General features: G+C 49.3%; 64 protein-coding genes. 33 read left to right on the top strand and 31 right to left on the bottom strand.

Annotation, left to right across the window (positions count from 1 at the left end; translation table 11 throughout):
- Window positions 1-231: 231 nt before the first annotated feature.
- Genes AC4PME_RS06825 through AC4PME_RS06800 form a run of 6 tightly spaced genes read right to left on the bottom strand, consistent with a single transcriptional unit; the run spans window position 232 to window position 6871 of the window.
- Complete coding sequence (locus AC4PME_RS06825; protein ID WP_491045156.1) at window positions 232-1047, bottom strand: symmetrical bis(5'-nucleosyl)-tetraphosphatase; 816 nt, start codon at window positions 1045-1047, stop codon at window positions 232-234.
- Between the two features lie 46 nt (window positions 1048-1093).
- Window positions 1094-1471 (bottom strand): Co2+/Mg2+ efflux protein ApaG, encoded by a 378-nt coding sequence (gene apaG, locus AC4PME_RS06820; RefSeq protein WP_491045157.1) that lies wholly within the window; start codon window positions 1469-1471, stop codon window positions 1094-1096.
- A gap of 1 nt (window position 1472) precedes the next feature.
- Window positions 1473-2294 (bottom strand): 16S rRNA (adenine(1518)-N(6)/adenine(1519)-N(6))-dimethyltransferase RsmA, encoded by an 822-nt coding sequence (gene rsmA / locus AC4PME_RS06815; protein ID WP_119500148.1) that lies wholly within the window; start codon window positions 2292-2294, stop codon window positions 1473-1475.
- Window positions 2291-3274 (bottom strand): 4-hydroxythreonine-4-phosphate dehydrogenase PdxA, encoded by a 984-nt coding sequence (gene pdxA / locus AC4PME_RS06810; RefSeq protein WP_491045158.1) that lies wholly within the window; start codon window positions 3272-3274, stop codon window positions 2291-2293. The genes rsmA and pdxA overlap by 4 nt, the downstream gene beginning before the upstream one ends.
- Before the next feature lie 14 nt (window positions 3275-3288).
- Window positions 3289-4569, bottom strand: coding sequence for a peptidylprolyl isomerase SurA (gene surA / locus AC4PME_RS06805; RefSeq protein WP_119500150.1), 1281 nt, complete (start codon window positions 4567-4569; stop codon window positions 3289-3291).
- Between the two features lie 58 nt (window positions 4570-4627).
- On the bottom strand, window positions 4628-6871 hold the full coding sequence (locus AC4PME_RS06800) for an LPS-assembly protein LptD (RefSeq protein WP_491045159.1): 2244 nt from the start codon (window positions 6869-6871) through the stop codon (window positions 4628-4630).
- Window positions 6872-7203: 332 nt separating this feature from the next.
- Here AC4PME_RS06800 and djlA point away from each other — a divergent pair, with 332 nt between their 5' ends.
- Both djlA and xerD read left to right on the top strand, forming a co-directional pair.
- Window positions 7204-8049 (top strand): co-chaperone DjlA, encoded by an 846-nt coding sequence (gene djlA, locus AC4PME_RS06795; protein WP_119500152.1) that lies wholly within the window; start codon window positions 7204-7206, stop codon window positions 8047-8049.
- Between the two features lie 6 nt (window positions 8050-8055).
- Window positions 8056-8970 carry a site-specific tyrosine recombinase XerD gene (xerD, locus tag AC4PME_RS06790; RefSeq protein WP_491045160.1) on the top strand — a complete coding sequence of 305 codons (915 nt, stop codon included), beginning with the start codon at window positions 8056-8058 and terminating at the stop codon, window positions 8968-8970.
- Here xerD and AC4PME_RS06785 read toward each other — a convergent pair.
- Entirely contained in the window at window positions 8955-10172 is a 1218-nt protein-coding gene (locus AC4PME_RS06785; RefSeq protein WP_491045161.1) for a type II toxin-antitoxin system HipA family toxin, read from the bottom strand. The genes xerD and AC4PME_RS06785 overlap by 16 nt on opposite strands.
- Complete coding sequence (locus AC4PME_RS06780; RefSeq protein ID WP_119500155.1) at window positions 10162-10449, bottom strand: helix-turn-helix domain-containing protein; 288 nt, start codon at window positions 10447-10449, stop codon at window positions 10162-10164. Before AC4PME_RS06780 ends, AC4PME_RS06785 begins: the two co-directional genes overlap by 11 nt.
- Window positions 10450-10742: 293 nt before the next feature.
- On the opposite strand from AC4PME_RS06780, the gene AC4PME_RS06775 reads away from it, so the two are divergent.
- From AC4PME_RS06775 to AC4PME_RS06735, 9 genes are all read left to right on the top strand, one after another.
- Window positions 10743-11528 carry a DsbC family protein gene (locus tag AC4PME_RS06775; RefSeq protein ID WP_119500156.1) on the top strand — a complete coding sequence of 262 codons (786 nt, stop codon included), beginning with the start codon at window positions 10743-10745 and terminating at the stop codon, window positions 11526-11528.
- Window position 11529: 1 nt separating this feature from the next.
- Window positions 11530-13260: a single-stranded-DNA-specific exonuclease RecJ gene (gene recJ / locus AC4PME_RS06770; RefSeq protein ID WP_119500157.1), complete on the top strand. Its 1731-nt coding sequence runs from the start codon at window positions 11530-11532 to the stop codon at window positions 13258-13260.
- Window positions 13253-13525, top strand: a complete 273-nt coding sequence (locus AC4PME_RS06765; protein WP_119500158.1) for a hypothetical protein — start codon at window positions 13253-13255, stop codon at window positions 13523-13525. Before recJ ends, AC4PME_RS06765 begins: the two co-directional genes overlap by 8 nt.
- A 7-nt stretch (window positions 13526-13532) precedes the next feature.
- Entirely contained in the window at window positions 13533-14228 is a 696-nt protein-coding gene (gene recO, locus AC4PME_RS06760; protein ID WP_491045162.1) for a DNA repair protein RecO, read from the top strand.
- Window positions 14229-14312: 84 nt separating this feature from the next.
- Window positions 14313-15056, top strand: coding sequence for a pyridoxine 5'-phosphate synthase (gene pdxJ / locus AC4PME_RS06755; RefSeq protein WP_119500160.1), 744 nt, complete (start codon window positions 14313-14315; stop codon window positions 15054-15056).
- A gap of 2 nt (window positions 15057-15058) precedes the next feature.
- Window positions 15059-15436: a holo-ACP synthase gene (gene acpS / locus AC4PME_RS06750; RefSeq protein WP_491045163.1), complete on the top strand. Its 378-nt coding sequence runs from the start codon at window positions 15059-15061 to the stop codon at window positions 15434-15436.
- A 2-nt stretch (window positions 15437-15438) separates the two neighbouring features.
- Window positions 15439-16773: a 23S rRNA (uracil(1939)-C(5))-methyltransferase RlmD gene (rlmD, locus tag AC4PME_RS06745; protein ID WP_119500162.1), complete on the top strand. Its 1335-nt coding sequence runs from the start codon at window positions 15439-15441 to the stop codon at window positions 16771-16773.
- A 15-nt stretch (window positions 16774-16788) separates the two neighbouring features.
- Window positions 16789-18972, top strand: a complete 2184-nt coding sequence (relA, locus tag AC4PME_RS06740) for a GTP diphosphokinase (protein ID WP_119500163.1) — start codon at window positions 16789-16791, stop codon at window positions 18970-18972.
- Window positions 18950-19402: a MazG nucleotide pyrophosphohydrolase domain-containing protein gene (locus AC4PME_RS06735; RefSeq protein WP_119500164.1), complete on the top strand. Its 453-nt coding sequence runs from the start codon at window positions 18950-18952 to the stop codon at window positions 19400-19402. Before relA ends, AC4PME_RS06735 begins: the two co-directional genes overlap by 23 nt.
- Here AC4PME_RS06735 and AC4PME_RS06730 read toward each other — a convergent pair.
- Window positions 19365-20228 (bottom strand): type 2 periplasmic-binding domain-containing protein, encoded by an 864-nt coding sequence (locus tag AC4PME_RS06730; RefSeq protein WP_119500165.1) that lies wholly within the window; start codon window positions 20226-20228, stop codon window positions 19365-19367. The genes AC4PME_RS06735 and AC4PME_RS06730 overlap by 38 nt on opposite strands.
- 334 nt (window positions 20229-20562) lie before the next feature.
- Here AC4PME_RS06730 and rplM point away from each other — a divergent pair, with 334 nt between their 5' ends.
- Both rplM and rpsI read left to right on the top strand, forming a co-directional pair.
- Entirely contained in the window at window positions 20563-20991 is a 429-nt protein-coding gene (gene rplM / locus AC4PME_RS06725; protein WP_014948329.1) for a 50S ribosomal protein L13, read from the top strand.
- 12 nt (window positions 20992-21003) lie between these two features.
- Window positions 21004-21396: a 30S ribosomal protein S9 gene (rpsI, locus tag AC4PME_RS06720; RefSeq protein ID WP_119500166.1), complete on the top strand. Its 393-nt coding sequence runs from the start codon at window positions 21004-21006 to the stop codon at window positions 21394-21396.
- 130 nt (window positions 21397-21526) lie between these two features.
- On the opposite strand, the gene AC4PME_RS06715 is transcribed toward rpsI, so the two are convergent.
- Window positions 21527-22966 (bottom strand): amidohydrolase, encoded by a 1440-nt coding sequence (locus AC4PME_RS06715; protein WP_119500167.1) that lies wholly within the window; start codon window positions 22964-22966, stop codon window positions 21527-21529.
- Between the two features lie 491 nt (window positions 22967-23457).
- Between AC4PME_RS06715 and petA the strand changes: the two genes are divergently transcribed.
- The 8 genes from petA (at window position 23458) to AC4PME_RS06675 (ending at window position 29662) form a co-directional block, all read left to right on the top strand.
- A complete protein-coding gene (gene petA, locus AC4PME_RS06710) occupies window positions 23458-24087 on the top strand; it encodes a ubiquinol-cytochrome c reductase iron-sulfur subunit (RefSeq protein ID WP_119500168.1) in 630 nt (209 codons plus the stop codon).
- Window positions 24088-24089: 2 nt separating this feature from the next.
- Window positions 24090-25355 carry a cytochrome b gene (locus AC4PME_RS06705; RefSeq protein ID WP_119500169.1) on the top strand — a complete coding sequence of 422 codons (1266 nt, stop codon included), beginning with the start codon at window positions 24090-24092 and terminating at the stop codon, window positions 25353-25355.
- Entirely contained in the window at window positions 25352-26086 is a 735-nt protein-coding gene (locus AC4PME_RS06700) for a cytochrome c1 (RefSeq protein ID WP_119500170.1), read from the top strand. The genes AC4PME_RS06705 and AC4PME_RS06700 overlap by 4 nt, the downstream gene beginning before the upstream one ends.
- Window positions 26087-26198: 112 nt before the next feature.
- Window positions 26199-26831, top strand: a complete 633-nt coding sequence (gene sspA / locus AC4PME_RS06695) for a stringent starvation protein SspA (RefSeq protein ID WP_119500171.1) — start codon at window positions 26199-26201, stop codon at window positions 26829-26831.
- Window positions 26828-27286 (top strand): ClpXP protease specificity-enhancing factor, encoded by a 459-nt coding sequence (locus AC4PME_RS06690; RefSeq protein ID WP_181013649.1) that lies wholly within the window; start codon window positions 26828-26830, stop codon window positions 27284-27286. The genes sspA and AC4PME_RS06690 overlap by 4 nt, the downstream gene beginning before the upstream one ends.
- 178 nt (window positions 27287-27464) lie before the next feature.
- On the top strand, window positions 27465-28139 hold the full coding sequence (locus tag AC4PME_RS06685) for a spondin domain-containing protein (RefSeq protein WP_232373536.1): 675 nt from the start codon (window positions 27465-27467) through the stop codon (window positions 28137-28139).
- 8 nt (window positions 28140-28147) lie between these two features.
- On the top strand, window positions 28148-28852 hold the full coding sequence (locus tag AC4PME_RS06680) for a spondin domain-containing protein (RefSeq protein ID WP_119503296.1): 705 nt from the start codon (window positions 28148-28150) through the stop codon (window positions 28850-28852).
- Between the two features lie 63 nt (window positions 28853-28915).
- Window positions 28916-29662: a response regulator transcription factor gene (locus AC4PME_RS06675; RefSeq protein WP_490708223.1), complete on the top strand. Its 747-nt coding sequence runs from the start codon at window positions 28916-28918 to the stop codon at window positions 29660-29662.
- Window positions 29663-29689: 27 nt separating this feature from the next.
- Here AC4PME_RS06675 and mgtE read toward each other — a convergent pair whose 3' ends face one another.
- Both mgtE and AC4PME_RS06665 read right to left on the bottom strand, forming a co-directional pair.
- Window positions 29690-31048, bottom strand: a complete 1359-nt coding sequence (mgtE, locus tag AC4PME_RS06670) for a magnesium transporter (protein ID WP_119500174.1) — start codon at window positions 31046-31048, stop codon at window positions 29690-29692.
- Window positions 31049-31188: 140 nt separating this feature from the next.
- Window positions 31189-31944 carry a helix-turn-helix domain-containing protein gene (locus tag AC4PME_RS06665; protein ID WP_119500175.1) on the bottom strand — a complete coding sequence of 252 codons (756 nt, stop codon included), beginning with the start codon at window positions 31942-31944 and terminating at the stop codon, window positions 31189-31191.
- Window positions 31945-32057: 113 nt separating this feature from the next.
- Here AC4PME_RS06665 and AC4PME_RS06660 point away from each other — a divergent pair, with 113 nt between their 5' ends.
- Genes AC4PME_RS06660 through yiaA form a run of 3 tightly spaced genes read left to right on the top strand, consistent with a single transcriptional unit; the run spans window position 32058 to window position 33580 of the window.
- Window positions 32058-32399 carry a hypothetical protein gene (locus AC4PME_RS06660; protein WP_490708222.1) on the top strand — a complete coding sequence of 114 codons (342 nt, stop codon included), beginning with the start codon at window positions 32058-32060 and terminating at the stop codon, window positions 32397-32399.
- Entirely contained in the window at window positions 32396-33169 is a 774-nt protein-coding gene (locus AC4PME_RS06655; RefSeq protein WP_490708221.1) for a DUF2145 domain-containing protein, read from the top strand. The genes AC4PME_RS06660 and AC4PME_RS06655 overlap by 4 nt, the downstream gene beginning before the upstream one ends.
- Before the next feature lie 18 nt (window positions 33170-33187).
- Window positions 33188-33580: an inner membrane protein YiaA gene (gene yiaA, locus AC4PME_RS06650; RefSeq protein ID WP_491045164.1), complete on the top strand. Its 393-nt coding sequence runs from the start codon at window positions 33188-33190 to the stop codon at window positions 33578-33580.
- A 17-nt stretch (window positions 33581-33597) separates the two neighbouring features.
- On the opposite strand, the gene AC4PME_RS06645 is transcribed toward yiaA, so the two are convergent.
- The 12 genes from AC4PME_RS06645 to AC4PME_RS06590 form a co-directional block, all read right to left on the bottom strand.
- On the bottom strand, window positions 33598-34341 hold the full coding sequence (locus AC4PME_RS06645; RefSeq protein WP_491045165.1) for a substrate-binding periplasmic protein: 744 nt from the start codon (window positions 34339-34341) through the stop codon (window positions 33598-33600).
- A 53-nt stretch (window positions 34342-34394) separates the two neighbouring features.
- On the bottom strand, window positions 34395-34667 hold the full coding sequence (locus AC4PME_RS06640) for an HPr family phosphocarrier protein (RefSeq protein WP_119500180.1): 273 nt from the start codon (window positions 34665-34667) through the stop codon (window positions 34395-34397).
- Window positions 34667-35512, bottom strand: a complete 846-nt coding sequence (gene rapZ / locus AC4PME_RS06635) for an RNase adapter RapZ (RefSeq protein WP_119500181.1) — start codon at window positions 35510-35512, stop codon at window positions 34667-34669. Before rapZ ends, AC4PME_RS06640 begins: the two co-directional genes overlap by 1 nt.
- Before the next feature lie 46 nt (window positions 35513-35558).
- Window positions 35559-36002: a PTS IIA-like nitrogen regulatory protein PtsN gene (gene ptsN, locus AC4PME_RS06630; protein ID WP_119500182.1), complete on the bottom strand. Its 444-nt coding sequence runs from the start codon at window positions 36000-36002 to the stop codon at window positions 35559-35561.
- An 8-nt stretch (window positions 36003-36010) separates the two neighbouring features.
- Complete coding sequence (gene hpf, locus AC4PME_RS06625; protein ID WP_119500183.1) at window positions 36011-36298, bottom strand: ribosome hibernation promoting factor; 288 nt, start codon at window positions 36296-36298, stop codon at window positions 36011-36013.
- A gap of 32 nt (window positions 36299-36330) precedes the next feature.
- Window positions 36331-37815, bottom strand: coding sequence for an RNA polymerase factor sigma-54 (locus AC4PME_RS06620; protein WP_119500184.1), 1485 nt, complete (start codon window positions 37813-37815; stop codon window positions 36331-36333).
- Between the two features lie 95 nt (window positions 37816-37910).
- Entirely contained in the window at window positions 37911-38636 is a 726-nt protein-coding gene (gene lptB, locus AC4PME_RS06615) for an LPS export ABC transporter ATP-binding protein (protein WP_119500185.1), read from the bottom strand.
- A 5-nt stretch (window positions 38637-38641) separates the two neighbouring features.
- Complete coding sequence (lptA, locus tag AC4PME_RS06610; RefSeq protein WP_119500186.1) at window positions 38642-39211, bottom strand: lipopolysaccharide transport periplasmic protein LptA; 570 nt, start codon at window positions 39209-39211, stop codon at window positions 38642-38644.
- On the bottom strand, window positions 39180-39743 hold the full coding sequence (gene lptC, locus AC4PME_RS06605) for an LPS export ABC transporter periplasmic protein LptC (RefSeq protein WP_119500187.1): 564 nt from the start codon (window positions 39741-39743) through the stop codon (window positions 39180-39182). Before lptC ends, lptA begins: the two co-directional genes overlap by 32 nt.
- Window positions 39740-40294 carry a 3-deoxy-manno-octulosonate-8-phosphatase KdsC gene (gene kdsC, locus AC4PME_RS06600; RefSeq protein WP_119500188.1) on the bottom strand — a complete coding sequence of 185 codons (555 nt, stop codon included), beginning with the start codon at window positions 40292-40294 and terminating at the stop codon, window positions 39740-39742. The genes lptC and kdsC overlap by 4 nt, the downstream gene beginning before the upstream one ends.
- On the bottom strand, window positions 40294-41265 hold the full coding sequence (locus AC4PME_RS06595; RefSeq protein WP_490708220.1) for a KpsF/GutQ family sugar-phosphate isomerase: 972 nt from the start codon (window positions 41263-41265) through the stop codon (window positions 40294-40296). Before AC4PME_RS06595 ends, kdsC begins: the two co-directional genes overlap by 1 nt.
- A complete protein-coding gene (locus tag AC4PME_RS06590) occupies window positions 41266-42222 on the bottom strand; it encodes a calcium/sodium antiporter (protein WP_490708219.1) in 957 nt (318 codons plus the stop codon).
- 510 nt (window positions 42223-42732) lie between these two features.
- Here AC4PME_RS06590 and AC4PME_RS06585 point away from each other — a divergent pair.
- The 7 genes from AC4PME_RS06585 (at window position 42733) to murA (ending at window position 47411) form a co-directional block, all read left to right on the top strand.
- Window positions 42733-43533, top strand: a complete 801-nt coding sequence (locus AC4PME_RS06585) for an ATP-binding cassette domain-containing protein (protein WP_490708218.1) — start codon at window positions 42733-42735, stop codon at window positions 43531-43533.
- Window positions 43530-44306, top strand: a complete 777-nt coding sequence (gene mlaE / locus AC4PME_RS06580; protein WP_119500193.1) for a lipid asymmetry maintenance ABC transporter permease subunit MlaE — start codon at window positions 43530-43532, stop codon at window positions 44304-44306. The genes AC4PME_RS06585 and mlaE overlap by 4 nt, the downstream gene beginning before the upstream one ends.
- A gap of 9 nt (window positions 44307-44315) precedes the next feature.
- Window positions 44316-44798: an outer membrane lipid asymmetry maintenance protein MlaD gene (mlaD, locus tag AC4PME_RS06575; protein ID WP_119500194.1), complete on the top strand. Its 483-nt coding sequence runs from the start codon at window positions 44316-44318 to the stop codon at window positions 44796-44798.
- 83 nt (window positions 44799-44881) lie between these two features.
- Window positions 44882-45541: an MlaC/ttg2D family ABC transporter substrate-binding protein gene (locus tag AC4PME_RS06570; RefSeq protein WP_119503297.1), complete on the top strand. Its 660-nt coding sequence runs from the start codon at window positions 44882-44884 to the stop codon at window positions 45539-45541.
- On the top strand, window positions 45538-45846 hold the full coding sequence (locus AC4PME_RS06565) for an STAS domain-containing protein (RefSeq protein WP_119500195.1): 309 nt from the start codon (window positions 45538-45540) through the stop codon (window positions 45844-45846). Before AC4PME_RS06570 ends, AC4PME_RS06565 begins: the two co-directional genes overlap by 4 nt.
- A gap of 30 nt (window positions 45847-45876) precedes the next feature.
- Window positions 45877-46134 carry a BolA family protein gene (locus AC4PME_RS06560; RefSeq protein WP_119500196.1) on the top strand — a complete coding sequence of 86 codons (258 nt, stop codon included), beginning with the start codon at window positions 45877-45879 and terminating at the stop codon, window positions 46132-46134.
- A 14-nt stretch (window positions 46135-46148) separates the two neighbouring features.
- A complete protein-coding gene (murA, locus tag AC4PME_RS06555; RefSeq protein ID WP_119500197.1) occupies window positions 46149-47411 on the top strand; it encodes a UDP-N-acetylglucosamine 1-carboxyvinyltransferase in 1263 nt (420 codons plus the stop codon).
- 43 nt (window positions 47412-47454) lie between these two features.
- On the opposite strand, the gene AC4PME_RS06550 is transcribed toward murA, so the two are convergent.
- The 4 genes from AC4PME_RS06550 to AC4PME_RS06535 form a co-directional block, all read right to left on the bottom strand.
- Window positions 47455-48684, bottom strand: coding sequence for an ATP-binding protein (locus AC4PME_RS06550; protein WP_491045166.1), 1230 nt, complete (start codon window positions 48682-48684; stop codon window positions 47455-47457).
- A gap of 1 nt (window position 48685) precedes the next feature.
- A complete protein-coding gene (locus tag AC4PME_RS06545; RefSeq protein WP_119503298.1) occupies window positions 48686-49390 on the bottom strand; it encodes a response regulator in 705 nt (234 codons plus the stop codon).
- Window positions 49390-49677, bottom strand: a complete 288-nt coding sequence (locus tag AC4PME_RS06540; RefSeq protein WP_150154231.1) for a DUF3019 domain-containing protein — start codon at window positions 49675-49677, stop codon at window positions 49390-49392. Before AC4PME_RS06540 ends, AC4PME_RS06545 begins: the two co-directional genes overlap by 1 nt.
- 92 nt (window positions 49678-49769) lie before the next feature.
- On the bottom strand, window positions 49770-50633 hold the full coding sequence (locus tag AC4PME_RS06535; RefSeq protein ID WP_161599096.1) for a MipA/OmpV family protein: 864 nt from the start codon (window positions 50631-50633) through the stop codon (window positions 49770-49772).
- Window positions 50634-51163: 530 nt separating this feature from the next.
- On the opposite strand from AC4PME_RS06535, the gene AC4PME_RS06530 reads away from it, so the two are divergent.
- Window positions 51164-51388 carry a hypothetical protein gene (locus AC4PME_RS06530; RefSeq protein ID WP_150154233.1) on the top strand — a complete coding sequence of 75 codons (225 nt, stop codon included), beginning with the start codon at window positions 51164-51166 and terminating at the stop codon, window positions 51386-51388.
- 61 nt (window positions 51389-51449) lie between these two features.
- Here AC4PME_RS06530 and AC4PME_RS06525 read toward each other — a convergent pair whose 3' ends face one another.
- The 3 genes from AC4PME_RS06525 to AC4PME_RS06515 form a co-directional block, all read right to left on the bottom strand.
- A complete protein-coding gene (locus tag AC4PME_RS06525; RefSeq protein ID WP_303573931.1) occupies window positions 51450-52454 on the bottom strand; it encodes a trypsin-like peptidase domain-containing protein in 1005 nt (334 codons plus the stop codon).
- A gap of 240 nt (window positions 52455-52694) precedes the next feature.
- A complete protein-coding gene (locus AC4PME_RS06520) occupies window positions 52695-54065 on the bottom strand; it encodes a DegQ family serine endoprotease (RefSeq protein ID WP_119500201.1) in 1371 nt (456 codons plus the stop codon).
- 80 nt (window positions 54066-54145) lie between these two features.
- Complete coding sequence (locus AC4PME_RS06515) at window positions 54146-54586, bottom strand: ZapG family protein (protein WP_474881288.1); 441 nt, start codon at window positions 54584-54586, stop codon at window positions 54146-54148.
- 396 nt (window positions 54587-54982) lie between these two features.
- Between AC4PME_RS06515 and zapE the strand changes: the two genes are divergently transcribed.
- Window positions 54983-56080 (top strand): cell division protein ZapE, encoded by a 1098-nt coding sequence (gene zapE / locus AC4PME_RS06510; protein WP_119500203.1) that lies wholly within the window; start codon window positions 54983-54985, stop codon window positions 56078-56080.
- Window positions 56081-56198 lie beyond the last annotated feature (118 nt).

Raw genomic sequence — 56198 nt, 5'->3', positions numbered from 1 at the left:
GAAACACAGTTTTATTTATTGTTGTAGTCTATCAGTTGTGTTCTTTATGACTGATAAGAAGGACGTGACATGACCTGCCATCTTTTAGTTACTCTCCGCAAGTTTTTATCGACAAAATATTCCTATACTTTAGTCGGAATTGTTGCGGTTTAAAGTGATTGTAAACAGATTTTGCACGTAAGAGCCATAACTATCGTATAAACCAACGTATCTTGCCACTTTCTGAGGTATTCAGGCTGATACACTTATCAGTTCATTAGTTTCCAGTCGCAGCGCTGTCAGGGTATTGCCCCATACATAGCCGGTATCAAGCCCGGTGATTTGTTTTGAACCGGTTTCTCCCTCAAGTGCCGCCCAGTGTCCGAAAATGATGCGTTGTTCAGCTTTTAATGCAGGATTGGGGATAGAAAACCAGGGCGTGAGGTTGGCCGGAGCATCATCCGGGTGATGCTTACAGGCAAAATCGAGATATTTCTGATCCTGTATAAACCGCATGCGGGTACAGGCGTTGATAATAAACCGCTGTCTCTGTACACCTTTCAGTGTGTCTTTCCATTCGAAAGGACCATTGCCATACATATTTTCCAGCAAGGTTTTCCAGCCGCTTCCTTTGAGAACCGTACTGATTTCATCACTGTAGGCGAGTAATTGGGCGGGAGACCAGCCGGGATAAAGCCCTGCGTGAACCATCGTGGTGTTTTCGCTGACGGCCATGGCTAGCGGGAACTGACGAAACCAGTCAACATAGTCGCCCAGTTTTTTGCTTTTTAACAGCGGGTCAATACGATCGCTTTTTTTGGCCTTTTTAATGCCCTGAGATACGGCCAGAAAGTGCAGGTCGTGATTACCCAGCACCGCGCAGAAGCGGTCGCCAAGATCCATCAGGTATTTTACCGTGGCATGGGAGTCTTCTCCCCGCGCGAGTACATCACCCACCGCAAGAAGAGTATCTCTTTGCTCATCAAAACCGGCTTTTTCTAAAAGGGCCATCAGGCCACCGAAGCAGCCCTGAATATCCCCGATAACGAGAGTTTGTGATTCACTCATGGCAGCATCCTGTCTTATTGATTACGGGCATGTGCCGGTATACCAACTAATTGAGCGCGTTCGGCACACTTAAGCTGAATATATGAATGGGCACACGAAAACGCTGACCGCTTTCATCTTCCATTTCGTAATGGCCCTGCATACTGCCTACCGGCGTATCCAGTAATGCGCCACTGGTATACTGATATTCACTTGCCGGGTCGATATGGGGTTTTTTGCCAACAACCCCTTCACCCTGAACTTCAGTATTCTTACCGTTACCGTCGGTGATAAGCCAGTAGCGGCTCAGCAACTGAACGCGGGCATCACTGTGGTTACGGATAGTAATGTGGTAAGCAAAGGCGTATTTGTCAGGCCCGCTGGCCGGGTGATCCGGCAGGTGCCGTGTGGAAACGGAGACGATAATGCCTGGCGATGCCTGCATATCAGCATTCCCCGTCCCGTTTTGCTACCAGGTTGGCGACGGCAGCAAAATCTGTCAGTGATAAGGTTTCAGCCCTGGCTGTCGGTGACAGACCCAGCGCTACTAATTCTTCTTCGCTCACCCAGTCGCCCAGACTGTTACGGATAGTCTTCCTGCGTTGATTAAACGCTGCAGAACAGACTTTTTCCAGTAACGTGACTGATGTGACTTCTACAGGAGGCTGGCTGTGTGGGATCAACCGCACCACCGCAGAGTCTACCTTCGGGGGCGGCTTGAATGCACCGGGAGGCACATGCAGAACCGGTACTACTGCGCAGTAGTATTGTGCCATTACCGACAGGCGGCCATAGTTTTTAGACCCTGGGCCGGCGGCAAGGCGGTTAACCACTTCCTTTTGCAACATAAAGTGCATGTCCTGCACTTTCCCGGCAAAGCTGAACAGGTGGAACATCAGCGGTGTGGAAATGTTGTAAGGCAGGTTACCGAATACTCTGAGTTTACCTTCAGGGTCGGGCATGTCGGGCAGCAGCGTAGAGAAATCGAGTTTCAGCGCGTCTTTTTCTACGATTGTCAGCTTACTGCCATGAAACGGATGATGACGCAGCCGTTCGGCAAGATCCCGGTCCAGTTCAACGACGGTAAGTTTTGAAACTTCTTCACAAACCGGATCGGTCAGTGCACCCAGACCCGGTCCGATTTCAACCAGATTTTCGCCATCAACAGGGTTAATGGCACTGACAATATTGCCAATGACATAATCGTCATGCAGGAAATTCTGGCCAAATCGCTTTCTGGCGGTATGACCTAAATGTGTTTTGCTCATTGTTGTTTGTTCGCTAACTCAATAGCTTTTTGCATAGCTTTTCTGAAGCTGCCTGCATCTGCTTCACCGGTGCCGGCTAAGTCACAGGCAGTGCCGTGGTCTACCGACGTCCGGATGAAGGGCAGGCCCAGCGTAATATTGACCGATGCGCCAAATCCTTTGTATTTAAGCACCGGTAAACCTTGATCGTGATACATTGCCAGTACGACATCGGCATTGTCCAGATATTTAGGTTGGAAAATCGTATCGGCAGGTAACGGACCGGTAAGATCCAGACCTTCTTCCCGCAGTTCATCAAGGGCAGGGATGATGGTGATTAACTCTTCAGTACCCAGATGACCACCTTCGCCGGCATGAGGATTCAGGCCGCAAACGTAAATTCTTGGCTTCTGAATGCCGAATTTAAGTTTCAAATCGGTGTTGATGATATGAATCACTTTATTCAGGCGATCTTTGGTGATGGCCTTTGATACATACTCCAGAGGAATGTGGGTGGTGGCGAGCGCTACATTAAGGCCGTCAGTAGACAATAACATCACCACATCCATCGTATTTGACTGATGAGCGAAGTATTCTGTGTGACCACTGAAGGAAACACCGGCTTTGTTGATGATACTTTTGTTTACCGGTCCGGTAACCACCGCATCAAAGCCTTCTTCCATATTCGCCTGACAGGCCTGCCGCAGGGTTTCAACTACGTAATGACCGTTGTCGCTGTTCAGCTCACCGGGAATCACAGCTGTTGCTGTATCAATTTGTTGTAAATACAGTGTGCCCGCCGGCTGGATGGCATTGTTGCCGGCATCATACGGTTGCAACTGAAGGGGCAGCCCGAGCAGTTCTGCACGGGCTTTAAGCATGTCGCCATCACAGAACACTACCAGCTGGGCGTCCCACTGCTCCTGTGCCAGAGCAATGATGAGGTCAGGGCCGATACCTGCGGGTTCGCCGGGAGTGACTGCTATTCTGATTGGCTTCATTTAACTAACCTGTTTTATTCCAGTACTTCGATGTAAGCAGCATCACGCATTTCACGCAACCAGGCTTCTGACTCTTCTTTAAATTTACGGTTGTACAACAACTGAGAAGCTTTATCTTCTTTGCGTTTTTCTGTTGCATCGTCGAAGCGGCGGTCAAGAAGCTGCATTAAGTGCCAGCCAAACTGCGAGCGTACAGGCTGGCTGTATTCACCCGGCTCAAGGCCTGCCAGCGCTTCGCGGAATGCCGGTACGTAGATGCTTGGATCTGACCAGCCCAATTCGCCGCCTTTCAAAGCAGAACCCGGGTCTTCAGAGTATTCTTTTGCCAGCTCGCCGAAGTCGGCTTCACCGTCGATAACTTGCTGACGGAATTTCACCAGCATCTCACGGGCTTTTTCGTCGCTTAAAATGATAGACGGTTTTATCAGAATGTGACGGGCATTCACCTCTTCAATGGTCACTTTTTCAATACCGCGGGTATCGATGACTTTCAGAATATGGAAACCTGCACCACTGCGGATAGGGCCAACCAGTGCTCCTTTCTCTTTACCCTGAACCGCTTCGGCAAACAGGGTCGGCATAGAGTTAATGTTCAGCCAGCCCATATCACCACCTTCCAGAGCGTTAGAGCCTGAAGATGAAGTAATCGCGATTTTGGCGAAGTCAGCACCACCTTCGAGGATTTCGATAACTTTGTCTGCACGGTCACGGGCGCTGGCAACGTCTTCGTCAGTGGGGCTGGAAGGCAGGCCAATCAGAATGTGGCCAAGGTTATATTCAGCCTGCTCGGCACCCTGCTGATCCATTAATTTCACCAGACCACTGATTTCCTGAGGTGTGATGTATACCCGGCGGCGAACGTTAGCACGGGTCACTTCGCCTACGATCAGCTCTTCACGCACATCTTCACGGTAATCGTCGTAAGCGATGCCCTGCTGACGAAGTTCGTTGCGTAAATCTTCTACCGACGCGCCCTGTTGCTGGGCGATATTGGCGATGGTTTGCTCCAGTTGGGGATCACTGACCTGTACACCCATACGTTCAGCCATTTGCATTTGCAGACTTTTGGTGATCAGGCGTTCAATTGCCTGAGTACGTAAAACACGGTCTGAAGGTAAAGCTTGTCCCTGTGCTTCTGCGTTACGCTTAACATCTGCAATCAGGTCTTCTATTTCACTTTCCAGAATAACGCCCTGGTCAACGATAACCGCTACGCGGTCAAGTGAAACAGGTTGCGCCATGCTCATAAATGAAAACAGGGCACTGATACAGATAGCGCGGATAATGAACTTCATAATCACTCTTTTTATCGGTTTATGCTTTGCTGCCGGCTGCGTTTAACAGCCGGGCGCATTAATTTAAACTATATGGCTGCCGGTAGCCAAATAATCCGTTCGACAACATATTATTGCCGGTGCTTCCTGAACCCATTCCTTTGAAAATGAATTGCATGGAAATACCTGAATCGAATTCATCGACAGATTGCGCACCGTCGGCGGCATAACGGTTACTTAACTGACGCTGGGCAACAATCTGAATGGCCCAGCAACAGGACTCATACTGCACGCCGAAGTAGTTTTCCACACTCCGGTTCAGGTCTGAATCACGGTATGTCCGGCCGACAAGTTGCCAGCGGTCGGATAAAGGCCAGGCGGCAGACAGTCCTACTTGGTCAATGGTTTCGCCGGAGAGTTCCCTTACATAGCGGTGCGTCAGCTGAATCAGCTTACTGCTGCTTTCCCTGTATTCAAACGTGGTGCTTGCGCGCTCTACTTTATCGGTTTCTGTGGCGATTTGAAAATCAGTATGGAAGAACCATTCATCATTTACCCGCCAGTCCAGCTCTGCGGCCAGTGCTGAACGGTCACCTTCTTTTGTCGCGGCAATGACTTTGTTTTCATCGAGGTAGAATATCTGACCCACACTGAGTACGAATTGTTCCCGGTTAGTCTTATCCAGCAGGCGGCTGGTTAACGCCACGGTAACCTGATTATTGTCGCTGATACGGTCAAGACCGGTAAATTCCTGACCACGGAAAAGACCTTCAACGTCAGTCAGCCACAGGGTGGTGTCGTAGAATCCGATCCCCTTCTGATCTTCGTAACTGGTATACAGATACTGGATCCGCGGCTCAAGGGTCATCGACATGTCTTTACTGAACCAGCTTTCGTCATTCTCGAAATACAATGCGCCGTAAAGTTTTCCCTGTCCCAGCGTCCGGTTCACTTTCTCTTCCAGTCCGGTTCCTTCGATATTTTTCTGGCGATAATATGTATTCAGCATGCTGGCTTCTGCGGAAAATTCTCCCCACTGTCGCTGAAAAGGAATTGCCAGTGTGGGCGCTGCATGGAATCGCATCGCCGTTGGCGCATCCGGTGAGGTATTGTCAAACCAGGCAAGCTCTGAATCCAGGCGGAATTCAAGATAACGGGCCAGTGGATGAACATAATTCAATTTGGCTTCAGGCAGTGCACGGTAGGTGTCTGTGTAATCACCAATAATTTCGAAGTCTCTCACGTTCACCGAGAAAAGCACTTCATCAGAACTGTAACTGACAGACCCTGTCCGGAACAGGTGAGTATCGGCACGGTTATAAAAATCACTGCCTAAATCAACAATGTAGTTGTCGTCGCTCAGTCCGTTAACATTCACTGAGGCGGTCCAGTTATCTGCGAAGTTCCCTTCGTGGAATACGCGATAGAAATAGCGGTCCGGATTCTCTGCCATGTCATTGTCCTGTGGCAGATATTCCATATTCAACTGGCTGTAACTGGCTGCTGACATATGACGGAATTCCGTTTTCAGCTGCACGCCACGGGCACTCATAACCCTGGGAGACAGCGTCATGTCATAGTTCGGTGCCATATTCCAGTAGAAGGGCTGTTCGTAATCAACACCGGTATTACTGGAGTTAGACACCTTGGGAAACAGAAAGCCGGTCTGACGCTGATTTGTGATCGGGAAGGCAAAATAAGGCAGATAAAATACCGGCACATTGCCCAGATAAAAGCGGGTGTGCTTAGCTTCACCCCAGGCTTTACCCCGGCGGATACTGATTTCAGAGGCGCGGATCAGCCACTCTTCTTCACCTTCCGGACAGGTTGTGAAACTCACATCACGCAGAACAAGGCCATCCTGAGTATTTAACGCAATGGTACTGGCATCGCCGTGGCCGTTTGAACCGTTAAGATGATAAACCGTGTTTGACATAGTCAGGCTTTCATCTTTGGAATCAACATCCACGCTGTCAGACGCTACATGCAATTGCTTATCTGCGTATTCAACATCGCCCTTGGCATACAATTGCTGGCCATTGTTATTGATCTGCGCCTGATCGGCGCGGATAGTGGCTGAGTCTGAAGTGATATCGACGTTGCCGGAAAACAGGGCAACTTCCCGTTCAATGATTTCAGCACGGTTAGCCTCAACTTTCACTTCCCCGGCCGGCATCAGCTTTTTACTGGAAAAACTGACCGGTGGCACAGGGCAAAACCCGGGCGAATCGTCATTTTTTTCGGCCGGTGACCGTGATTCTTGCGCCAGCGCGGCGGTGCTGCTCAGTGCGACAAGCAGAAAGGAGGCACAGGTTTTTTTCATGCGTCTGTGGGAGGCCTGTTTCGTGATCACAATGATATGTGACGGTGTCCTGAATCGTGGGTTCACTAATGCTTTCGCCAGCGAACCATAAAGTAAGCAATTCTAAGCACTTCTGGTGTCTGAGCCAACCGTCAAAGCTAAAAAATTGAAAAGTTTTACAGTGTTTTTGTCAATTCAGTGTTTTTTGACTTTGATCTTTACGGTTTGACGCCATATCTCATCGTTAATGTCATAAATTCCGTTTACTGTGCCGTCAGGGCAGAGTATCAAGTCAGGCAGCATTGCTATACAGTATTCATCAGCTGCTTTACGTCAATCAGGAGAAAGGTTGTATGTCTTTTTGGGGGAAAATCCTCGGCTTTGTATTTGGTTTTATGTTCCTGAAAATACCGGGAGCGATCTTAGGTTTAATCGTGGGGCACTTCTTCGATAAGGCTTACAGTCAGGATTTTAATCAGTTAGGCGGATTTGGTCGTTTCTTTACTGACCAGTCCGGAATGAAGCAGCAGGCAGTATTTTTTCATGCGCTCTTTTCTTCACTGGGTCATCTGGCTAAATCCGATGGTCAGGTTACCGAGCGGGAGATAAAAATTGCTACGGTACTGATGGATGATATGCAGCTGACCGGTGATGCCCGCCGTGAAGCCCAGCAGGCATTCCGTGAAGGTAAATCATCCGCTTTTCCGCTGGCAGATACACTTAAAGGCCTGGTTGAGTCCTGCCATGGCCGCCGGGACATACTGCAAATGTTTCTGGAAATCCTGATTCAGGCTGCGTTTGCTGACGGCACGCTGTCCACACCAGAATACAAAGTGCTGGAAAAAGTCGCCATGGCGCTGAATTTCAAGCGTAAAGATCTGGATTTTCTGATTTCTGCTTATGAAGCGGAAATTCGATTCCGTCAGCGCGGCGGGCAGGGTGGTCAGCACGGTCATCAGCAACGGGCGCAGTCATATTCTGATACCCAGTCGCTGGATGATGCTTACAGTATCCTCGGTGTAACCGCGTCAGATGATGAGAAAACCATAAAACGTGCTTATCGCAAGCGCATGTCTGAGCATCATCCGGACAAACTGGTATCAAAAGGCTTACCGCAACAGGCACTGGATATTGCCAAGGCCAAAGCGCAGGATATTCAGGCTGCCTATGAACTTATCAAAGAAAAGCGCGGGTTCTGATCCGGCATGGCAAAAGAGGTACTGAGCGACAAAAACCGAGCGTTAATTGACGAGTTCACCGATATGCTCTGGTTAGAGAAAGGGTTGAGTGAACATACCCAGCAGAGCTACCGCACAGACTTATCAAAACTGGCTCTGTTCTGTCAGGCGAAGGAAAAGATAGACGATATCAGCCTGCTGTACACTGAATCAGTGCAGGCCTGGTTACAGTACCGTCATGAGGCCGGCCTGTCTGCCCGCAGTACCCAGCGGGCCATGTCTGCCATGCGGGCGTTCTATATTTACCTTATCGGAAAGCAGGTACGTACCGATAACCCGGTGACTCAGCTTGCTAATCCGAAGTTGCCGAAAAAATTGCCTTCGTCATTAAGTGAAGCTCAGGTGGATGATTTGCTCAATGCGCCAAACCCTGAAGAGCCGGTAGAGTGCCGTGACAAATGTATGCTGGAAGTGCTTTACGCTACAGGGTTGCGGGTCAGTGAACTCATTGGCTTACGGCTGGATCAGGTGAGTATTCAGCAAGGTGTTGTCAGGGTGACCGGTAAAGGCAATAAAGACCGTCTTGTGCCGCTGGGAGAGGACGCTGTCGACTGGATAGAAACCTACTGTAAAACCGCCAGACCTGAACTGGTAAAACACCAGACAGATGTACTTTTTCTCAGCCTGCGGGGCGTGCAGATGACCAGGCAGACGTTCTGGCACCGCATTAAGCACTACGCCTCTGTTGCCGGTATCACACAACATTTATCGCCGCACACGTTGCGCCACGCATTTGCCACACATCTCTTAAACCACGGGGCTGATCTGCGGGTAGTGCAAATGTTACTTGGTCACAGTGATCTCTCTACCACACAAATTTACACCCATGTTGCCACCGAGCGGCTGCAAAACCTCATTCATACCCATCACCCGAGGGGATGAAGGTTTGCTTGTGCAGGTATCATGGAACGGAGTCTGATTATATCTGCGTCACTGACACCATTTTCAGTCATGTATGCCGGCCATTCCGATACAAGTTCAATTACTTCCTCAATAATACGGCGCGCTTTAAATGTTTTCAGGCCAAAGCGGCGGGACTGGCTCAGTGCGTTATCGATATTGCCACGTCTGCCCTGGTCACCGATACCCATACCGTGTAATAAGCTGTTATTGACGGGCAGAACATCATAGGCTGGAGACAAGCGCCACTGGCGGGTTTCAAATTCGTAGAGAATCGCGTGATTACGCGTATGGTCATCAGTATTGCCTGTCAATATATTGAAAACCATCCGGTAATACAGTTCGTGCGCATCGTAAGGGTTTGCGCTGTGCTTCCTGAGAAACTCAGCCAGTTGTCCATAGGTGTATTGATTTCTCAGTGAGGAATCACTCACTTTCCCCGTGTGAAACAGAGAGTTTGCGCTGAGAAAATGGCATACGGGTACGCCATTTTTCACATCAAACCGCTCAACGAGCAGGACATCACCGGAGCCGGTATTGACGACACTGGTGGAGGCAACCCGCACCGGCAACTCCGCCAACATTTTCATGCTGGCATTTTCCACTCTTACAATGTTTATGCGGTCATCGGGCCGGTTAAATTTCGCCAGATAGAGCTTTCTGTCATCAGAAACCACGGTTTTTGGTCGCGCGCCGCCCATACTTACGCCATATTCGAACGCTTTTTTGGCTTCAGTACTGATTTCTTCGTCGGCGAGTATGGCGTCTTTTGTTCTCAACAACATAGGCAGTTTGCCAAGATGGTTTTTATTTACCTTATGTTTGGAGCCTGTCTTTGACAGACTGAAAACCAGTGAGCCTACTCCCATGCCAGATCCGGCCAGAAGAAATTCCAGTTTATTTTTCGGTACTGTACTGTGAATAGAAAGGATGACTTTCTCACCCCAGGAGTCTGCGCCTGCATCTGCCAGTGCGCCAAACAGACCATGATTAACGGAACTGCTGAATTCACTCTCTGAGAGCGGTAAGTTAACAGGATCTAAGGGAAAGGCATCATCGCGAGAGAGCCAGGATTTGCCATAGCGAAAACGCCCGCTTGCAGAACTGGTATCCAGTTCAACAATTCCGCATATAACGGGTTTACTTTCAAGTCCGTCAACAAACACATACGCTTTAGAAGTCATTGTCCAGCTCCGTGTACTTCCTTGATTTTCTTACTAAAGCGGCATTGTTTTCATTCAATTTTTCGTCAATCACCACCTGAAAGTCATCGATTAATTCCAGTTGCTCCAGCACCATGAGCAAGCTTGATACACTGACATTTCTGCCATTCTCAATATTTGAGATTGTGTTTCTGCCTACGCCGCACCTTACAGCCAGTTCCTGTTGGTCCATGGATTCAGACCTCCTGCTTTGTACAAGTTTGCCAATGCTGTGCAGGAATAAATTGGATTTTTGCATGGTTTAATAAGCATAAGGTGGATTTTGTTTGCATTATAGTGCATCCATTACCTGATTCAATGTTTAAAAAGGCAAACGTAAACTGTCTAATGATTATAATTTAATGCATGAGCGGGCACCTGACACGACCTTAACCGGATGTAGCTTCCTTCACACCGCTCCCTTTCTGCGGTGAAAGAATGATCACGGACTTTCAGATAACTTTTGCCGGGGTGAGATTGTGATAGTATTGCATAAGAATCTATTTACGTATTTACACATGCGGGCGACTGGCCTGCGTTCCGGGAGTTTTTGTGAAGAATATTCGTTATGCCGTGATGGTTGCGTTAGGTATTGTGCTTTCAACAGGGTGCTCGGCAGAATCTGATGCATCATCTGAATCCACCGGAAAGGCGGCAAGTCAGCCTGCGGCGACTGTAAACAGCAGTGCAGAGCAGGCGGTCAACGATAAAGTAAAAAGCATAGTGGGTGTTGAACCTGAAGCTATTGCTAATTCTCCTGTTGACGGTTTGCTGGAAGTGACTGCGGCGAATCAGGTGTTTTATGTAACAGAAAATGCAGATTATATGATGTTCGGTCACATGTACGATGTGAACGCGGGCATGAAAGATCTTACCGAAGTGGCGCTGGGTCAGGTTCGTCTTGATGCCATTGCACCGTTCGCTGATCAGGGCATCGAATTTAAAGCTGAAAACGAAAAGCATGTGATGACGGTCTTTACCGACTACACCTGCGGCTATTGTAAGAAGTTACACCGAGAAGTAGATGAGTTAAATGAGGCCGGTATTACTGTACGTTATCTTGCGTGGCCCCGTGCCGGACTGGGTACAGAAAACTATGAAAATATGGTTTCTATCTGGTGTGCAAAGAATCCTCAGGAAGCATTGACCCGCGCGAAATCAATTGCTAACCCGACCTTTGCAAAAGAAGATTGCGATAATACTGTCGCCGAACAATTTGTTGCCGGCCGTAAACTGGGGATCCGTGGTACTCCTGCCATCATTTTCGACAACGGAACCATGTTGCCGGGTTATAAGCCTGCAGACGTCCTGATCCAAGAAATCGCACAAACTGAATAATATGTCGTTACCCATTGTGAGACGGGAGCTTTGCTCTGACTCCCGTTTGAGTACACATCTGCACCCTGTACTTGACAGGGTGTACCGCGGCCGCGCTATCCGGAACATTGACGAGCTGGATAACGCCGTAAAGCAACTCTCCCATTTCAACCTGCTTAAAGGTATCAACGCTGCGTCGGCTTGCCTGGTTGATGCTATCAAAACGCAAAAGCGGGTCACCATTATCGGTGACTTCGATGCCGACGGTGCAACTTCCACCGCTGTTTGTATACTGGCGCTGCGCCAGTTAGGCTTGCGGCAGGTAAACTATCTTGTGCCTAACCGGTTTGATTTCGGCTACGGCCTCAGTGAGCAGATTGTCGATGTCGCGTATGAGCAGGGCACCGATATCTTACTTACCGTTGATAACGGTATTGCCTGCCTTGCCGGTGTGAAGAGGGCGAAAGAGTTGGGGCTCACCGTTATCGTGACAGACCACCATTTGCCCGGAAACACGCTGCCTGATGCCGATGCGATTGTGAATCCCAACCAGCCGGGCTGTGAATTTCCTTCAAAGAACCTGGCCGGCGTTGGCGTAGCCTTTTATCTGATGCTGTCTTTACGGGCAGCGTTACAGCAACAAGGCTGGTTTGAAGGCAAGCAGGCGCCTAACCTGGCAACGCTTCTGGATATCGTTGCCGTAGGCACCGTTGCCGATGTTGTTGCGCTGGATAAGAATAACCGTGTTCTGGTGTATCAGGGCCTGCAACGCATTCGCAGCGGACATTGCCGGCCGGGCATTCAGGCTCTTTTCGAAATTGCTAACCGCAATAAGCCGCTGGCTTACCTCACCAGTACCGATCTGGGATTTGTTATCGGGCCCAGGCTAAACGCAGCCGGACGGCTGGACGACATGGCGCTGGGAATAGAGTGTTTACTCTGCGATGACCCGTTGCAGGCACGCCATATGGCAGCAGAGCTTGACCGTCTGAATTTACAACGGCGGGCCATAGAAACCGAAATGAAAGAAGAGGCGGAAGCGGCACTGGCTTCTGTTTCTGTGGGCGAGGACCTGCCTCCTGCACTGGTGATGTACCAGCCCCATTTCCATCAGGGCGTCATTGGCATTGTGGCAGGGCGCTTAAAAGAAAAGCATCACCGGCCGGTTATTGTATTTGCCAACCAGGATGACAACACCATTAAAGGCTCTGCGCGCTCCATTCCCGGTTTGCATATCCGTGATATTCTGGATGAAGTGAATACCGGCTGGCCGGGTGTGATCGACAAGTTTGGCGGCCATGCTATGGCGGCGGGTTTAAGCCTGGCAACAGATGCGCTGGCTCAGTTTGAAAAGGCGTTTCATCATGTAACCCTGCGTCATCTGGCGAATATTGATTGCGAAAGAAAAATACTGTCTGATGGTGAGCTGGCTGCTGACGAAATAGATTTAAGCCTGGCCCATGCCCTGCGTCAGGCCGGCCCGTTCGGTCAGGGCTTTGATGCCCCTAAATTTGACGGTGTGCTGGATATTGTTGATCAGCGCATGGTAGGGGAAAACAAAAATCATCTTAAGCTGGTATTCCGTAAGGCCAATGGTGAAGAAGTAGACGGCATTGCGTTTGGTGTAGACACCACAGTTTGGCCAAATGCCGGTATCCTGCGCGCACAGGTGGTGTATCAGCTCGATATAAACACCTTCCGGGGACGGGAATCAGTTCAACTGCTTATTGAAGAGATCGTGCCCGGTGAATGACGGTAAGACACTCACAGAGAAGCATCAGGCGCTGACCCACAGTGAAAACTGTAAAGTCGTCTCTCACGTTCAGCGTGAAGAAGGCGAGTGGGTGCGTCATACGTTGATGCTCGAAGGCGTGGACGTGCCCTTCATTTTCCGGCGTAAACAACAGTATCAGTCACTCAAAGGGGCCAGGGTCAACCTGACCTATTACCGTCAGCAGGAGGAAGTGGCGGGTATCCCTTTTGAAACAATGAAAGTGGTCCGGATCAAGCGGAGTTAACCCCCAGATGAGTCAGCCAGAGTGGTCAGATGCTTATGTGCTCCACCGCCGTCCGTACCGGGAAACGTCCTATATTGTTGATTTCTTTTCCTTGCAAACGGGTAAGGTCAGCGCGGTAGCGAAAGGCGTGAGAAGCAGCAAGAATGAGCGCAAAAGCTTGTTGCAACCCTTCCGTAAAGTGCGCATCCAGCTCAGCGGAAAAACCGATCTTAAAAACCTCAGACAAATTGAAAGTGACGGGCCGGTGCCTATGCTGGCAGGGAACGATTTGTTTTGTGCCATGTATTTAAATGAAATACTTAACCGTGTCATGCCGGCGGGCCTGGCCAGTGATACGGTGTATGCCCAATATGAGCACGCCCTGAATTCCCTTATCGTTCAACCTGATATTGAAAAAACATTACGTGAGTTTGAGTTTTCTCTGTTAGAAGAAATGGGTATGCTCGCGGACTGGTTTACTGACGGGCTGAGCGGTGAAGCCATTGAACCTGATGGCTGGTATTTGTATTCGCCGGAACAAGGGTTCGTGGCCTGTCATCAGCCAGGACATAAACACCGGTTGCCGGGAACGGCGCTTATCGAATTAGGACACGGTGAATGGACTGCGTTGTCGCGACGGGCTGCGAAACTGATCAACCGCCAGGCACTGCATCAATTGCTGGGCGGTAAACCGTTAAAAAGCAGAGAATTATTTCGCGCTTAAGCGGTGGCTGACGCCTATTTTCCTGAGTCAGCGGGGAACTTCTTTGCTACAATCTTCACACTTTATTGCCAGGGTTATCTATCCATGAACGACATCTTACTGGGCGTTAACATTGACCATATTGCCACGCTGCGAAACGCGCGGGGTACGAATTATCCCGATCCTGTTCATGCCGCTGATGTGGCCGAGCGGGCAGGCGCAGATGGGATCACTGTGCATTTACGGGAAGATCGCCGTCATATTAAAGATCGTGACGTGGATTTACTGGCACAAACGATCAACACCCGTCTGAATCTGGAAATGGCAGTGACAGACGAAATGCTGCAGATAGCGTTGAAAACACAGCCTGCTTTTTGCTGTCTGGTGCCGGAAAAGCGTGAAGAGCTGACCACAGAAGGTGGCCTGGATGTCGCCGGTAATTTTGAGGCAGTGAAAAACGCTTGTACCGTGCTGGGTGAAGCGGGTATTCAGGTTTCCCTGTTTATTGATGCAGACGAGAAGCAAATTGATGCGGCCATTGAATGTGGTGCGCCTTATATCGAAATTCACACCGGTCAGTATGCTGAAGCAAAAAATGAGCGTGAACAGGAAGTGGAACTGGCACGGCTTAAAAAAGGTATTCACTATGCCGCTAAAAAAGGCCTGAAAGTTAACGCCGGTCACGGCCTGCACTACCATAACGTGAAGCCTGTCGCCGCCATTCCTGAAATCATTGAGCTGAATATCGGTCACGCCATTATTGCCCGTGCGGCGTTTGATGGTCTGGCAAAAGCCGTCGCTGATATGCGTGCGCTGATGCAGGAAGCCCGTGCAGGAAAAGCAGGCTGAACATGGCCATTGTGGGAATGGGCACGGACATTGTCGAAATTGCCCGTATAGAAGACGCTCTGTCCCGTTCAGCGCGGTTAGCCAGTCGTGTACTGACTGAGCAGGAAATGGTTATCTTCGGAGCCAGCCCTGAACCGGCAAGATATCTGGCTAAGCGGTTCGCGGTGAAAGAAGCAGCGGTAAAAGCATTGGGCACGGGGATTGGCCGGGGGATCAGCTGGCATCATATTTGTGTTGGTAATAATGAGTCCGGCGCCCCTTTTCTGACCTTTAGTGATGAATTTGCTAAACGCTGCGAAGAAAAGGGCGTTGTTCGCAGTCATGTCTCCATTTCTGATGAGCAGCATTACGCTACTGCTACTGTTATTTTAGAATCTTAATTATGGTCAGTTTCTATAAGCCGGCAAAGTCGTCGAAAAAAACACAAACCGGTAAAACCGTCACCGTTCAACGTTGGGACATGACCGGACAAGGTGTGTGTAACGACAGCAAACCGGTACTGTTTGTTGATGGTGCGCTGCCTGGCGAAAAAGTTGATGTGCTGGTTACACAACAACAAAAGCGCTTCGCAAGAGCGTCGGTAAAAAAAATCCTCACGTCCAGTCCTCATCGGGTAACACCCTTTTGCGACCTCGCTGATCGTTGTGGCGGTTGCCAGTTGCAACATGCAGATGCCGATGCGGCACTGACATATCGTCAGGAAGCGCTGGATAGCTGGTGGAAATTACAGTTTGGTTTAGATCACATTCCCTGGACCGCAGCGGTTACCGGAGAACGTCGCGGTTATCGCCGGAAGGCCCGGCTTGCCACAGACGCACGGAATGACAAACAGTTTAAGTTAGGTTACCGGGAAGAGCAGGGTAAGCAGGTGGTGGATGTTGACCAGTGTCCTGTACTGCAACCCGGATTATCCGCGTTGATTGCGCCTTTAAAAGCACTGCTATCGGGTCATTCTGCCCGTAAACATGTGGGCCATGTCACCTTACTTGCCGGCGATAATGTGAATGCTGTTTCTGTGCGGCTGACCAAACCCATGTCCCCGGCATTCGGCGATGCACTGATAGCATTTGCCGTTGAGCACAAAGTAAACATGACCGTGGAAGGACAGGAAGGCACGCTTACATTGCATAAAGAAGCGGAGCTGTATTGCACCACAGAGCCCGGATTGAGTTTGTCTCCGGCGGCAGATGATTTTGTTCAGGTAAACGGGCCGGTTAACGCTAAGATGGTGGCGCAGGCCATGGAATGGTTGAATCCGCAGCCCGGTGAAAAAATTGCTGACTGGTTCAGTGGTCTGGGGAATTTTTCCCTGTCGCTGGCAAAACGGGGAGCACAGGTGCAGGCCGTTGAAGGCGTGGCTGAAATGGTGCAGCGGGCTAAAGAAAATGCGTCAAAACAGGGCGTAGACAATGTGAACTGGTTGCATCTGGATTTGTCTGATGAACAGGCGGTAGCTCAGGCTCTGAGCGGCGGTTTTGATAAACTGTTGCTGGATCCCTCGCGGGAAGGCGCGTATGCCGTTTGTGAAACCCTGACACGACAACGGGTAAAATCAATTTTGTATGTTTCTTGCAATCCGGGTACTCTGACAAGAGATGCGCAGTGCCTTCTGGCGTCCGGGTATGCAATCGAGCGCGTGGGGCTCATTGAAATGTTTCCCCAGACCCGACATCTGGAAGTCATGATGTTATTAACGGACCACAAGAACAAAGCATAAGCGAGTTGATGTTTTATGGTATCAACACGAAAAGTACACGAGCCTGACAGACCGTCATTTGAAGCCTGGTTAAATAGTCTATCGCTAAGTGATACTACAAAAGAAAAATTAAAAGCAGTGTCCCATATGCCTGACCGTTTGCTGGTCGGGCAGGAAATGGTAGAAATTCTGCATCAGCTGAACATGGATGATGCCACGCTTCAGGCGGCACTGGTGTATCCGTATTGTGAAAAGCACAATCTCACCGATACTGACGTGCTGGCGGAGTTTGGTGAGGAGATCAGCGATCTGATCAATGGTGTCCGCCGCATGGACGCTATCAAAACCCTGCATAGCCGTCGCCGGAATGAATCTTCCCTGTCTGTTCCTGACGAACAGCATATCGACAGCATCCGCCGGATGTTACTTGCCATGGTGGAAGATGTCCGCGCCGTGGTAATTAAGATGGCTGAACGGATTTGTGCACTGCAACAGGTTAAAAAAGCCGACGAAGAGACCCGGGTGCTGGTGGCCAGAGAGTGCGCGACGATTTATGCGCCGCTGGCAAACCGTCTGGGTATCGGTCAGTTAAAGTGGGAACTGGAAGACCTGGCTTTCCGCTACCTGCATCCGAAAACCTATAAAGATATTGCTCAACAGCTGGATGGTAAGCGCAAAGAGCGGGCAACCTACATTCAGAATGTCGTGTCTGATTTGCAGGCGTTGGTGGATAACGAGCATATTAAAGCGGAAGTCTACGGCCGCCCTAAGCATATCTACAGTATCTGGAAAAAGATGCAGAAAAAGCATCTTACTTTTGAGCAGCTTTTTGATATTCGTGCGGTACGCATCATTGCTGAACGGTTGCAGGATTGTTATGCCGCATTGGGTACCGTACACGCAAACTACAAACATATTCCCAAAGAGTTTGACGACTACATCGCCACACCAAAACCGAATGGATACCAGTCTATCCACACGGTTATTGTGGGGCCCGAAGGCAAACCTGTTGAAATTCAAATCCGCACTCAGCAAATGCATCAGGATGCAGAACTGGGTGTGGCAGCCCACTGGAAATATAAAGAAGGGTCTACCGGAAAGGCATCCGGTTACGATGAGCGCATTAACTGGCTACGCCGCATTCTTGCCTGGCAGGAAGAAGTGGCGGAGAGCGGCGATCTGGTCGAAGAATTACGTAGTCAGGTATTCGACGACCGTGTGTATGTGTTTACCCCGAAAGGGGATGTAGTCGACCTGCCACAGGGTGCGACGCCGCTGGATTTTGCCTATTACATTCACAGTAACGTCGGTCACCGGTGTATTGGTGCTAAAGTAAACGGGCGTATTGTGCCATTTACCTACCAGTTGCAAAGCGGTGACCAGGTAGAAATTCATACCGGTAAAGAGCTTAACCCGAGCCGTGACTGGATGCATCCGGGGCTCGGCTATGTGCATTCATCCAGAGCCAGAGCGACTATCCACTCTTTCTTTAAAAAGCAGGATAAAGAGAAAAACCTGCTGGCCGGAAAGGAAATGCTGGAACGGGAATTATCCCGTGCCCACTTGCCGGTGAAAGTACCTGCCGAAGCGTGTGAGAAGTACAATCTTCAGCACGTGGACGATCTCTACGCTGCCATCGGTGTGGGTGATATCCGTGTGATGACGGTGGTGAATCATATTCAGCACCTGCTGGAGCCGGAGCCGGCAGAAGAGCCGGAAATCAGTCCGAAGGTGAAGACCCGTAAGAATGCCGGCTCTAAAGGCAAGCAGGATACGGTAGTCATTGAAGGGGTTGGTCACCTGATGAGTCAGCTGGCGAACTGCTGTAAGCCTGTACCCGGTGAATCCATTATGGGTTATATCACGCAGGGGCGGGGTGTCAGTGTGCATAAAGAAAACTGCGATCAGTTGCAGCATTTGTTAGAACAGCATCCTGAAAGACAAATCGAAGTCAGCTGGTCGACACAGTTAAACGTGGGCTTTGAAACCGGTATCGACATTTTCTGTTCAGACCGGACCGGTCTGCTCAGAGATATCACTACTGTACTGGCAAACGAGAGTGTGGCGCTGCTTGGCGTTAACAGTCTGAGTGATAAAACCCGCCAGACGGCGATGATTTCTATTTCGGTAGAAGTGCCGGACCGTCAGGTCTTATCAAAAGTGATGACCCGGCTGTTGCAGTTAAAAGGTGTAGTTGATGTCAAACGTAAAACCGGTTAACGGTAACGCTGAGGCGTTCTTCGAAGCCACCGATCCCGCATTGCCTGCGCTCAAATATGCGCAGGCCTTGCAGCAGCGCTGTCGTGACGTGGGCTTTGACTGGCACGAAACACAGCCGGTGCTGGATAAAATAAAAGAAGAAGTCGATGAAGTTCAGCAGGAACTGGATGCAAGCCCGGTGGACAAAGGCCGGCTTCAGGAAGAAATTGGCGATGCTTTGTTCGCCATCGTCAATTTAGCCCGCCATATGGATATTGATGCCGATCAGGCGCTGCGTGAAGCCAGTGAAAAATTCCGCTACAGGTTCGAACATGTGGTTGCGCTGGCCAATGAAGAAGGCCGGGCACTAGCCGGTTACGACTTACCGTCTTTAGAATCCTTCTGGGTAAAAGCTAAAGCGGCTGAGCTTGCAAAGCAGAAATCTCGTTAAGTAACGCATAAGGTGCTTCAATCCAGTCGGGATTTTCAAATGAGTAAGACAGCACGTTTGATTCCAGCAGATGCACAACCCGCTTCCCCTTTTTGACCATGTCCCATGCTTTGCGGTGCTCAGGATAGCGGTTAAATATTTTCGCCAGTTCTCCGGATTTCAACAGCCTTGTCAGCCCGTCCTGCAATCTTTGCTGTAATTCGGGCGCGTGAGGGGCGACAAAAAAGTATTCGTAGCTGGGGTAAATGATCAGATGATTCTGCTCAATAGTCAGCTTATCGCTGTTGTGATAGGACAAATCTCTGTATACCTCCACCACATTACGGGGAAAATAATCGATGATCCCCTCTTCGAGACTGCGGTACATAGTAGTGTACCAGTCACTCCAGCTGATACTGGCAACTGTAAAATTGTGATACTGCAAAATTTTAGTGTCCGGCCAGTCACTCCCCTGAACCGATGTCATCAACTTAATACCATCAAGGGTCTGCCCCGGGCCAAAGGCATTTTGCTTATTTTTATTGATCACGAAAATGCGGTGACCACCTAACCCTTGCAGTAAAGGGAACCTTACCGGCAGTAATTGTTGTTCGAGTTCATCAGTGGTCACACTCCACATGATGTCGCTTTCACCCCGAAGCAGCGTGAGAATTTGTCGTCCCTGCGGCATGGGGAAGGGATGTCTCTCAAGGGTGACAGCACCGTAGTCATCTTCAGTGACGCGCAGTGCCGCGCGCATCACATCAATATTGTACACGCCGTAGGTCGGACCGGCGAAGGATTGGGTAAAGGTATAAGTTTGAGACAACACGGGGGCGCTGCACATGAAAGAGCACAGTAAAGTGATGCATAGAAGCAGCCTCTGTCTGACATATCGTGTTTTTATAAGCAAAGTTTGTTGTGTGCCGGATGTGTGCGTAAACACTATTTACTCTAGCTTAATAATTAAGCGATGCCAGTTTTTTATTTAATTGTCAGAAATTTCCCGTCAGGGGTTCGCTTTTTATTCAAATCCTGTATAATTCGCGCCCTGCCCAGTTACGCCCACCTTTGGGAAGGTGGAAGAATCAGCCGGCTCGAAGGGGTCATTGTGTTGATTTTAAGGTGATTTCTGGTGTTCAGAAATCAGTAACGACGATATTATTCGGGTGAATTTGAAAATGAAAACTTTTGTTGCTAAGCCAGAAACGGTACAACGTGACTGGTATGTGGTAGACGCCACAGACAAAACTCTAGGCCGTTTGGCTTCTGAAATCGCACTACGCCTTCGTGGTAAGCACAAGCCAGAGTACACACCTCACGTGGACACTGGTGATTACATCGTAGTAATCAATGCTGAGAAAGTTGCGGTAACAGGCCGTAAAGCGCAAGACAAAATGTACTATGCGCACTCTGGTTACCCAGGTGGTCTTAAAGAGACAAACTTTGAAAAACTAATTGCTCACAAGCCAGAAATGGTTATTGAAAAAGCAGTTAAAGGCATGTTGCCAAAAGGCCCTCTAGGTCGCGCAATGTTCCGTAAAATGAAAGTTTACGCAGGTGCAGAGCACAAGCACACCGCACAGCAACCACAAGTTTTGGACATTTAAGGAGCTATTAACATGGCAGATACTCAATACTACGGCACAGGCCGCCGCAAAAGTTCTACTGCTCGTGTGTTCCTGCGTCCGGGTACAGGCAGCATCGTAGTTAACCAACGCGCGCTGGATACGTACTTTGGTCGTGAGACTGAGTGCATGGTTGTTCGTCAGCCTCTTGAGCTGGTAGAAATGACTGAGAAGTTTGACGTTTACGTTACTGTAAAAGGTGGCGGTTCAAACGGTCAGGCTGGTGCAATTCGTCACGGTTTGACTCGTGCTCTGATGGAGTATGATGAAGCGTTACGTCCTGCACTGCGCAAAGCTGGCTTTGTTACTCGTGACGCTCGTCGCGTTGAACGTAAGAAAGTTGGTCTGCACAAAGCACGTAAGAAGCCACAGTTCTCCAAGCGTTAATTCGCTTACTACTGTTATCAAAAACCCGGTCATCGACCGGGTTTTTTTATGCCTGTATTTTATTTACTGATAAGTTTGTCCGGTGTTTCTGCTGCACGCTGAAACACCGGAAAGACTCTGATTAGTCGCGCTAATCGCGGTAATTCAGCGCCGGCTTTCGATCTCCCAGCAGAGCTTCATATTCCACTTCTGATGCACGACGGTCAAATTCTGCTTTTGCTTCTTCAATAACTGCAGGTTGTTCGAATAATTTTATCGCAGTGAGAGCCAGTGTGCTGGCCGCAAGCGTCATACCTTTCTTACCGATGGACATGCCACCGGCAGCAACCGCCTGCCAGCTGTGGGGTGGTGTACCCGGAACCCAGGTTGCTGCACGCAATCCGGCTGTAGGTACCTGCCAGCTCACATCACCCACATCTGTTGATGCAGACCAGACAGGGATATCCTCTGAAAACTTCGCAACCTCACTTTGCTGGCCTTTCGCTTTCATGGCCGGTTTACCCAGTGACGGACGAATTTTATCAGCGAAGTTTTCTTCTTCAGCGCTGTAACTGATCCCGCCGAATGCGTGCATGCTGTTATCCATCTGGCGGGCCAGCGTCAGATTAGGCAGAATGTTCCAGGTGCCGCCAACAACTTCCTCTTCCATTTCTGTTTCCGTTCCCAGTGCTGCGGCTTCTGCTATTTTTTCCAGACGTTTCCATAAAGACAGTACCACTTCAGGTTCGGGGGAGCGTACGTAATAATAAACTTCAGCAAAATCGGGCACGATGTTCGGAGCGGCACCACCGTTGGTGATCACGTAGTGGATGCGGGTGCGGTCAGGTACATGTTCACGCATCATGTTTACCATCATGTTCATTGCTTCTACTGCATCCAGCGCGGAACGACCCCGTTCCGGCGCAGCCGCAGCGTGAGCCGCAATACCACGGAAGCGGAACTTTGCACTCTTGTTGGCAAGAGTGGAAGAAGCTTCGGCAGAGTTTCCGTCTCCCGGATGCCAGTGAAGTGCCACATCTACATCATCAAACAAACCTTCACGTGCCATATACACCTTTCCGGAACCACCTTCTTCCGCCGGCGTACCATATACCCGGATTTGGCCAGCGGTACCGGTGGCTTCCAGCCAGTCCTTCACAACCAGCGCAGCACCCACTGAACCACCGGCAAACAGGTGGTGGCCGCAGGCATGACCGTTGTGCATGCCGCTCTGTGGTTTTTTATCAGGAATCGCCTGCTGGGACAAACCGGGCAGAGCATCCATCTCTGCCAGCATGCCGATGACCGGACCATCGCCACCCCAGGTGGCTACGAAAGCGGTGGGCATACCTGCCACGCCGGCTTCAACGTTAAAGCCATGTTCACGGAGGACAGTCTGCATTAATGCTGAGCTTTGTGTTTCTTTATAGCCAACTTCGGCCCAGTTCCACAATGAGTCTGAAATGTTCTCCATTTGAGATTGATGATCAGCAATGGCGTTCTTAACAAACGTTGCGTCATCTTGCGCAGCAAAAGTGAAGTGTGTGCAAAAGGGCAGGGTGACCCAGAGAATTTTACTGAGTGTTCTCATGATATTAGTGACGCTCCTTGCTTTAATTAACCGGTTAATTGTGAATTTCGGGGCGGAGGTTTAATTATTATTAAATTCCCGCCGGAAAAACGGTTTTCCGGAACTGATAGACTATACTGAAGTCCGGCTGAAGATTTGACTCCGGTTCCGGCTTATTATTGAAATTGAACGGCAATACGTTCGGGTTTCATCATTGTGTGACATTCACCATACATCATGTCACTACAATGATAATAACAGGACAGGAATCATTAAATTTTTAAAAGGTCTTTGATTAAGCGCAGGTTATCGTTTTTTAATCGTTGATAAAACCTTGTAACAATAAGGGCTTTTCACTTATCATCTTTGGTCGAAATAATTATAAAGCATCGTGACGCTCACAACAGACGGGCGCTGACAGTGCAAATCAAGACAGGCCGACTGATACCGGTACGTAACTTTAATGTTAAAAAGTTGCTCCGGTATCAAAATCCAAATCTGGAGAATTGTGGATGAGTAACGTATCAGTAGATGCAAAAGACTCTGCACTCAACGGAAGCCAACCGGACAACACCCGCCGCCGTTTTTTAACGGTAGCAACTTCGGTGGTTGGTGCTGTTGGTGTTGCAGGTGCAGCGGTACCTTTTGTTACTTCCTGGAACCCGAGTGCGAAAGCCAAAGCCGCCGGCGCAGATGTTGAAGTGGACATCAGTGCGATTGAGCCGGGTCAGTTAATTCGTGTTATGTGGCGAAGCAAACCGGTCTGGATTGTACGCCGTACCCCGGAAGTGCTGGAAGAACTGGCCACTCACGAAGACAGTCTTCGCGATCCTGAGTCTGAAACAGAGCAGCAACCTGCATTTGCTAAAAACCGCTACCGTTCTCTGAAAGAGGAATACCTCATTCTGGTAGGTATTTGTACTCACCTTGGCTGTTCTCCGCAATACTTGAAAGACGGTGCCTTCGAAGAAGCCGTAGAGGGTGTACCCAGCGGATTTTTCTGTCCTTGTCACGGTTCCAAATTTGATATGGCCGGCCGTGTATTTCAGGGCGTACCTGCACCACTTAACCTGGTGGTTCCGCCTTATCAGTATGTTAACGACACCACCGTTATCATCGGTTCAGAAGCGGAGGCAGTTTAATTATGAATGCTTTTTTAAACTGGATTGAAGAGCGTATCCCGATGATGCGTGTGGCGAATATGCACGCCATTCAATATCCTGCTCCACGTAATATGAACTTCTGGTACGTATTTGGTTTTCTGGCCACCATCGTGCTGGTCAACCAAATCGTAACCGGTATCTGGTTAACCATGAACTTTAACCCGACGGCGGAAGGAGCATTCTTCTCTGTCGAGTACATTATGCGTGAAGTCGATTTCGGCTGGATCATCCGTTATATGCACAGTACCGGCGCATCTGCGTTCTTTATTGTGGTGTATATGCACATGTTCCGCGGCATGATTTACGGCTCCTATCAGAAACCCCGTGAGTTGCTGTGGGTTTTCGGTATGTTTATCTACCTCGCGTTAATGGCCGAAGCCTTCATGGGCTACGTACTTCCCTGGGGCCAAATGTCTTACTGGGGCGCACAGGTTATCGTGTCTCTGTTCGGTGCGATTCCGGTGATTGGTCCGGACCTGGTCATCTGGATTCAGGGCGACTATGTTATCTCCGGTGCTACGCTGAACCGCTTCTTTGCTCTGCACGTTATCGCTCTGCCACTGGTCATTGTCATTCTTGTGTTCCTGCACATCATTGCATTACACGAAGTGGGCTCTAATAACCCTGACGGTGTGGCCATCAAGCACAAGAAGGGCTCTCTGCCTGAAAGTGAAAAGACTAAATACGAAATCCACGAGTACTACACCAGTAAATATGACATCGCTGATGATGTGGTGCCCTTCTTCCCGCACATCGTGCTTAAGGATTTAGTGGCGTTCAGTATCTTCCTTTTCGTATTCTGTTACATCATGTTCTTTGCGCCAGAAATGGGGGGTAAGTTCCTTGAACATCCAAACTTTGAAATTGCTAACCCGCTGAAGACGCCGGAGCATATTTTCCCTGTGTGGTACTTCACACCTTTCTACGCCATCCTCAAAGCGGTGCCGGATAAGCTGTTTGGTGTTATTGCTATGTTTGGTGCCATTGCGGCCCTGTTTGCACTGCCGTGGCTTGACCGTGGACGGGTGAAGTCATGGCGTTACCGCTGTGGCCTGCACAAAGTCAACTTGCTGCTTTTCGCTGCGGTATTCGTATTCCTTGGTTACCTGGGCGGTACACCACAGGAAAACTGGAAAATCATTGCTTCTCAGGTGGCTACCGTGTTGTATTTTGGTTTCTTCGTGGCACTGTTCTTATACAGCAAAAATGAAACGACGAAGCCTGTACCAGCGAGGATCCCGAAATGAGAAAACTAATGTTGTTACTGGCATTCCTCGTACCGGGTATGGCGATGGCTGCCAGCGGAAATGTCCATCTGGACAAAGCGCCAGTTGATTTAACCGATAAAGCGTCGTTACAGCGCGGTGCCAAAATCTTTATGAATTACTGCCTGGGTTGCCACTCTATGCAATACCAGCGCTATCAGCGTACCTTCACCGATTTAGGTATTCCTGATGAGATTGGTCAGGAAAACCTCCAGTTTACCGGTGAGAAGGTGACGGATTACATCACCCGTTCTATGCCTGAAGAAGCAGCTGCTACCTGGTTTGGTGCGGCGCCGCCTGACCTGACGCTGGTGAACCGCGTCAGAGGCTCCGACTGGATTTATACTTACCTGCGCAGCTTTTATGTTGATGAAAGCCGTCCGTTTGGTGTGAACAATGTGGTATTTAAAGATGTAGGTATGCCTCATGTCCTTCAGCCGCTTCAGGGCACGCCCCGTTTAACCCATGAAGAAACCATGGTTGACGGTGAAATGAAAGAGCAGTTTGTGGGTATTAAAACCGATGGTGACGGTGCGCTGAGCACAGAAGAGTACGATCAGGCGATTGCTGACCTGGTTAACTTCCTTGCATACAGTGGCGAACCGTTCCGCCTGCAATCCGAAGCTATCGGAAAGTGGGTACTGGTGTTCATTGTTGTGCTGTTCATCTTCGTTTTCTTACTGAAGAAAGAATACTGGAAGGAAGTGCACTAATTTCTGTTAATTTGTGTATAATACGCAAGGGGGCATTCCGCCCCCTTTTTTAGCATTTGTTTCTGGTCGCAATACGGCCGGGCAAGGTAACACTCTCGACGGAGGAAAATGAATGGCCGTAGCCGCGAATAAGCGTTCAATCATGACGTTGTTCTCAGATACTATTGACATATATAGTCACCAGGTTCGTATTGTTTTGGCGGAAAAAGGTGTGGGTGTTGAAATTAGCTACACTGATCCAACTAACCTGCCTGAGGATCTGATTGATCTGAACCCCTACGGTACTGTGCCAACCCTCGTTGACAGAGAGTTAGTGTTATATAAATCCCATATCATCATGGAATACTTAGATGAGCGTTTCCCTCATCCTCCATTGATGCCGGTATACCCTGTTTCCCGTGGTCAGAGCCGCTTGATGATGCACCGCATCGAACAGGACTGGTATTCTCTGGCTGCGCGTATTTTCCGTAATGAAGGTGATGTAGAAGCTGCACGTAATGAATTACGTGAAGCGTTGCTTTCATTAGGTCCTATCTTTGCTGAAATGCCATTCTTCATGAGTGAAGAATTCAGCCTGGTGGATTGCTACCTGGCACCGCTGTTGTGGCGTTTACCTGCGTTGGGGATCACTCTGACCGGTAATGGCAGTAAAGAAGTGAATGCATACATGAACCGCATTTTCTCCCGCAGTTCTTTCAAAGCTTCTCTGACTGATCAGGAACGCGAAATTCATAATCCGTTATGAGTAAAATGACATCCAATCAGCCGTATTTGCTGCGTGCATTTTACGAATGGATTGTAGACAACCAGTTAACGCCCTACATTGTGGTAGATGCCACGGTGGATCGTGTTGATGTTCCGCAGGAATTCATTAAAGACGGCCAGATCGTGCTTAATGTTTCTCCTTCTGCGTGCGTTAACTTCTCGCTGGATCTGGACGCTATTTCGTTTCAGGCTCGTTTTGGTGGGCAACCCCGCCAGATCTATATGCCTTGCCATGCTGTACTGGCAATCTATGCCCGTGAGAATGGCGCAGGAACTGTTTTTGCCGTTGAAGATGAAATGCAGGCGCCTGAACAGTTGAGCGATGACGATACTGACACGCTGAACGGACCGTCTTCCGACGTTACCGATGGCGATTCTGAGAACGCGCCGGTGCCGCCGAAGAAAGGCAAACCTACGCTGAAAATCATTAAATAAAAAAATCCGGCCTCCGCGCCGGATTTTTTAATTCTGTTTAATACTGTTTCTTAAAAGTACTGCTGTTGTGATCTGGCCGTGAGCAAACCGGGAGGATCCTGCGCCAGGATAAATGCTCCATACAACAACAGAGAGCTTTATCATGGCAAACAGAACCCTTCGCTACACAACCCTCTGCATGGCCACCCTGCCGGCATTTACTTTAAGCGCCGCTGAAGTAGAAATATCAGTGGAAAACCTCACCCGGGGTATCGCATTCACACCTTTATTCATAGCAGCACACAGCAGCGACACCCATCTGTTCGTGACCGGTGAAGCAGCAAGCACAGAATTGCAGGCTATGGCGGAAGGCGGTGATATCTCAGGGCTGGAAACAGTGGCGGCCGGAGCGTCTGCTGATATGGTCAGTAATCCCGCTGGCGGATTACTTATGCCGGCAATGACCACATCTGCCATGCTGACCACCACTGACGGCAATACCCAACTGAGTCTGGTAGCCATGTTGTTGCCCACCAATGATGGCTTTGTTGGTTTAGACAGTTGGACCATACCGGAAACTCCCGGCACCTACATGATTTACCTGAATGCCTATGATGCCGGTACCGAGGCCAATGATGAAGTTCGCGGTAGCGGCGTACCCGGTGAAGCAGGTATGCCGGTTCCTCCTCCTCTGGAAGCGTTAGTCGGCACGGACGGCACCGGGGTGAATGCCACTATCACCAATGCGACCGTTCATATCCATCCCGGCAATCTGGGAGACGATATGCTAAGCGGTGGCATGAGTGATGTTCAAAACACGGTACAGCGCTGGCTCAATCCCGTAGCCAGAGTGGTTGTGACGGTAAGTGAATAGGAGTGGATATGATGAATCAACGGATAATACGCTTAAGCGCACTGACCGTCGCTTTATTCACCCTGGCGGCGTGTTCAGATGACGATGATGAAACCGTCGTTGAACCACCGGCACCAGAAATGCGCACTTATGAAATAACCGTAACCAATCTGACCGCTGCACAACTATTCTCGCCGGTCGCGGTGATTGCCAGTGACTCTGTGACTCTGTGGCAAACCGGCAGCGCTGCATCGGACGGGCTAGCCATGCTTGCCGAAGGAGGAGACAGCAGTGCACTGACAGCACAGGACGAGACGCTGGTTGCAGAAGCCGGTACTGAGCCATTGATGCCCGGAAGCAGCGAAACCTTTATGCTTACCATGGAAGCCAGTGATTCTGCTTTGTTGAGTGTTGTCACTATGCTGGTAAATACCAATGACGGATTCACAGGAATAACCGGGTTGGATTTATCTGCGCTGGTGACAAATGACGCGCTTACCATGTTGCCCCATGTCTACGATGCGGGTACAGAAGACAATACGGAGGCGGCGGGCACTATACCCGGTCCGGCAGATGGCGGGGAAGGTGTCAGCGAAGGCAGAGAGGCCCTTGATGCTGTCACATTTCATGGCGGCGTTGTCAGTGCAGAGGATGGACTGACAGACTCTGTTCTGGGTTCAGAACACCGTTTTGACAATCCGGCGATGAAATTAATTATCACCCGGGTGGAATAAAATACCGGCACCTCCGGTCTGTTTCTATGCGAGTCATTGCATATGAAAACAGCCGGAGGGAAGATGATTTTGTTAACTCAGCATGATCAGGCTCAATCACAACGGATCCGCAAGTGTCTGGAGGCACTGGGACACCAGTGTGTGACAACGCTTAGCGACCCCTGTGAGGCAATCTCGGCAAATCAATTTAGTCTGGTGGTTCTGGATATTGTATTGCCCGGCCGCTGCGGACTGGATGTATGCCGTCAAATCCGCCGGCAATACCCTCTGCTGCCTGTCATTATTGCTACCGCATCTCAAAGTGAAACTGACCATATCCTCGCGCTGGAACTCGGCGCAGACGATGTGGTGATGCTGTCGTGCCACGACAGGGTTTTACAGGCAAGAGTGAAAGTGCAGCTTCGCCGCTATCGTCCTGAATATGAGGAAAAGCCGCCGGAATGTCATCTTTTGCAGTCTGGCAGGTTATCTCTGGACATCAAATCCCATCAGGCAAGGATCGGCGAAAGGGCTCTGCCGCTTACCGCTACGGAATTTATGTTGCTTGCGCATTTTGTCCGTCATCCCAATCAGGTATTCAGCCGTAATCAGCTACTGGAAACAGTGTGGGGTCATCAGCTTGACTGCTATGAACATACCGTGGTGTCACACATCAACCGGTTGCGCAGTAAGCTGGCTGCAGATGAGAGCGTGGCCGCTATGCTGGAAACCGTGAGGGGAGTAGGATACCGCTTTACGCCCCGGCCGCCGGTAAGTAGTCTCCGGCAGCATCGTGCGTCTGCTGACAGATATTCTGCAGCCACGTATTAAGACGTGGCTGCCGGGGCGTGAATATGCTCAGGTTAAAAGCAGTGACGCAGTTCCCAGGAAGGCAAAAATACCCACCACATCGGTAATGGTTGTCAAAATAACGCTGCCGGCCAGCGCAGGGTCGATTTTCAGACGTTTCATGATCATGGGTAAGGTTGCACCGGATAGCGCAGCGGCAATCATGTTGACGAGCATGGCGAAGGCGATAACGAGGCCAAGCATAACATCCTGCTTCCACAGACCTATTACAGAAGCGATAAGTACTGCCCACATTACGCCGTTTAACAGGCCGATTGCCAGCTCTTTATTAACCAGCCACTTTGCGTTGCTGCCATTGACATGGCCCAGTGCCATACCACGGATAACCAGCGTGAGTGTCTGATTACCGGCTACACCACCCATGCTGGGAACGATGGTATTCAGGATAGCAAGCACGGCCATCTGGCTCAGTGTTGCTTCAAATAAGTCGCTGACCGCTGCGGCAAGGAGGGCGGTAACCAGATTCACAGCCAGCCATACGGAGCGGCGCTGGGTAGATTGTAACACCGGCGCGAAAGTATCTTCTTCATCATCCAGACCGGCCATACTCATCATCGAGTGCTCCGCATCCTCGCGGATAATGTCGACTACGTCATCGATGGTAATTCGACCGGCAAGGCGGTTTTTCTCGTCCACAACAGGGGCTGACAACCAGTTGTAACGTTCAAACAGACTGGCAACCTCACCGTCAGGCATATTAACAGGGATCGCTTCGGGATCATCATCCATGACCTCTGACACTTTATCGTCGGGATCCGCAGTCAGCAGGCGTGCTACCGGCACAATGCCCACCAGATTGTCTGTGCGGTTGACCACGTAAAATGTATCCGTGTTTTCCGGTAGATCCCCTTTCAGTCTGAGATAGCGCAACACCACATCAACAGTTACGTCAGGACGCAACGTAATGGTGTCGGTGTTCATGATAAAACCGGCGGTTTCTTCACCGTAAGACAGCGCCTGTTCTGCCCGGTGTCTGTCCTGAGTATCCATGGACTGCAGAATGTCCTGCAATACTTCATCCGGCAGACTGCTTAACGTTTCCGCCAGGTCATCGGTGTCCATTTCTTCAAGGGCATCAACAACCTTCTCAGGCACCATCTTGCTGATAATACCGTTACGTACATCTTCTGACAGTTCTTCTAAAATATCGCCGTGAAAATCGCCGTCTATGAGGTCCCAAAGTTCATCACGGGTCCGGGTCGGGCTGGATTCAAGGATCAGGGCAACATCGCTGGGTGGCAGCTCATGCAGCATTTTGCGCACAGAAACAAAACGGCCGTCATTTAACGCCGCATTCAGAGCCCATAGCTGGCTTTGTGCTGATTTGCTTTCGAGTGCTTCTGCCACGGAAATCCTTTGAGAAACAAACAGGGAGGTAGATAAAGAATACCTTACCCTCCGGAAACTGTCATCGGGAAAGCGGCGTATATCTGCCTGCGAATCGTCACAAACAGTCCGTTTGCACAAATTGTGAGCATCGGGGTGATTTATTGCTGCTGCGCTTCGCTTTGCTCTCTGCGCATCTTTTCAAACAGGGAGGGTTCCCAGGGACGCATCGCCAGCAACATACCAATATGCGTTCGTTCTGAAACCGGTAAAGATGAATCAGCATCGTTTAATTCTGCCGCTTCCGTTGACAGTTGCTTCAGGCGCTTCTCAATGATCCGGATGGATTCCTCTGAATAGCGGCCGCGGATGTATAGCCTGAACAGCCAGGGCTCACCCCGCTTCGGCGCCATGAACTTCACCATAACTTCCTGTTCCATAAACTGTGCTAACGGTCCTCCCGGGATCCAGCGGAAATTCTGGCCAATGCGCAGACGGTACCGGTTGCCGGGCAAAAGTTCTATCAGCCTGAGTTTATCGAGCTTTGCCAGCAGCCTGACACCTTCCAGTGGGTCTATCTCATAATGACCGGTGATATCGTCAAACTGCCATCCGTCCCTTACCAGCACGGCCATAAGCAAAAGCTTCGGGTTAGCCAGTAACTCTTTTTCCTGCTCTTCTGTTAACTGGGACAGGGCGGGCTGTTCCCGTTCGCTGAGTTGAAACAGTTCACTGAGGGTCAGGTCCATCACATCGCAAATTTGTGCCAGTCTCTCCAGAGTAAAGGCTTCCTGTGCAAAACATCTTTTAATGCTTGCCTCACTCAGGTCAAGGCGCTCCGCCAGTGATTTATAAGTAAAACCCCGCTGCTTCAAACTGCGTTTCAGGGTGCCGATGAGTTGCTTAATCTGCTGCATAGTATTAATAAGTGATACTTTTGGTGTTGAAATAGTCTACATCAATTATTTGAGTTTATTAATGTTCTTCTCCGGACTACTGTGAATACACAGTCACTACTGAGGAACTGAAAATGAAACATGGATTGATATCAGGTTTAGCAATACTGACACTGAGTTGCGGTGCAATGGCCGACGACTCAATACAACACAGCGGTCAGGCAAGTAAACACAGTGTGCTTGCAGCAACGGAAAGCGTGCAAACAACGGCGTCTGTGGCCAGCGCGGTATCAGTTGCACCGGTCGTTTTGAGTGTAGGAGTGGCAGTGATTGCGGCAGATTCAGCCCACTCCGTTCACCATAGCATTGAGAAAAGCAATAAACCTCTACCAGTAACAAAACGGGTGATTACTGCAGACCCGGCACCCAACGTGGTGATAAACCAGACTATCGTGACACAGGGGAAAACTCAATGAGGTCCGCCATAGCAATGCTCGCGTGTCTGGCGTTGCCTGTATTTGCCGGCAGTCAGGAAGAAGCCCCCCGCCGGCACGCCCCGGAGTCGATTATAAAGTTTGCAAAGCAAACCGAGCATTATCTGGCTGAGCAGGGAGCCTATGCGGCGATCATTGCGCGGGTTGGACGGGCGCCTGAAGACTTGCCTGAAGGTATTTCATTTACCCATACGGCAATTGCACTGTATTCCGATGTTACGCTGGATGACGGCACGGTAGAGCAGGGGTATGCAATACACAATTTATATCAGCTGGCAGATAAGCCGGGTACAAGCGTACTGAAAACGGATTATCCGGTGGATTTCTTTTGGGGAGCTACAGAATTAAAAGCCGGCATTATTATTCCCGATTGGGGAGTGCAGCAGAAAATCGTTGCCCTGTATGCGCAGGACAAGGCGAAATTGCTTCACGAACCGTCCTATTCCGTTATTGCGAGCCCGTTTACGGAAGGAAAGCAAAACTGCACTGAGTACACCCTTGATGTGCTGAATGCTGCTATTTACGACACTACTGACAGTCATCGCCTGAAAAACAATACGCAGGCATGGTTTAAAGCACAGCCGGTGAAGGTTAACAAAATGAAGTTGCGGTTAGGCAGTTGGGTGAGCAGCGGTGTGTCGTTAAGCGACCATCCTGGCGCGATACAAACCGCTACGTTTACCACAATTGCTAATTATCTGGAAAACAATCAACTGGTGGCACATCAAACCGTGCTGTATGCCAGTCACTGATATAAAACGGAGATCATCATGAACGCAAATAAACCAACGAAAGCCTTTTTTATTGCTTCTGTTATTGCACTGCTGACAGGATTTGCTGCTTACATCACCGGACTACTGAATGCCGATATGCCACTTAATGAAAAAGGCTACTACTTTGCTGTATTTCTCTTTGGACTGTTTGCTGCCGTGTCTGTACAAAAAACAGTGCGGGACAAAATGGAAGGCATACAGACAACGAAAATATACCTGATGTTGTGCTGGTTTGGCCTTGGTTCTGCTATTGCACTGTTAGTCGTTGGTCTGGTAAATGCCAACCTGTTGCTGAGTGAAAAAGGATTTTATGGGATGGCTTTTGTACTGAGTTTGTTTGCCGCGATTACGGTGCAAAAAAATGTCAGGGACAATGCGGCAGCGGAATAAGACGTGAGGTTGAAGGCTCAGATCGCAGGATCCGGGTCTTTAACATAGTCAGACAGGACGTGATTGAATTTATCGATGAAGCCCGGGTCCACAGATTGTTTACTGAACATGAAGTGGACGTCCTGTACGTTAACGGGATTATTACTGATTTCCAGTTCGAGATGCAGCAGTTCAGCATTAAAGCTAATCACTCTGATATCGTCCAGCACCAAATCGACACGGCCTCTGTTCAGAAACTGTAACCGCCGTTTAACGGAATCCAGATGAATAAGCTGCGCGCTGTACTGCTCAGTGACTGTTTCATTAAACCAGTCGCCGAACCACCCACCGGTATTTAACGCCAGGGTTTTGCCTTCCCTTAGTAAGGTTTCAAGAGATTTGCCGGCATATTCGTTATGATGGGAAGGATGAAAGGCAAAGCTGATGGTTTCTTTGCGGTAAGGAACAGAAAAATAGTTTTTCAGTGCTCTCGCCGGTGTGAAAGCTGCACCTGTAACTACATCAATTTGCCCCAGTTCTATTTGCTGAGTGACCCGTCTTTCAGGCAGGATCTGGCTTTCCAGTGCATAATCCAGCTTGCCTAAAACCGACTTCAACAATTGGTAGTCTTCACCGGCCGGCTCATTATTGTCTGTTATGTACAGATAAGGAGGCCAGGCTGTACCACCGGTTGTCAGACTTTTTCTGTGCTCAGCACACCATACAGAGCTTTGATAAGCCATCGCTGTCAAAAAGATGATTAAACTGATGAAACGTTTCAACGGGTTTGCCTTTAAGCCTTCGCCGGCACTACACACTCAGTGGTGTGCCGGCGCTATTCATCTTCGTTAAATCTGCCTGCAATTAATGCCTCAACAGCATCCATTGCAGCTTCAGCATCAGGACCTTCAGAGATCACAGTAACCTGTTCCCCCTGATGACTTTCCATCATCATCAGTCCCAGTACACTATTGGCATTAGCCTGCTTATCGCCTTTTTGTAAAATAACTTCGGCATCGAACTGATTCGCCAGTTGCACCAACTGCGTTGCAGCCCGGGCATGCAGGCCCAGTTTATTAACAATAGTCAGAGATTTCTCTATGCGCATTATTTACTTTGCTCCCTGTGGCGGATCTGGACATCAGGATGAGATTCCCGGAAGTTTTTCGCCAGTGATTCCGCTACATAAACTGAACGGTGCTGTCCGCCGGTACATCCGATAGCGACTGTCACATAACTGCGGTTATTCCGTTCAAGGTGCGGCAGCCAGGTCGTGATGAGGTTCTGAATCTGCCAGATAAATTTAGTCACAATAGGCTGGGAACTGAGGAAAACCTGAACCGGTGTATCCAGGCCTGTCAGGTGTTTTAAATCCGGCTCCCAGTGAGGGTTTGGCAGAAAACGGGCGTCAAATACATAGTCTGCATCTTTGGGAATACCGTGTTTAAAGCCGAATGATTCAAATACCAGAACAAGTCGTGAGCTTTTCTTACCGAGGATACGCTCGCGGATTAATTCTGCCAGCTGGTGGATGCTCAGAGAGTCGGTATCAATATTCAAATCCGCTCTTTCTGCTACGGGGGCCAGTAATTCCCGTTCTGTCTGAATGGCATCAGACAATGATTTATTCAGTTTGGCCAGCGGGTGTAACCGGCGGGTTTCGCTGAACCGGCGCACCAGCATATCGTCACTTGCGTCAATATATACGATGGTGACAGTCCATGACTGAGGCAGGTAGTCGAGAATTTCAACCAGCTCAGAAGGCTCTTTAGGCAAGTTCCTGACATCAATACTCACAGCTACCTGCTCGTATTCATCGGCGACAGTGTGTGTCAGGGCTGGTAGCAGATTAACCGGAATATTATCGACGCAGTAATACCCCAGATCCTCAAGGGCACGAAGTGCTACTGATTTTCCTGAACCTGAACGTCCGCTGATGATAATTAACTTCACGCCGTTTCTCCTGAAGTCACGTGTTGTCGGTGCGTATTACACTAAGTTACTGTAATGCGCGAATAATATCATCACTTGTCTGAGCTTTGCGGATAGTTTTTATGGTTTCTTTATCGCTGAGTTTCCCGGCAACCATGGCCAGAGTTTGTAAATGTCCTTCGGTTTGTTCCTGAGGGACAAGCAGAGTAAAGAAAATATCCACAGGTTTATTGTCGATTGCATCAAAATCGATGGCGGGCGTGCTGGTAACCACAATGGCGATGACTTTTTCCAGTCCGGCCAGACGACCATGGGGGAGGGCAATGCCGTTACCTATACCTGTGCTGCCCATTCGCTCACGGGCCAGCAGGCTACTTAACACGGTGGCTTCATCTACATCGGGGTTATTTTTAGCTGCAATCCCGCTGATGATTTCGAGAATGCGTTTTTTGCTATTGCACTGGACCGCACACTCGGTGCGGTCCAGGCTGACTATGGCTTGTATATCCATGAATTCAATTAGTGCTTTTTAAGCTTTTCCTTGTGTTTCAGGACCTGCCTGTCGAGTTTATCGACCATGCTGTCAATGGCAGCATACATGTCCTGATTTTCGGAAGAGGCGAAGACTTCCGCGCCGCTAAGATGAACCGTTGCTTCTGCTTTTTGGCTAAGCTTTTCAACATTTAAAATAACGTGCACATTTGATATGTGGTCAAAATGACGTTCCAGTTTGCTGAACTTAGTATCGACATAATTACGCAAAGAATCAGTGATCTCAATGTGATGACCAGAAAGGTTGATTTGCATATTTCGTCTTCCTTATTTTGAGCAGCCTTAAGTTAGATAAGGCTTTTGCGTTGGTTAGACGGCGGGATCGACAAGGATTCCCGGTACTTTGCTATTGTTCGCCGGGCAACCATAATGCCTTGATCGGCCAACAACGAAGCAATCTTGCTGTCACTCAGTGGCTTGCCTGGATTTTCAGCGGCAACCAGCTTCTTAATCAGGGCGCGAATCGCTGTCGATGAACACTCTCCACCTGATTCAGTGGCAACGTGGCTGGAGAAGAAATACTTCAACTCGAAAATACCACGGGGCGTGTGCATGTACTTCTGCGTTGTTACCCTGGAAATAGTAGATTCGTGCATATCTACCATTTCTGCGACATCATTCAGCACCATTGGTTTCATCATTTCAGGGCCATGCTCAAAAAAGCCCATCTGTTGCTGAACAATACAATTTGCTACTTTCAGCAGCGTATCGTTCCGGCTCTCAAGGCTCTTAATGAACCATTTAGCTTCTTGCATGTGAGAGCGGATAAATTGTGAATCGCTGCTGTTTCTTGCTTTACGGCTCATTGCAGCGTACTGCTGATTAACACTGAGCTTAGGCAGGCTGTCGGGGTTTAATTCTACAACCCAACGGCCATTTTTCTTCGCAACCGATACATCCGGAATGACATATTCGGGTTCTTTCGTAATTAATGCACTGCCCGGACGGGGATTAAGCGTTTGCAGCAAACGCATCGCTTCCCGCAACTGATCTTCTTTCAGGCGGGTTTTACGCATTAACGTACGGTAGTCTTTACTGCCCAACAGATCGGAATGCTCTCTGAGCAGCAGTTTAGCTTCTTCCAGCCACGGTGTTTCCGGTGCAAATTGTGCCAGCTGAACTAACAAGCACTCCTGCGGTGTGCGGGACCCGGAACCGAGAGGATCAAAAAGCTGAATACGTTTAAGTACACACTCAACCTCATCTTCTTCAACGGGCTCTTCCATATCTTCACTGTTAACGCTTTGCAGAATGTCGTCAACGGTAACCGTGAGATAGCCGGACTCATCAATAGAATCGATGATCGCCAGTGCAATGGCGCGGTCTGTATCAGAAAAAGGTGTCAGACGCATTTGCCACAGCAGATGGTCCTGAATATTTTCGGTGGTTTCACCCTGAAAGATTTGTTCATCGTCGCCACCGGAAGGGCCGGGCGCGGGTGCAGAAGACGCAGAAATGTACTCATCCCAGGTACTGTCGATGGGCAGCTCGTCCGGTAAATCATTCTTTTCCAGTGCTTCCCCGGTATCCATGCTGTCAGAAGATGAGGCTGATGCAGACTCTTGCATGCTGTCATCATTATCGATGTTATTTTTCTCAATTACATCGTTGTCGGAGCTGTCGTCGACTTCCAGCAAAGGATTAGAGTCGAGGGCTTCCTGAATTTCTTGTTGTAAGTCCAGCGTAGACAACTGCAATAGCTTGATCGCCTGCTGAAGCTGAGGCGTCATTGTCAGTTGTTGGCTAAATTTTAACTGTAAAGATGGTTTCATCTACGTCTTATATAAACTCTAAAAAGGACATCCGGTTGTAGCGGTGTGAGTGCCGGTGGCGAAATCTCCGCTAAATGCTCATCCCGATATCTTAACTATAGCCTGAATTGCTCACCAAGGTATACATCACGAACTTTTTGATTACTTAATACCTGTTCTGCGGTGCCCTGAGCAATCAGTTCTCCATGACTGACGATATAGGCCTCTTCACACACATCAAGGGTTTCCCTGACATTGTGGTCGGTGATGAGGATACCGATACCTCTGTCCCGTAAGTGCTGAATGATCTTCTTTATATCATTAACCGAAATCGGGTCAACTCCGGCGAAGGGTTCATCGAGCAAAATAAATTGCGGATTGGCTGCCAGTGCGCGGGCAATTTCAACCCGGCGGCGTTCGCCACCCGACAAACTCATACCTGTGCTATTACGTATATGGTTAATATTAAATTCATCAAGTAGTGCATCCGCTTCCTGCTCACGTTGATGACTTTTTAAGTCTTTACGCGTCTGCAATATCGCCATGATGTTTTCATGTACGGTCAGCTTGCGGAAAATGGATGCCTCCTGGGGCAAATAACCAATTCCCCGGCGGGCACGTTCGTGCATTGGCTGGTGAGTCAGCTCCTGCTCATCTATGAGGATTTTGCCTTTATCCAGCGGCACAAGACCGACAATCATGTAAAACGTTGTGGTTTTACCTGCACCGTTAGGACCCAGCAGACCTACTATCTGTCCGGTAGAAACCGATAAACTAACGTCACGGACGACCTGGCGTGATTTATACGACTTTGCCAGATGAGTCGCACTCAGGGTTGCCATGTAACTCAGTTACCCTCGTTTTCGTTGCTGTCTGAAGTCTTGTTCTCTTCCTTCAACTCTTTAACTGTGTCAGGACGGAAAACCGTGGTTACCCGGCCGTTGCTGTTACTTTCACCGCCGGTTGCCAGAAGTTGCTCTTTTGACATGTCATAGGTGATGCTATCTCCCTGGACCATGCTGGTATCTTGCTGGATTTTCGCATCACCTTGCAAGGAAATAAGTTGTTTGGCGACTTCGTAGCGAATTTCATTTGCGCTGGCTTTTACCTTTGCACCGTCATCCAGGGTTTGAGAATAACTGGCTGGTTTTCCGCGGGCGATAAAAATTTCTTTTCCTTCGCCTTCACTGGCGATGGCTTCCACTTCATCTGCGGCAATAATGAGTGAACCCTGGGTGATTTTCACATCGTCTTTAAAAACCGATTTTTTCTTCTTACCGTCGATAAACTGTGACTTGGCATCCACGGTAATCGGCTTTTCAAAATCACCGGAGCCGGCCATTGCCTCACCGGCAACAGCAAGCAGCGTTATTACTGCAAAAAGGCTAACTGCCCGGGGAATAAATTGTCTGCACATGATCAATTAACTCATATTGTTGGGTACGCAGGTTCGCATTGAAACCGTTACTTTTAATGATGGTCTGTACGCCGCGTATATCTACCGGCTGGTCTGAAGTCATGGTTTTGTCATCCAGATTCACCTTAATAAAATTGGTTGTGATGGTCTGGATAAACTCTTCAGGGTTCAGGCTTTTTATCAGCACATTGTCTTCCAGCTGGATCAGGTCATCGTTGTAGAGTGTGCCTTCATCAGCGGTAACTTGCCATGGGGCCTCGTCATCATTCACATAGACAGTGTATTTGGGTTGGTCGAATAACACAAAGCCTAGTTGGTCGTAATGCTCCATAGAGGCGGCAAAGACTTCGTGGTTGAGTTTGCCTTCTTCGTTGTACAGCGTGGTTGTCAAATTCTTTGCTTTATAGGCAGGGCGTAAGGCGTCTGCACCGGCTTTTTTCGCCGGTGCCTGCTCTTCTGCCATCCATACAGGAAGGTACATCAGCAGCGCCATAACAAACAGCGCAGAAATACTGATCCCTAAACGGTTCATACACTGGCCCCGTGTATGGTGTCCAGCGTACCGAGCGCTTGTAAAATTACATCACAGACTTCCCGTACTGCCCCGAATCCACCATTTTTTGTGGTGATCCAGTTCGCTTCGCGGGTAACGGCCGGATGGGCATCTTTCACCGCAATTTTTGTTTCGGCAAACCGGTACATGCCAAGATCCGGCATATCATCACCGATAGCTGCGACCTCTGATGGCGCCAGATTCAACATTTCGCACAACTGAGCCATAGCCGTGGCTTTATCTTCCTGACCCTGAATAATGTGCTTCACATTCAGGGCGGTCATGCGATTCTTTACAATGGCCGAGTCGCGGCCGGTTATGACAGCAACGTCCACACCACTGTTTATTAATGCTTTAACGCCATAGCCATCGCGGGTGTGAAAGGCTTTTAACTCTTCACCATTGTTGCCAAGGTAAATTCTGCCGTCAGAAAATACGCCGTCGATATCACAAACGAGCAGTTTCAGCCCTTTGAGTTTTTCAAACCGCTCTTCACTGATCACACCGTAAAAAGTGACTTCATGTCCCATCAGAGAACTCCTGCTTTAAGCAACATATGCATGTTGAATGCGCCGACGGGGTGATCATTTTCATCCACCACCATCAGCGCACTGATCTTGTGTTTTTCCATTAAATTTAACGCTTCCACTGCCAGTGTAGCGGAGCGGGTAGTTTTCCCGCCGCGGGTCATAACATTGGCTACCGGAGTGGTATGAATGTCGGTTCTGGCGTCCAGGATTCGTCTCAGATCGCCGTCGGTAAAAATACCGCTGAGTTTGCCGCTGTCATCTGTAATACCTGTCATTCCCAGACCTTTAGAAGATATTTCCAGCAGAGCCTGTGAAATGGTCGCGGCAGACGATACAAGAGGAAGAGCGTCGCCGGTCAGCATGATATCGCCCACTTTGAGTAACAGTTTCCGGCCCAGACTGCCGCCCGGGTGAGAGAGGGCGAAATCATCTGATGTGAATCCTTTAGCATCCAGCAGTGCAATGGCCAGCGCGTCACCCATTACCAGCGTTGCTGTAGTACTTGAGGTCGGTGCAAGCCCCAGCGAACAGGCTTCTTTTTCCACACTGATATTGAGTACCACATCGGCATGCTGGCCGAGGGTGCTTGATTCGCTGTTCGTCATCGCGATGACAGGCACAGACAGCCGCTTGACCACGGGAAGCAGATTCACCAGTTCGCCGGTTTCTCCGGAATTTGAAATGGCCAGCAATATGTCTGTCTGACTGAGCATGCCGAGATCGCCATGATTGGCTTCGCCAGGGTGCATGAAAAAGGCCGGTGTGCCTGTACTGGCAAGAGTCGCAGCAATTTTACGCCCGATGTGGCCGGATTTCCCCATGCCGCACACGACGACTTTGCCTTTGCATTCAGACAACAAGGTGCAGGCTTGCTCAAATTTATTGTCCAGCCGGGATGCCAGCGCACTTACTGCGCTGGTTTCAATTTCTATGACCCGTCTGGCTGACGCGATATACGGTGAATTACTCATTTAACCAAATAACCAGAATTGATACGCCACAAAGCATAGTACAAAGATGCCACCTTCCAGGCGGCCTAACTGGCGTTTGCCGATAAAATTAAAGCTCAGGAAAAATAATAACACTGTGAGACCAAACATCACCCACATGTCTCTGTTATACACATTCTCGTCCAGTAGCCCGGGAGCAATGAGCCCAGGCATACCTAATACTGCCAGCAGATTAAAGATATTCGAGCCGATAACATTTCCCAGTGCCAGGTCGCTTTCACCTTTCAGTACACCGGCCACACTGGCGGCCAGTTCCGGTAAGCTGGTGCCCAGCGCTATGATTGTCAGACCGATCACCAGGTCGGACACACCGAAAAAATGGGCGATATCTACTGCCGCATTCACCATGAAATGGGCGCTGAGTGGCAGTAACACAATACCCACGCCAACCCACAACACCGCAGAACCGGTATTTACACCATCGGGAATTTCTCCGTCAGTTTCTTTCACCAGGGGATCTTCTTTATCTACCTGTAATGAAATCCAGGCCATACCTGCGAGTACAAATATAAACAGGCCGAGGAGAATCATGCCTTCCAGGTGAGCCAGTTTGCCGTTATTAAGAAAGAACATGGCAAGCACGGTTACACCAAGCAGAACCGGGAATTCACGTTTTAATGTAGAGGAAGAGACGACGAGCGGTTTTACCAGGGCCGTGATACCCAGCACAAGAGCAACATTGGTAATATTCGAGCCCAGCGCATTACCTACCGCTGTGTTCATATTGCCATTTGAGGAGGCGATAGCCGATACAACAATTTCCGGTGCTGATGACCCCATAGCGACAATGGTTAAACCAATCATCATGGGGGAGATTCCGATATTTTTCGCCAGTGCGGAAGCGCCATAAACGAAGCGGTCGGCACTCCAGCTAAGTACAGCAAGACCCAGCAGGAAAATACAGATAGAAAGTATCACAAGTTACCATTCGTCCTTTGTTTTTTCGGATTGTCGCAAAAAGTACAGCATTTGCATACGGTTTAGATAGAATACCTGCTAATACGGTTGCAACTGGTTATAAGTGCAACAGTTGCTGTTGCTTTTCCGCTATCTGCAAGCATATTTCTGCTCTGTATCAACAACATCAATGTGATAAATCATCCGGATTGTCAAAAACTGTCAGCATGATGACAAAAGTGTAATCGCGCTGTGACGGATTTTTTTACGTACAAAAGAGAGTGGTCAGTCTTGAGGCTGGCTCTGATGGCATGATTCTCGCTGGCAAGCTTGCCGGAACCGGAGAAATTTGCGCAGACAGTGGCAATAAAAGCAAGCGTAAAGTTTTCGAAAAATGCGAACACACCTTGTAACTTTTTCGTTTTGGCGGCTGTCCTCAAATGAAGATACAATGGTATATGTAAAATCGGGTAGTAGCATTTTCTGCTACCGCCGGCAAAGAACATAAAGGGAAGGCGCGTCTTCAAGAATATGGGAAATTTAGTGGAAATAGACAACATGACATTCCGGCGCGGATCCCGCGTTATCTATGACGGAGTGTCGATTGTTGTTCCCAAAGGCAAGATTACAGCGGTAATGGGCCCGAGCGGAATCGGCAAAACAACGTTGCTGAAATTGATTGGCGGGCAGCTCCCGCCGGATGAAGGCGATATCCGCTTCGATGGCGACAGTATTGTTTCTATGAGTCGCAGCGAGTTATACAAAACCCGTCGTCGCATGAGCATGTTGTTTCAGAGCGGAGCGCTTTTTACTGACATGACGGTACGCGACAACGTAGCGTTTCCGCTCAAAGAACATACAAAACTCAGCGATGATATTATCAACACCATTGTCGCACTTAAGCTACAGGCTGTAGGGTTACGTGGTGCGGCAGATATGATGCCCAGTGAACTGTCCGGTGGTATGGCCAGACGTGCTGCATTGGCCCGTTCTATTTCTCTGGATCCGGACCTCATCATGTATGACGAGCCTTTCGCTGGCCAGGATCCCATCTCCATGGGGGTGCTGGTGAAATTGATTCGCGAGCTGAATGATGCCCTTGATGTCACCAGTATCGTGGTGACACACGATGTCACGGAAGTACTTACCATTGCTGATTACATCTACATTCTGGCGGATAAACGCATTATCGGTCAGGGCACTGCCGAAGAGATTAAAAACAGCGATTCTGCACTGGTGCAGCAGTTTCTGAATGGTGAAGCCGATGGTCCGGTGCCATTTCATTATCCGGCAAAAGACTTATCCGACAGTTTGTTTGGGGGTAAGTCATGAAGTTTCTTCAACAAACCGGCGCTGCAACCATCGCCAAAGTAGCTGCAATTGGCCGTGCAGGCATCATGCTTTCCGGTGCCTTATTTGCTGCCCCCAAGGTTAAGAATATCTCACTGACTATTCGCCAGCTTTATGTTGTTGGTGTGCAATCACTGCTGATTATTCTGGTATCAGGCCTGTTCATTGGCATGGTAATGGCGCTGCAGGGTTATACCATTCTGGTGGGCTATGGTGCCGAAGGCAGCCTGGGGCCAATGGTCGCACTGTCATTGTTACGGGAACTGGGGCCGGTGGTCACCGCATTGTTATTCGCCGGTCGTGCAGGTTCTGCATTAACTGCTGAAATCGGGTTAATGAAAGCCACAGAGCAATTATCCAGTCTGGAAATGATGGCGGTGGATCCTCTTCGCAGAGTGGTTGCTCCCCGTTTCTGGGCCGGCATGATTGCTATGCCGTCACTGGCAATGATATTCAGTGCGGTTGGTATTCTGGGTGGTCACCTGGTTGGTGTCGACTGGCTGGGTGTTGATGGCGGTAGTTACTGGTCGTTGATGCAATCAACGGTTGAATGGCAAAAAGATGTGGTCAACGGCGTCATAAAAAGCCTCGTGTTTGCCCTGGTTGTGACCTGGATTGCCATATTTAAAGGATATGATTCGGTTCCGACCTCAGAAGGCATCAGTAAAGCCACGACGGAAACCGTTGTTTTTTCATCATTAGCTGTATTGGGGTTGGACTTCGTACTCACTGCCCTGATGTTCGGAATTGAGTAGAGGATAGAAATGAATAAGTACAAAACGGAAGTGATGGTTGGTGTATTTGTGGTGCTGACTATTGCAGCCACCTTATTGCTGGCTTTGAAAGTGGCAAACCAGACCATGACCAACGCAGGCGACACGTATAACCTCTACGCCAAATTCGACAATATTGGCGGCCTGAAAGTGCGCTCTGCGGTAAAAGTGGGCGGTGTGACAATTGGTCGTGTAACAGATATTCATCTGGATAAAGAAGACTACACGCCGGTTGTGACGCTGAGCATTTCGACCAGTTACGAAGGATTTCCTGATACCAGTTCGGTATCCATTCTGACATCCGGCCTGCTGGGTGAGCAATACGTCGGATTTCAGCCCGGTTTTTCCTTCGACGGGGTTGAAGAGCTGAAAGACGGTGACTATTTACAAGACACCAAGTCTGCGCTGGTGCTTGAGGATCTGATTGGTCAGTTCCTGTTCAACCGCGGCGGCAGCAGCGACAGTAACGAATAATTGAAACAAATTCCGTGATGCGGGGGTCTGATTCTTTAAGGCTACCGCACCACAACAAGGACACAATTTTAGGAGATTAAGTGTTGAAAAAGCTTTTATTGATTGCCGGCTTACTGGTTGCAAGTGTAACTGGCGGGGTGCAGGCCCAGGAAGTTAACGAACAAAACCCGTACGCACTGGTTAAAGAAGCCGGTCAGAAAACCTTTGATCGCATCAAAGCCAGTCAGGCGCAGATTGAGAAAGATCCTGAAGAACTGCGCACCATCATGAAAGAAGAGCTGTTGCCTCATATCGATTATCAGTTCGCGGCTTTTAAAGTGTTGGGTAAATACTTCAAGTCAGTACCTAAAGATAAACTATCAGAATACGTTCAGGTATTCAGACAGTACCTTATTACGACTTATGCGGTAGCAATGGGCTACTACGACAATCAGAAAGTGACTTTCGAGCCTGAAGGAGACTTTTCAGATAAGAAGTCTGTAACTGTGCGCGCTGTGGTTCAGGATCCCGGTCGCCCGGACATTAAAGTGGCATTCCAGGTTCGTAAGGACAGCCGGACTAACGAATGGAAAGCCTATGATATGGTCGCTGAAGGCATCAGCCTGCTGGACAGCAAGCGCAGTGAATTCGAACCTATTTTGCGTCAGGAAGGCATTGATGCCGTGCTGAAATTAATGCGTGAGAAAATTGAACAGCCTGTGGGCGAGCAAGTTAAGCAGGCACAAGATAAGGATGCTGCGTGAGTCTTTTTCAGCTAGGTGAAAATGGTATTGTGCATATTCACGGTCACCTCGACCGTGATACACTCGCTAAAAATTGGTGGGACATGTTAAGTTCCGCTGAAAAATCCGCTCTGGCAAAGCAGGGGCGCTGCATACTCGATTTAGGGGATGTAGAGCGAATCGACAGTGCCGGTCTCGCCTGGTTGATAAACGCTGTGCGTGACGGCAAAGGCAATCACGTAGATGTAGTGCTGGCACAGGTGCCGGAGAAACTACTGAAACTGGCTAAAATCAGCGACGTCGATACCCTGTTGCCCGTAGAATAATACGTTTCCAAATCTAAGAGTTAGCAGACCATGGAATTATCTGATATCGAAACTTTGCTGAAAGACAAGCTGGGTTTAACTGAAGTACACGTTAAAGGCGAAGGTTCACATTTCACTATTATTGCTGTCAGTGACAGCTTCAATGAAATGAGCCGCGTACAGCGCCAGCAGGCTGTTTACGGCCCGCTGCAGGACAAAATTGCCGATGGCTCGATGCATGCCATTTCTATTAAAACCTTCTCTGAAGCAGACTGGCAGCGTGAGCGTCAGTTCCACGTACCTCAATAACGGTAAATACATCTGTGGATAAACTCGTAATCAAAAAGAGCCCGCCACTGAATGGCGAAGTACGTATCAGTGGTGCTAAAAACGCTGCGCTGCCGTTATTATTTACCCCGCTTCTTACTTCTGACACGTGTCGTTTTACGAACGTACCTGCACTCAGAGATATCAATACCACCACGGCTTTACTGAAAGAACTGGGTGCAGAAGTCTCCCGGCCGGCAACGAATGAAGTGGTTATCTCATCTGCATCATTGAACAGTGTTACTGCATCGTATGACCTGGTGAAAACCATGCGTGCCTCTATTCTGGTGCTGGGGCCTTTACTTGCGAAGCAGGGAAAAGCGAATGTTTCCTTACCCGGAGGCTGTGCTATCGGCGCACGTCCGGTGAATTTGCATTTGTCAGGTTTAGAACTGATGGGTGCAAAAATTGAAGTCGACGAAGGTTATATTCGCGCTGAAGTAGACGGCCGCCTGAAAGGGGCGCGTATCTTTATGGATATGGTCAGTGTCGGGGCCACGGAAAACCTGATGATGGCAGCTGCACTGGCAGACGGTACCACTGAGCTGGAAAACGCTGCCCGTGAACCGGAAATCGTCGACCTTGCTAACTGTCTTAATCAGATGGGGGCAAAAGTTAAAGGTGCTGGTACCGATCATATCACCATAGAAGGTGTGGAACGCTTAAACGGTTGTGATTACCGTGTACTGCCAGACCGTATTGAAACCGGAACGTTCCTTGTCGCTGCAGCTGTATCCGGTGGCAAAGTTAAGTGCCTGGATGCTGCGCCGGATACGCTGGAAGCCGTACTTAATAAGTTACGACAGGCTGGTGCCGTTATAACCACAGGTGATGACTGGATTGAACTGGATATGCAAGGGAGAAAGCCTAAAGCGGTGCAGGTGAAAACCGCCCCTCATCCGGCTTTCCCGACAGACATGCAAGCGCAGTTTGTCACGCTGAACTGCGTGGCAGAAGGTTCCGGTGTGATTACTGAAACCATCTTCGAGAACCGTTTCATGCATGTGCCCGAGTTACAACGCATGGGCGCTGAAATCGCGCTTGAAGGTAACAGTGCGCTGACGAAAGGGACATCGCGATTAAAAGGTGCACCGGTGATGGCCACTGATTTACGGGCATCAGCAAGTCTGGTAATTGCAGGTTTGATTGCTGACGGTGAAACCCACGTGAGCCGTATTTATCACCTTGATCGTGGCTACGAAGGCATTGAAGAAAAGCTCAGTGGTTTAGGGGCTAACATTACCCGCGAAAAAGAATAACCAGACAAGAACATCGTTACAGTTTACCTGTTTACGATTGCTCTTACCGGATCTTCGGAAAACGTAATAAAAAGTCAGCGCCACCAAGCTGACTTTTTTGTACCTCACATTCCCCGTCATGCCACAGCATAATGCGCCTGACGATGGCCAGACCCAAACCGGCACCGCCACGCTCACGGCTTCTTGCTGCATCAGGCCGGTAGAATGGGACAAAAATCTTCTCTATGTTTTCTTCGCTTACCCCGGGCCCGTCATCTTCTACATGCAAAACAATGTGGTTACGGTTGTCACTTACCCGGAGCCGCACTTCCGTGCGGGCGTAGCGAATGGCATTTAGCAGCAGATTTTCAATAGCCCTGCCAATGTAATAATCGTCTCCCAGAACCACTAAACCGTCATTGTCCGCAGTAACTGAAACTGAGATGGCGGTATTTCCGGCAGTACGTTCTGCTAAATTTTCCGCCATTGCCCTTAACGGGATCTGACTGACATTCAGTTCAGGCTGACGTCCGTCGTGGCGCAAATAGTCCAGCATTTCCTGCACCATACGCTCAAGTTCATTCACGTCTTCCCGCATCGCCTTCCATCCTTCCTCATCAGCGGGACGTTCTGTTGCCAGCGCAAACTTAAGCCGCGCCAGCGGGGTACGCAGTTCGTGCGCGACTGCACCGGTCATTTCTTTATGCCGGTTAAATAATTCGGTTACCTGTGCACTGAGCTGATTTAACGCTTTAGCGATAGGCGCAACCACCGAGCGTTTAGGCAGCCATATTTTCCCGAAAGATCCATCGGCGTTAACGTTGCTCAGGCCGCGGGTAATGGTGGTGAGATCCCGCCAGAGTGGCCAGAGCCAGAGTGCAATCAATGCCCCGAGCAGAACGTAGAAAACCGTTGAATACCAAAGGGCACGTGAAAGAGAGCCGGTAACCGGCAGGGTCAGTTCATACAACGTGGTGTCGTCTGCGCGGGCGTATAACTGTATTGAGTCCTGATAGAACAGGGGAACGACTTCGCCGTTTTCCAGCGCCTGTTCCGATGCCGGACTGAAAGCCAGTGAGGCGGCAGGGATCACTCTGGGTTCCAGTTTTGCGCCGGCAAGCCAGGCGGCTCTTTCCTCCGGTTTCCTGGCAACAGTTTCCAGTGCAAGGACTATATCCGTTGCCTCGTCACTCAGGCCTTCGTCTGATGTAAAAAATAACGGTTCCAGCGCGGCACTTAACCTCGCCAGAGCAAGCGCGATAAAAAGATAAAGGCTCAGGAAAAGGCGGGTCACTTTAATCCCACGCATCTGCGACGAAGAAAAAGCCTTTACCCCAAATCGTTTTTATACGGTAAGGGTTGCTGGGATTATCGTGAAGCTTTTTCCTGAGTCTCGACACCCGAACGTCAGCGGAACGGTCGAGGCCATCATATTCTCTGCCGATGATCTCTTCGTAAATGGTGTTCCTGTCCACCACTTCAGAGGGGTGACTGGCGAGCAACCATAACATATCGAATTCGTGACTGGTCAGGGTGATTTCTTCACCGTGTAATAATACCTGTCTGGCCGCTTTGTCGACGGTAAGGTTCCCATACGTCAGAACCGGTTCACGTCCCGCTTCATTGGGCCGTCCGGCAGATTTGATACGACGCAGGAGTGCATGAACACGTGCCAGCAGAACTCTGGGTTCTATGGGTTTGGTGACATAATCGTCTGCGCCGATTTCCAGTCCAAGCACCTGGTCGAAATCATCATCCCTGGCAGTCATAAACAGCAGCGGGCCTTCATAATGACGTCTCAGATGCTTGCAGAGTGTAAAGCCATCATCACCCGGTAACATCACATCCAAAATGACCAGTGACGGCTTTTGCAGCTTTACTGTTGAAATAAGCTGACTACCGTCAGCCATTGCAGTAACGTCAAAATGATGCTGCTGAAGAAAATCTTTGACCAGCGTGCGTAAACGGGCGTCATCTTCCACAAGGACAATATGTGACATCAGAACAGACTCCATGGATCACGAACCCGTTTTCGCTTTTCTTTTTGTTTCCATTTCACCAGCAATTTTTGGGAATAGATAACATCGCCACGGGTATTTTTTATAAAAATCCAGCTGTCATGCTTTAGCCGGACAGTCTGAGGCGGCAGGCTCCCTGTACCGCAGAAAAGCTGCTTCTCATCTGCATAAACACAAAATTCATTATCAACGGCATGCTGTGGTACATGAATAGTGATGCGCATTTCACAGGGCTCTGTTTGTTGCTCTCCAACACATATCTGGGGCATGATCTCCCAGCTTTCTCCCCGTGCCGTGTTGCAGAGCAGAAAAGTAAATACGAGTATTATTGTTATGATCTTCCCTGACACACCCAGCTCCGCTAAAACTGGTATGTCAGGCCGGTGAAGACCGTGAGAATATCATGACCGGTCAACAACGGGCTTTCCGTCACCGCGTCGGGAAGATACTGATAACGGGTAAAGGCCAGTAAGCCCCAGTGTTTGTTAAACTGCCTGGTTACCGCTACATTGACACCCGGCCTGAATCCGCTGCCGGCACTGTACCAGAGCCGCTTATCTGGAGTGTCCTTTCCATCAATACCATAGTAATAGTCGTTAAATGTCCTGTTGTTCCATACCAGTTGCGGACTGACACTGAACAGCCATTTCTGCCAGCGGTGACTGAAACGCCAGGCAATACGGGCCTTTACACCCTGGTGGATCCCTGCGATGTCTTTCTCTACAGAAAATTGCCACTCGTTGGCGGGTGAGCTGCCGGCATGGAGCCGTACTCCTGCATGTCCGCCATTTCTGCGATCTGCAATACTGTCTACGTTGATCTCTGTATTGGCTTCGGCGGCCGGAGTGACAGCCAACTGCTCACGGGAAAACAGCTCTGCCGGGGTGGCATCGAAACCTTCATAGGAAAAGAAAGGACGGGCTTCACGATCGATAACCAGATAGGCATCAACAGACAAACCCGGCTGGTTGCTTTGCCATTGATAACCGAATTCAAAATTATCAAAATAAAAGGACTCAGCGTACCAGGCTATATCGCCAATCAGAACGAGTGACTGTGTACTGCCGCCCCTCAACGGATTAGTCCGGCCGCCAGCACCAACGGCCGCGGCTACCCGCCACTGACCAGTATCAATGCATTCACCTTTACTGTTGCATCCGCTCGCTGCGAGGGCCGGGCCTGTGAAAAGGGTGCAAATAAGAATGAACAAACGAATTTTCAACAAACAAAACTCTTCAGGTGACGTACCGGTAATCTGATGCAGCCATCAGATTAGCCTGCCGGCGGATTGCAAGAAAGGGGCAGTTACAATTTAAAACAAATCTGTACGCTTTGGATCTGACGAATTGTGTCAGGGCAGGTATGCTGGCTGCATATTTTCTCAATCAGAATTAACAAGTGGTTTACATCGTCAGTAAACGTTACGGGATAGTTCGGGAAAATCACTGAAAAGAATATTAAATAATACTGAATTGCTTTTGCCGGCTGTCAATTTTTTGCAATCTGTGGTACATATACTTTTGTCTGAGTTGACAGTTATCTTTTTAATCTGTCTCCCGGTCGAAAAAGACAAAAAAATAACAAGTCCATAGGCATTTCTGGTTTGTATTAAGAGGTAACTGATTACCCGGTTAAGCATTTCAGAGATAGACCTGACGAATCCATCTCAATTTGTTTGTATAGACACAATACAAGTATGTGGTTCAGGGAAGTGTCAAAATTAATGGATAAGATTGAATTTATTGGGGTTCGCGCGTGAGTAATGTAATTTCAGTCCGGCAACAGTTCCGGCGGGTACTGAGTACTGATCCAAAGGATGCTATACCAGCAGTGTTGTTCAGCCTGATGGTGGCCACTATCGTATTTATCGGTGAGCCGCCTTATGCACTGGCTAAAGAGCCTGATTTAGAAAAAACAGCACAGACAGAGAGGCATTGTCCTGACAATCTTCCCTGCCAGACAATGAAAAACCGGAGTTAAACTCCGGTTTTTTGTGTCAGACGAACGTCTCCGGCAACAACCGGAAAGCATCAGGCGGTCTTTATGAAGCCGGTTGTCCCAGCTCTGCCACTGTTGCTGAAATCATCATATTTTCCCCTCCACGGCTGACGTTCAGCTCGAGTGTTGTACCGGGATCTGTTTCGGCAATCATATCCAGTGTTTTCGATGCACTTTCCAACTGTATACCGTCAATAGCCAGAATCACATCTCCGGCCCGCAAACCGGCCTGATCTGCAGGGCTGCCGTTGGCCACTGCCGTGACTTCAATACCGGGCGTCCCACGATATTCGCTTCCAAGGAAGCCCAGTTGTCCGCGGATCACCTTGCCATTCTGGATGATGTCATCCATTACCCGTCGCGCCAGTTCGTAAGGGACCGCAAAGTTGATACCGTCCACGTTACGCACGCCGTTACGGGAATCCCTGACCTGGAAGTTGGCGTTGGTAATGCCTACCAGAGTACCGTTGCTGTCGACCAGTGCGCCGCCGGAGTTACCCTGATTCAGTACCGCATCTGTCTGAATAAAATCAACGTAGTTAGACAGTCCGTTGCGTCCGGCGCGGCTGACAATACCATGAGTAATAGTTTGACCGAGATCGAAAGGGTTGCCGATGGCCATCACCATATCACCAACGTGCAAATCAGGCTCGTCCATCTGAGGAATAACATGCAGGCTGTCCGCATTCACTTTAAGCACGGCAAGGTCAGTAAGCTGATCAGTACCAACAATCTGGGCTTCCAGAACACGGCCGTCCTGCACAGCAACAAAAATACTGTCGGCATTTTCAACGACGTGGTTACAGGTTAACAGGTAACCGTTCTCTGTCATGATGACGCCGGAACCCAAACTGGCCCGTTCACGTGCACGGTTACGGAAAATGCCGGTGTCGTTTTCAATACTGACACTGTAGATGTTAACAACAGCAGGCGCGGAGCGGCTTAATGCTGTGTAATGAGATTGCCTCGCCGGACGGGTAGTGTTGCCGGAGAAAAAGTTGTCACCAAAGCCTGTACCGCTTCTTAAATCCGGCATGAAGACCAGCATAAGTGCTGCTACTACAAGGCCCAGTACGATAGATTTGATGATAAATAAAAAGAATTGCTTGCCTGCCACGCCTGACTCATTCCATTTTGCCTCTTAACATTATGAACGAGGCGGGGTTCATTAATGTTAAGGATATCACCTAAATGATTGAATACCAATCAGGTCATCGGTTTAGCAAAAACAAAACGGGCCGGCAGTATTCGCTGCCAGCCCGCTGTATCTTCACTGCATTTTAATTGCTTAGCGAATGACCAGATAAATGGTGGCGGAGCCCCGTCTGACATTCAGTGCAATGACATTTTCACCGGAATCATCCAGTTTCTCACGGAATTCCGCGACAGTGGTCACTCGTTGGCGGTTAACACCAATGATCACGTCTTCAGGCTGAAGGCCGATACGTGCTGCAGGCGTGTTGCGCTCGATTTCAGACACTTTCACACCATCGTTGCCGGCTTCGTCTTTTCCGTTCACCAGTGTTGCACCTTCAAGCGCAGGGTGAATGGTTGCGGCAGTCACTTTGCTGTCTGCAGCATCGTCGAGCACCACGTTCACGGTTTTTTCTTCGCCGTCACGAATAATCGTCAGCTCAACTTCAGCGCCGGCACCCATACTGGCAATTTTGGCAGCCATTTCACGGAAACTGTGAAGACCACGACCATTAACTTCAGTGATAATATCACCGGCTTTCAGGCCACCTTTTTCAGCCGCAGACTCCGGCGTTACTTCACGTACAAAAGCTCCGCGGTTAGCACTTACGCCCATCGCTTTTGCCAGTCCGGCATCCACATCATTACCGGTAATTCCCAGCAGTCCGCGACGCACTTCACCAAATTCGGCAATCTGATCCACGAGGTTTTTCATCATATTGCTTGGGATAGCAAATCCGATACCTACGTTGCCACCATTGGGCCCGAAAATGGCCGTGTTGATACCTACCAGCTCACCACGCAGGTTCACCAGCGCACCACCGGAATTACCACGGTTGATGGCTGCATCGGTCTGAATGTAGTCTTCATAACCGCCAATGTTCAGGCCGGAGCGGCCCATGGCTGAAATGATACCGGAAGTAACGGTTTGTGACAGACCGAACGGATTACCGATAGCTACTACGTAGTCGCCAACACGCATTTCATCTGAGTCAGACAGGGGCAATGCCGTCAGTTTTTCCGCTTCAATTTTCAAAAGTGCGATATCACTTTGTTCATCAGCACCCAGCTTTTTGGCTTTAAATTCGCGGCCGTCACTCAGTTTTACGGTAATCTCGTCGGCGTTCTCAACGACATGGTTATTCGTAACTACGTAGCCTTTTTCCGAATCGATAATGACGCCGGAACCTAGCCCTTTAAATGGTCTTTCCTGAACCTGCTCCTGCGGGCCGCCAAAGAAGTAGCGGAACATTTCCGGTACCTGCCGCGTGGCAGTTTGCGTACCTTCTACGGAAATGCTCACCACAGCCGGCATGGCTTCTTCAAGCATGGGTGCCAGTGAAGGCACTTCCTGTTTTTTATCATCGCCGAAGAAAGGTAACGCAGCGCCTGCCGTGGCAGACATACCCAAAGTACTGGCGACAACACTGGAGACAACCAACATCTGGCGTAGAGATTTCTTCATATTCGCTTACACTCCTCATGTTTCATGCGATATGGTTACTATCACTGACAGACTCAGGTAAGTGAGAAAAAGTTCCTGAATCAGTCCTTTTCTGCGGTAGAACGACCGGCGTTGCCGACAAACAAACCGGAACTTGCGTTAGCAAAGTCTTTAGGCTGAGTGTCAGAAACCGGTGCAGGTTTGCTCTTTTCTCTCCCCTGCATATTGTTACGTAAATAGGTAGTAGCCTGCTCACCATAGAAAGGTACGCCCGGCGCATCGCCGTCTTCGGCCTGAGTAAGCAAGGTTTCATAATCAGCAACCTGTTGCTTTAATGCCTGGCATTGCTTTTCAATAGACTCAACCGCCTGACGGGTCTGGTGAATGTGATGTGTCGCTTGCTGAGACATCAGTTCCTTAATATTTTGCTCTGCCTGTTTAGCCGAACCGGAAGCGCCGTCACGGGTATACATATAACGGGCAACAAAGAAGCCGATAATCAGGCCCGCAATCAGCAGGGCAACAGGAATTAAAACGTCCATTCATTTCTCCAAAAATCTCTGTGTTCATAACTATTTGAGTTAAGCACAGTAAAACAATCACTCATGCCGACTATAGCAAGTAATGAGCGTGAATGCGCATTGCGAATTGTTGCAAAATGCGGATATGGCGATAAAGTTTGATTTCGTCGTTTTTTTCGACGATTCAAAGCAAATCATTGCCTGTAAACCTTATCTGCAGCCCGGCATTGCGTTATGATAGTGTCTTATTCAGGTTTATACGGTATTTGGTTTTACTTCGACCAATACCACCCCGCATAACACACAGCGCTGCGATTCTACCTGTATTTATCCGGAATTTAAGATCAGATTTTGTTTTTTCAAGGAGGTCGGTGCAGCGGACCTTCTGCCTACCTTCTATCGGGAGTAGTTTCGGCGATGACGCCATGGGAAAAATATCAGCAAGATTTGCAGTTGCCCACGTTTAAACATGATCCTGCGCAGGAAAATGCAGTCAGAGCGCTTCAGCGGTTATACGATGACCTCATCAAAGCGCCGCCATCTTCCGGATTCGGTGCAAGCATCAAAAAACTGTTCGGCAAGCAGCCAGTATCAAAGCCGGTAACCGGTATTTATTTTTACGGCGGTGTAGGCCGGGGTAAAACGTATCTGGTCGATACCTTTTTTGAATGTCTGCCTTTCAGTAAAAAATCACGGGTGCATTTTCACCGTTTTATGCACCGCGTTCATGACGAGCTGAAAACCCTGCCTAATGAACCGGATCCGCTGAAAATTGTGGCTGACAGACTGGCCAGTGAAGCCCGTGTGATCTGTTTCGATGAATTCTTTGTGTCCGACATCACCGATGCCATGATTCTTGGCACCCTGATGCAGGAGTTGTTTTCCCGTGGAATAACCCTGGTAGCGACATCGAATATTGTTCCTGATGAACTGTATAAAAACGGCTTGCAGCGTGCCCGCTTCTTACCGGCTATTGATCTCATTAATAAACACACTGAAGTCATTAATGTGGACAGTGGTATTGATTACCGGCTTCGTACTCTGGAGCAGGCAGAAATTTTTCATTCACCGCTGGATGCCGATGGCGATAAGCACCTGCATGAGTATTTTGAGCAACTGGCACCGGAAAATTATCAGACCGGCGAGATGATAGAGGTGAACAACCGTAAAATACCTACCCGCCGCAGTGCTGAAGGGGTGTTGTCTATCGAGTTTTCCGCACTTTGTGAAGGGCCGCGCAGCCAGAGCGACTACATTGAATTGAGCCGCTGTTATCATTCGGTGCTGGTTGCCAACGTGAAGCAAATGGGAGCAAATAACGATGACACCGCCCGCCGTTTCATTGCGATGGTGGATGAATTCTACGAACGCCACGTTAAACTTATAATGACCGCCGAAGTGGGACTGGAGCAGCTGTACACTGAAGGCCGGCTGAATTTTGAGTTTCGCCGGTGCCTGAGCCGCCTGAAAGAAATGCAATCCAGAGAATATCTGGGCAGGGAACATTTACCCTGAGTTAGCGGGCGAACACTGTTAACTCAGCGGCAAAGCCGGTAAACTGCACGACAATTTTTAAACTGTGCCTGAATTTTTTCACGGGCATTGTCAGATAAAAGTACGATACAGAGACCTA

It is taken from the genome of Alteromonas sp. (genome assembly GCF_984505615.1).
The sequence above is the reverse complement of the archived record's forward strand: the minus strand, read 5'-3'. Positions and strand labels throughout refer to the sequence as shown.

Coding starts and splice junctions, on each gene's coding strand:
- AC4PME_RS06825 (WP_491045156.1), bottom strand. CDS start 1,047: ATGAGTGAATCACAAACTCTCGTTATCGGGGATATTCAGGGCTGCTTC.
- apaG (WP_491045157.1), bottom strand. CDS start 1,471: ATGCAGGCATCGCCAGGCATTATCGTCTCCGTTTCCACACGGCACCTG.
- rsmA (WP_119500148.1), bottom strand. CDS start 2,294: ATGAGCAAAACACATTTAGGTCATACCGCCAGAAAGCGATTTGGCCAG.
- pdxA (WP_491045158.1), bottom strand. CDS start 3,274: ATGAAGCCAATCAGAATAGCAGTCACTCCCGGCGAACCCGCAGGTATC.
- surA (WP_119500150.1), bottom strand. CDS start 4,569: ATGAAGTTCATTATCCGCGCTATCTGTATCAGTGCCCTGTTTTCATTT.
- AC4PME_RS06800 (WP_491045159.1), bottom strand. CDS start 6,871: ATGAAAAAAACCTGTGCCTCCTTTCTGCTTGTCGCACTGAGCAGCACC.
- djlA (WP_119500152.1), top strand. CDS start 7,204: ATGTCTTTTTGGGGGAAAATCCTCGGCTTTGTATTTGGTTTTATGTTC.
- xerD (WP_491045160.1), top strand. CDS start 8,056: ATGGCAAAAGAGGTACTGAGCGACAAAAACCGAGCGTTAATTGACGAG.
- AC4PME_RS06785 (WP_491045161.1), bottom strand. CDS start 10,172: ATGACTTCTAAAGCGTATGTGTTTGTTGACGGACTTGAAAGTAAACCC.
- AC4PME_RS06780 (WP_119500155.1), bottom strand. CDS start 10,449: ATGCAAAAATCCAATTTATTCCTGCACAGCATTGGCAAACTTGTACAA.
- recJ (WP_119500157.1), top strand. CDS start 11,530: ATGTCGTTACCCATTGTGAGACGGGAGCTTTGCTCTGACTCCCGTTTG.
- recO (WP_491045162.1), top strand. CDS start 13,533: ATGAGTCAGCCAGAGTGGTCAGATGCTTATGTGCTCCACCGCCGTCCG.
- pdxJ (WP_119500160.1), top strand. CDS start 14,313: ATGAACGACATCTTACTGGGCGTTAACATTGACCATATTGCCACGCTG.
- acpS (WP_491045163.1), top strand. CDS start 15,059: ATGGCCATTGTGGGAATGGGCACGGACATTGTCGAAATTGCCCGTATA.
- rlmD (WP_119500162.1), top strand. CDS start 15,439: ATGGTCAGTTTCTATAAGCCGGCAAAGTCGTCGAAAAAAACACAAACC.
- relA (WP_119500163.1), top strand. CDS start 16,789: ATGGTATCAACACGAAAAGTACACGAGCCTGACAGACCGTCATTTGAA.
- AC4PME_RS06735 (WP_119500164.1), top strand. CDS start 18,950: ATGTCAAACGTAAAACCGGTTAACGGTAACGCTGAGGCGTTCTTCGAA.
- AC4PME_RS06730 (WP_119500165.1), bottom strand. CDS start 20,228: ATGTGCAGCGCCCCCGTGTTGTCTCAAACTTATACCTTTACCCAATCC.
- rplM (WP_014948329.1), top strand. CDS start 20,563: ATGAAAACTTTTGTTGCTAAGCCAGAAACGGTACAACGTGACTGGTAT.
- rpsI (WP_119500166.1), top strand. CDS start 21,004: ATGGCAGATACTCAATACTACGGCACAGGCCGCCGCAAAAGTTCTACT.
- AC4PME_RS06715 (WP_119500167.1), bottom strand. CDS start 22,966: ATGAGAACACTCAGTAAAATTCTCTGGGTCACCCTGCCCTTTTGCACA.
- petA (WP_119500168.1), top strand. CDS start 23,458: ATGAGTAACGTATCAGTAGATGCAAAAGACTCTGCACTCAACGGAAGC.
- AC4PME_RS06705 (WP_119500169.1), top strand. CDS start 24,090: ATGAATGCTTTTTTAAACTGGATTGAAGAGCGTATCCCGATGATGCGT.
- AC4PME_RS06700 (WP_119500170.1), top strand. CDS start 25,352: ATGAGAAAACTAATGTTGTTACTGGCATTCCTCGTACCGGGTATGGCG.
- sspA (WP_119500171.1), top strand. CDS start 26,199: ATGGCCGTAGCCGCGAATAAGCGTTCAATCATGACGTTGTTCTCAGAT.
- AC4PME_RS06690 (WP_181013649.1), top strand. CDS start 26,828: ATGAGTAAAATGACATCCAATCAGCCGTATTTGCTGCGTGCATTTTAC.
- AC4PME_RS06685 (WP_232373536.1), top strand. CDS start 27,465: ATGGCCACCCTGCCGGCATTTACTTTAAGCGCCGCTGAAGTAGAAATA.
- AC4PME_RS06680 (WP_119503296.1), top strand. CDS start 28,148: ATGATGAATCAACGGATAATACGCTTAAGCGCACTGACCGTCGCTTTA.
- AC4PME_RS06675 (WP_490708223.1), top strand. CDS start 28,916: ATGATTTTGTTAACTCAGCATGATCAGGCTCAATCACAACGGATCCGC.
- AC4PME_RS06665 (WP_119500175.1), bottom strand. CDS start 31,944: ATGCAGCAGATTAAGCAACTCATCGGCACCCTGAAACGCAGTTTGAAG.
- AC4PME_RS06660 (WP_490708222.1), top strand. CDS start 32,058: ATGAAACATGGATTGATATCAGGTTTAGCAATACTGACACTGAGTTGC.
- AC4PME_RS06655 (WP_490708221.1), top strand. CDS start 32,396: ATGAGGTCCGCCATAGCAATGCTCGCGTGTCTGGCGTTGCCTGTATTT.
- yiaA (WP_491045164.1), top strand. CDS start 33,188: ATGAACGCAAATAAACCAACGAAAGCCTTTTTTATTGCTTCTGTTATT.
- AC4PME_RS06640 (WP_119500180.1), bottom strand. CDS start 34,667: ATGCGCATAGAGAAATCTCTGACTATTGTTAATAAACTGGGCCTGCAT.
- ptsN (WP_119500182.1), bottom strand. CDS start 36,002: ATGGATATACAAGCCATAGTCAGCCTGGACCGCACCGAGTGTGCGGTC.
- hpf (WP_119500183.1), bottom strand. CDS start 36,298: ATGCAAATCAACCTTTCTGGTCATCACATTGAGATCACTGATTCTTTG.
- AC4PME_RS06620 (WP_119500184.1), bottom strand. CDS start 37,815: ATGAAACCATCTTTACAGTTAAAATTTAGCCAACAACTGACAATGACG.
- lptB (WP_119500185.1), bottom strand. CDS start 38,636: ATGGCAACCCTGAGTGCGACTCATCTGGCAAAGTCGTATAAATCACGC.
- lptA (WP_119500186.1), bottom strand. CDS start 39,211: ATGTGCAGACAATTTATTCCCCGGGCAGTTAGCCTTTTTGCAGTAATA.
- lptC (WP_119500187.1), bottom strand. CDS start 39,743: ATGAACCGTTTAGGGATCAGTATTTCTGCGCTGTTTGTTATGGCGCTG.
- kdsC (WP_119500188.1), bottom strand. CDS start 40,294: ATGGGACATGAAGTCACTTTTTACGGTGTGATCAGTGAAGAGCGGTTT.
- AC4PME_RS06595 (WP_490708220.1), bottom strand. CDS start 41,265: ATGAGTAATTCACCGTATATCGCGTCAGCCAGACGGGTCATAGAAATT.
- AC4PME_RS06585 (WP_490708218.1), top strand. CDS start 42,733: ATGGGAAATTTAGTGGAAATAGACAACATGACATTCCGGCGCGGATCC.
- mlaE (WP_119500193.1), top strand. CDS start 43,530: ATGAAGTTTCTTCAACAAACCGGCGCTGCAACCATCGCCAAAGTAGCT.
- mlaD (WP_119500194.1), top strand. CDS start 44,316: ATGAATAAGTACAAAACGGAAGTGATGGTTGGTGTATTTGTGGTGCTG.
- AC4PME_RS06560 (WP_119500196.1), top strand. CDS start 45,877: ATGGAATTATCTGATATCGAAACTTTGCTGAAAGACAAGCTGGGTTTA.
- AC4PME_RS06545 (WP_119503298.1), bottom strand. CDS start 49,390: ATGTCACATATTGTCCTTGTGGAAGATGACGCCCGTTTACGCACGCTG.
- AC4PME_RS06540 (WP_150154231.1), bottom strand. CDS start 49,677: ATGCCCCAGATATGTGTTGGAGAGCAACAAACAGAGCCCTGTGAAATG.
- AC4PME_RS06525 (WP_303573931.1), bottom strand. CDS start 52,454: ATGCTGGTCTTCATGCCGGATTTAAGAAGCGGTACAGGCTTTGGTGAC.
- AC4PME_RS06520 (WP_119500201.1), bottom strand. CDS start 54,065: ATGAAGAAATCTCTACGCCAGATGTTGGTTGTCTCCAGTGTTGTCGCC.
- AC4PME_RS06515 (WP_474881288.1), bottom strand. CDS start 54,586: ATGGACGTTTTAATTCCTGTTGCCCTGCTGATTGCGGGCCTGATTATC.
- zapE (WP_119500203.1), top strand. CDS start 54,983: ATGACGCCATGGGAAAAATATCAGCAAGATTTGCAGTTGCCCACGTTT.